Raw genomic sequence first — 55730 nt, forward strand, 5'->3', positions numbered from 1 at the left:
ACGTTGTGCACGCCTCCTGCGGCGCACGCCCGCGGGGGTTGCGGGGGTGCGGCGCAGGAGGCGTGCACAACGTGGACTGTCACGTCCGCTCACCTGCGCATGTGCGGGCGACCGGACGCTGGAGTCCATGTTCTGCTCGCGACCGCCGGATCTCGGCGGACGGGGTGCCCAGCGTGCGTGCAGGTCCGCGCTGGATCCAGCCAAACGGTCCCGGTCATCGACGACTCCGAGGCACGTGCGGGGTGAGCCGCGGGACCGCCCGTTGCGCATGCCGCGCCATCGGTCCGGTTGGCGGAGGACGCCGAGGCTCGATCTCTCCCCAACGGCGCGTCATCCACTGCGGACAGGCAGGCCTTCCGCCACACGTGCTGCCCGCAGACCGTTGCTCCATGGATCCAGCCCGATCGCGCCATCGCCTCCATGTCCTCCGGACGTCTGATCTCCATGCCGAGGGCGTGAGCCGGCGGGAACGGGAGCGGCTCGTGACGTCCGGCCGCCTCGTCCGTCTGGGGAGATCCTGGTACGGCTCCGCCCTGACGCCACCGGATGTCGCGGCGTCGCTCGCGAGCGGGCACCGTCTGACCTGCGTGTCTGCCCTCGGCCATCACGGGCTGTGGGTGCCGCTTCATCATGGGCGGCACGAGGTGGGGCTGCGGGGGGCCCGAAGGGCGAACAGCCGCGCCGAGTGATCGACGGGCGCGAGCATCGTTCTCGGGCGCTGGAGTCGGGATGGGCGCCGGGACTGCGACAGGGCCCGGCCGCATTCGGGCGGGCGAGGCCGTGCGCGATCACGGGTTCGTCCGGGTGTGGCCGGACGACGGGCCGATCATGCCGCCGCGGATCGCGCTGGAGCATGCAGCTCGGTGCCTGAGCGTCGAGGACCTCGCGATCCTGCTCGAGTCGGCCGCGAACACGCGGCTGCTGTCCGTGGGCGAGATCGACGCGCTCGTGGCGACGTTTCCCGTGAAGACGCGTCGAGCCGTCGGCGAGGTGGTGCCGTGGGCGCAGTCAGGCACGGAGACCCGCGTGCGCCGATTCCTTCAGCGCTCGGGGGTGACGGTGCCCCCGCAGGCCGGACTGCTCCCCGACGAGCGCATGGACATGGTGGTGGGCGAGTTGCTCGTGATCGAGTGCGACAGCCACGGTCACCATGAGGATCCGCGCGCCTATAAGAATGATCGCCGGCGCGATCAGCAGCTGCTGCTGCTCGGCTACCGGGTGCTGCGCCTGACCTGGGAGGACGTGATGCTGAACTGGCCCCGCACACAGGAGCTGCTGCGGCGGATCATCGCGCTCGAGCTGCACCGGGCACCGCGAAATCGGCGGGGCCTCGCGGGCAGGTGAGCACAAGGTGGTCTGTGGCGTCCGGTCGTCTGCACATACGCAGGTCAGAGGACGTCAGAGTCCATGTTGTGTACGGCATTGCGGGGCGGCGCGGCAACGTGGACTGCGCGGCCCCGGGGGGCCGTGCCCCGGCGGTCAGACCTCGTCGCCGCTCGTGATGGCCGTGGCCTCCTCCTCGGCGGAGAGGTGCGGCCGGGTCACGCGGTGCAGGGTGCCGCGCCCCGTCAGCAGGATCACGATCCCGACCGCGATGGCGAGCGCCGCCACGAGGTAGGGCACGGGCGCCCCGAGCGCGGCGGCGATCGGGCCCGCGACGGCGGCGGACACGGCGCCACCGAAGAAGCGCACGCCCGAGTACGCCGAGCTCGCGACCGAGCGGGGCAGAGCGGTGGCCTCCATGACCGTCTCGGTGAGCGCGGTGTTCATGATGCCCTGGAGCAGGCCGCCGGCGATGATCACGACCACCATCGCTGCGAGCGACGACTGCAGCGCGGCCATGAGGAGCATGACCGCGATGAGACCGGCCATCGTCGCCACGAGCGTGCGGACGAGTCCGAGCGCGCGCGTGAGGATGGGCGCCCCGACCACGGACGTGAGCGCGAGACCGAGCCCCCAGCCGAAGAACACCCAGCCGATGCCCATCGCGCCGAGCTCGCGTCCGTGCGCGGCGGCCGCCGCGGACAGGGGGAACGGGGAGTAGGCGAGCAGCGTGAAGAACGAGAAGTTGTAGAACACGGCGGTGCACGCGAGGGTGCGCAGGGCGGGGTCGCCGAGGGCGCGGAGCGCCGCGGTCGGCTCGACCGGCGCGGGCTTGGCCGCGCTGCGCGGCAGGAGCGCCATGATCGCGATGAACCCCAGCGCCATGAGCACCGCGGTCCCTGCGAAGGGCGCCCGCCAGGTCCACGAGCCCAGCAGGCCCCCGAGGAGGGGCCCGAAGGCCATGCCGATGCCGAGCGCCGTCTCGTACAGCATGATGGCGCCCGCGCTCGACCCGGCGGAGGCGCCCACGATCGCGGCCAGCGCGGTCGAGATGAACAGTGCGTTGCCCAGGCCCCAGCCGCCGCGCAGGGCGATGATCTCGTCGACGCTCGTCCCGGCCGCCGCGAGCCCCGCGAACACGATGATGAGCGCGAGGCCCACCAGGAGCGTCGTCCGGGTCCCCATGCGCGAGGCGATCCAGCTCGTGAACAGCATCGCGATGGCCGTGATGAAGAGGTAGCTCGTGAACAGGAGCATCGCCTGGGTGGGGCTCGCGTGGAGCTCCTCCGAGATCGCCGGGAGGATCGGGTCCACGAGCCCGATGCCCATGAACGAGACCGTCGCAGCGAACGCGATCGCCCACACCGAGCGCGGCTGGTGGAACGCGGCGGCCATCGAGGGACGTCCGTGGGTGGCGGCAGCGGACGCGTCAGCAGCGGGCGCGTTCGTCGCAGCGGCCGATGCCGCCTGCGTGCTCGGCGACGCACCGGTGGTGGTCGAGCCCGTGCCGGATGGTCCCATGGGGGAGTCGCCGGCGGCGGAGGTGGGGGTGTCTGCGGGGGCGGTGGAGGCGGTGGACATACGGGGGCGGTCTGCCTTTCGTCGGTGCGCGTGGCGAGGTTGGTCTCGGGTGGCGGGATGGATCTCGGGTCGCCGGGCCCGGCTCAGCGGGCCCGTACGCGTCACGGATTCGGCGTCAGCGGTCGTCGGCCCGCGGGCGAGCGGGAACCCCCTCGTCCGAGCCGGCAGCGGTGGGCGCGGCGGCGGGGATGCGCCGGGGCGCGGAGTCGGCCTCCGCGAGCAGGCGGTCGAGGAGATCGACGGCGTCGGCGAGGGTCGCGCGCTCGGCGGCGTCCAGGCCGGCCAGCAGGCCCTCGACCTCGTCGCCCACCTGCGTGCGCCATGCGGTGAGGCGCTCGGAGCCGAGCTCGGTGAGGCTCACGAGCGAGGAGCGGGAGTCCGACGGGTCGGTCCGACGCCGCACCAGGCCGAGCTCCTCGAGGCGCTGGACCACGGTGGTGGTGGTCGGGCGCGTGACGTTCTCGAGGGCGGCGATGGCGCTGATGCTCAGCTCGCCGTGCTGGTCGATCGCGGCGGCGACGCGCCAGGTCACGGAGGACACGCCGACGTCGGCGCGGCGGGCCGCGAGGCGCGCGAAACGGCTGCACGCGAGCGTGAGGTCGAGGGGGAGGTATCCGGGCACCGGCCGAATATAGTTCGTATTCCTAACTGTCTGCAACGTCGGTCTCCGCCTGCGGGCGGCCGAGCCGCTGGTCGCATCCCCGTCGTACTCTCGTGCAATGAATGCCTCCTCCTCTCCGCCGCCCGCATCGCGCGCACCCTCCCCGCGCTCGTCGGACGGCTCCCCCCGCACAGGACGACCCGTGCCCGACCCCAGCGCGACGGCGCCGGATCCCGCCTCGCGCCTCCCCGACGAGCACACGCTCGCCCGTTCCCTCGGGCACGGGCAGATGGCCATGATCGCGATGGGCTCCGCGCTGGGCACGGGCCTGTTCCTCGGCTCCGGCGGCGCGATCGCGCTCGCCGGCCCCGCCGTCATCGTGTGCTTCGCCGCCGGGTCCCTGATCGCCGCCTGCATCGCCCTGTGCATGGGGGAGATGGCCTCGCGCCACCCGGTGCGCGGCGGCTTCGGCACCCTCGCGGCCCACTACCTCTCCCCATTCTGGGGTTACCTGACGCGCTGGCTGTACTGGATCGTCACGGTCGCGGTGACGGGCACCGAGCTCGTGGCCTGCGCCGCCTACCTGCAGTACTGGGCCCCCAAGGACGCCGCCGGGAAGCCGGTCCTCGATCTGTGGGTCGGCATCCTGATCTTCGCCGCGATCATCCTGGTCATCAACGTGACCAGCGTCGGCTCCTTCGGGGCGATCGAGTTCGTGCTCTCGAGCATCAAGGTGATCGCGGTGCTCCTGTTCATCCTCGTGGGCCTGTTCCTCGTGTTCTTCGGCCTGCCGAGCGCGCCTGCGCCGGGCCTGGCGAACCTCACGGCCGACGGCGGTTTCGCCCCCAACGGCTGGGGCGCGGTCTGGGTCGCGATGTGGGTGGTCATGTTCAGCTTCGGCGGCATCGAGCTGCTGTCGGTGACCGCGGCGGAGGCCAAGGACCCGTCGACGTCGATCCGCACGGCGGCGCGCACGACGGTGATCCGCCTGGCCTTCTTCTACATCCTCGCGATCACCGTGGTCGTGGCCCTGGTCCCGTGGAAGGTGGCCTCCGGCACCGGCGACGACCTGCAGATGAGCCCGTTCGTCATGGTCTTCGACCGCCTGGGGGTCCCCGGCGCCGCGAGCATCACCAACCTGCTCGTGCTCATCGCGGCCCTCTCCGCGGCCAATGCGAACCTGTACGCGGGCAGCCGCATGCTGCAGTCGCTCGCGACCGACGGCATGGCTCCCCGGTTCTTCCGGACCCTGTCGGCCCGGCGCGTCCCGTCCCGCGCGATCCTCGTCTCGAGCGCCGGCATCGTGCTGGCGGCCGTCCTCGCCTTCACGGGGGTGGCCGGGGTGTTCGGCTACATGATGAGCCTCGTGATGTTCTCGGTGCTCCTGGTGTGGGCGCTGATCCTCATCACCTACGTCGTCTACCACCGGCGCCGTGACGGCCTCGAGGTCTTCCGGGCGCCCGGTGGCGTCGTCACCGCGGTGGTCGGGCTGGTGGGCGTGATCGCCGTGTTCGCGACGGTCGCGGTCGTGCCCGAGATGCGCCTGGCGGCAATGGTCGGCGTCCCGGCCGTGCTCGTCGCGGTGGTCCTGTACCTGGCCGTGGTGCGGCGGCGCATGGACGTCTCCGCGATCGAGGAGGCCTTCGCGGAGGCCGACGCCATGCGGACCCGCGGCGCCTGAGCGGCGCCGGGGTGCCTGAAGCTCCCGGAGAGTTCCTCGGGGACCCCTGACGTCCGCACGCGCTGCTCCGACGGGTACGCTGGCACCCGCGTTGCGACCGCGTCGGGCCCAGTTCGGTCCCGCAGCGTCGTGCCCCGGATGCGGCCCGCGGGCCGCATCGATGTCCTGTCGGTCGGCGGAAGAGGCGACATGCTCGGAGCAGCGGTTCTCGGCGCGCCGCTGCGCGCGCTCGCCGTCCCGACGCTCCTGTGCGCCTCCGCCCTGGCCCTCGCCGGCTGCGATCCCCAGCCCGTCGACAGCTCCTCGTCCCGCTCCGCCGCAGTCGGCACGGAGGCTCCGACGGCATCGGCGTCCGTGGTCCCGACGCCGACCAGCGACACGTCCTCGACCGGGATGCGGATCCCGACCGTGGAGGTCGCGAGCGGGCTGCCCGAGGGGCTCGGTCCCGATCCCGCGTCCCCCGTCGTCCCCGAGGCCACGCTGGTCACTCTGCTGTCCGAGCGCCTCACCGACTCGATCTCGGGAACGCTGCGGACGGTCGTGTGCGACGGCGACCTCGAGCCCGGCGGTGCGGATCAGGTCACCTGCCGCGCCACCACTGACTCCGCAGGCGGGACCACGGACTGGCTCGCGTATGCGACGCACACCGTGGGCGGGCAGCCCGCGGTGCTGTGGCTGCAGGGGGACGCGCTCGCGCCCGAGTTCATGGCGCTCCTGGCCGCTCCCGGCGTGACGGTCTCCGCGATCTCGATCGGCCCGGGTTACGGCGGCGACCCCCTCGATGCGGCAACGGTCCGCACCGATGCCGAGCGCGTCCTCGGTGAGGAGGGGGCGGCGGCTGTGCTGAGCGGCTGCGAAGGAACGCTCGACTTCGATGTCTTCGAGCCGGTGGCCTGCACGGGGACGGCCGCGGGTGCGCCGATCCGGGCGCTCGTGCTGCCGGGGAAGATTCTCGGCGGCGACCCCGGACTCATCGTCCTGACGCAGCCCGCCTGATCCGGGGCCGCACTGCCGGGTCGTGCCGGAGACCGGTCGACGGAGTGTGCGCAAGAGCACGGCGGACCGAGTTGGGGCGCGGGCACGGATGCGGCTACAGTGGGGGAACCTTCGGCCTCGGTGTGCTGGACACCCGGTGTCGGAGCTTCGCGCGAGTGGCGGAATAGGCAGACGCGCACGGTTCAGGTCCGTGTGCCCGAAAGGGCGTGGGGGTTCAACTCCCCCCTCGCGCACGCGAAGGTGGTCCGGGAAACCGAGGCCGTAGCAGTCAGGAGACCCCCGACCGGAGAGATCCGGGGCGGGGGTCTCCTGCTGTCCGGGACGGCCCGGTCGCCTCAGGGGAACTCGGGCAGTCCGCTGGCGGCAGTGGTCCCGCCGTCGACGGGGAGGATGGCGCCGGTGATGAAGCGGGCATCGTCGCTGGCCAGGAAGGCGACGGCGGCAGCGATGTCCTCGGGCGTCCCGTGACCGGGGAGGGCCTGGCGCTCGGCCATGGCGCGCAGCCACCCGCTGACGGGCTCGCCATCGGCGATCTCGTCGGCGACGGTCAGAGCGGGGGCGACTGCGTTGGCGCGGACCCCGAACTCGCCGAGCTCGACCGCGAGAGAGCGCGTCAGGTTCACCACCGCTCCCTTCGCCGCATTGTGGGCTGCCGTGCCCCGATCGCCCCCGAGTCCGCTGATGGAGGCGGTGTTGACGATGCTCCCTCGGCTTCGCTTGAGGTGGGGGAGGACGGCCTGGGCGCCGAGGAAGACGCTGTCGACGTTGGTGGACATCTGGTGCTGCCAGGCCGCGCTGCTGAGCTCGTCGAAGCGCTGGACGTGCCCGGTGCCGGCGTTGAAGACGAGGACGTCGAGCCCGCCGAAGCGGTCGACGGCCGCGCGGACCGCGGCCTCGAGGTCGTCACGTGCGGTGACGTCCGCGGTGACCGCCAGAGCTCGCGTGGAGCCGAGGTCCTCCACCAGGGCGTCCAGGCGGCCGCGACGGCGCCCGAGCGCGACGATGTTCGCGCCTTCTGCCGACAGGCGACGGGAGATCGCGCCGCCGATCCAGCCGGTGGCGCCGGTGACGAGGACCGTGCGGCCGGTGAAACGGCGGCCGTCGCCGGACGGCCCGGTGACCGGGGCGGCAGGCATGGAGGCTACTCGCATCAGTCGGTGAGGGTGAAGCCGAGGCTGGTGGCCCCGCGGACGGCGTGGGGGGCGGGACCGTCTACCGTCACTTCCCCACCAAGGATGCCCTCGTCTCCGCCCTGTTCGCCGCCGAGCTCGACGCCGAGATCGCCCGCTCCCGTTCGGCGGCGCAGAGCGACGACGCCTGGGCTGCGCTGCTCGGCTATCTCGACGAGACGCTGCGACGGCAGGCCGCCAACCGGGGCCTGCGCGCCCTTCTGTGCCCGTCCGGATCCGCCTTCCCCTCGGTGCAGGAGTGCAGGGCCGTGGTCGACCCCCATCTGGAGATCCTCATCGACCGCGCCCGCAGCCAGGGTGCGCTGCGCGCGGACGCCACCGCCCGCGATATCACCCTTCTCCAGGTCGCGCTCGTCGGCATCATGGACGCGACCCCCGGCGACCCCGATGCCTATCGACGCCATCTGGCCGTCCATCTCGACGGCCTGCGGAAGAGGGGAGCTGGTGAGTAGAGCGTCGTGACCCGCCGGCCGGCAGTGTCCCGCCGGTCCCTCGCCGCACCGCGTAGCCTCGAGCCATGACCACGATGCTCTCGCCCATCCTCGCCTTCTGCGCCGCGGGCGCCCTCGCCGTGGCCGCGACCGTGGCTCTCGGCGCGTTCCTGGCCAAGCGGCACAACCGGGCGATGGCCGAGCAGACGCTGCGCGAGATCCAGGACGACGGGAGCGGGCGAGACGCGGGTCCGGACCAGGCGGCCGGGAGGGATCAGCGGAGCGGTGCCGAGGGGCCGACCCGCGACTGACGGCGCCAGATGCCGCAGGGCATCGCCGGAGTCCGGTGGGGGCTGCCGCCGAGGACTCCTTCCCTGATGCCCGCCTCCGATGCCCGGCGCGGGCGTCAGGCCCGATCCGCTAGCAGGTCCTGGTGCTCGGGGTGGCGCTCGATGTACGAGGCGACGAAGGGGCAGACGGGGTCGATCCGTAGCCCGCGGGCGCGGATGTCGTCGAGCGCGTACCGCACGAGCGCGGATCCCACGCCGCGGCCTCCGTGCTCGGGCAGCACGACGGTGTGGGGGATCGCGACGACGTCCCCGCTGCGGTGGTGGTCTGCCCAGCCGGCGAGCTCGCCGTCGATGCGCGCCTCGTAGCGCGAGGCCTCCGGCGCGTCCGTGATCTCCACGGCGGGCCCCTGCTGCGTCTGCGTCTGCGCGTCCACGCCGATCCTCCTGCGTTCCGATGCTCCCGATCCCGGTCCTCCGAGGATCGGAGCCCAGGCTATGCGCTGTGCCGGCGGTGGCGCCCGTGCTCGCCGCGGGGTGGTCGCTGCCGCGGTGCGTCGCCGTGACCTGCGGTGCCTCGTCCGGTTAGTGTCGTTCGTGCCTGGACCGCGCCGCGCCCAGGGAGGGGGCGCGGCCGCCGTGCCCCACCACATCGCCCAGCCCGCTCGGCTGCGCGCCCCGGCCCCGGCGCCTCTGGACCGTCGTCGCCTGCCCGCGGCGCCCGTGACCGCCCGCCGTCCCATCGCTCGGAGACCAGTGACCCGCACAGTCCGCAGACCTCGACGCCCGGCGCCTCGCCTGCGGCGTCCGGCGCCCCGCCTGCGGCGCTCGGCGCACGGCCCGCGTCCAGCACCCGGCCTGAGCTCTGTGCCCGGCTCGAACCCTGCACCCGGCTCGAGCCCTGCATCCGGCCCGCGGCCCGTGTCCGGCCGGCGTCCGACGTCCGGCTCGCGCCCGGCGCCGCTCGCGCTCGCCCTCGCCGGGCTCCTGGTCCTCGCCCTCGTCCTCGGGGGAGCGGCCGGGGTCCGCTGGCTGCGCCACGACGCTGGCGAGCCGGCGGCCGCCCCGCCCGTCCGGAACGTGACCGCCGACTGGAACGGTCCGCGGGTCGCGGTGATCCAGCAGGTCGTGGGCACGTGGCGCACCGGGCACGAGGCCACGATGGACCAGCCGACCATCGACGCCGTCACGCAGTGGCAGAAGGACCATTCCCTCCCCGCCACGGGGGTGGTCGACGCGGCGACGTGGACCGCGATGGACACGGGCCGCCCCTGGACGATCGACGAGTGGACCGCCCCCTCGCGCGTCCCCGCGGACGCGAGCCGCGACGAGCGGATCGACGCGATGATCGCCTTCGCGACGGAGCAGGAGGGCAGCCCGTACCTGTGGGGCGGCGCGGGCCCGCCGGATCTGGGCTTCGACTGCTCGGGGCTGACGCTGCAGGCCATGCGCGCCGGAGGCCTGGACCCCGGCATCGACGCGGTCAAGCACGCCTCGCCGGGCTGGCTGACCACGCACTACCTGCTCGAGGACCCGCGGTTCACGCATGTGCCGCGCAGCGAGCTCGAGCGCGGGGACTGGGTGTTCTACGCCGATGAGCAGGGGGAGCTGCGGCACATGGCCCTCTACCTCGGCGACGGGACGATGGTCGACAGCTACGGGTCCGGTGTCCACGTGCGCACCTACCGGGAGAAGATCGGCACGAAGCGCTTCGCGATGGACACCCTCGTGCGCCCCTTCCCCTGAGCCGGATCGGCGGATCTCTCCGCGCCTGCGTGTGCTCTTGCCCACGCGCACCGTACGAAGGAAGGGCCCTTCCTCTTCTCGAAAGGTCGTCATGACGAACCCGTACGGCTCCTCGGCTCCCGAGCCGCCCAGCGCTCCCGGCTTCGGCCAGCCCGCCTCCTCCGGTTCCCCCGTTCCGCCGCCCGCTCCGGGCGGCCCCGGTGCACCGTCGGCCGGATCCAGCGCCCCGCAGTACGGCGGCGGCACGGGGATGCCCCCGGCCGAGCCGCCGAAGAAGCGCTGGCCGCTGTTCGTCGGCATCGGCTGCGGCTGCCTCGCGCTGCTGGCGATCGGTGCGCTGGTCCTCGCGCTCGGCCTCGGCGCCCTCGGCGGCCCTGGTGAGGAGGACCCGACGACCACGGATACGACGACCACGGCGGATCAGACCACCACGGACCCGGCGACGACGGATCCGGCCACGACGGATCCCGCGACAACGGATCCGGCCACGACCGACCCCGCCACGACGGATCCGGCCACGACGGATCCGGCCACGACGCCCGCCGCGACGGGCCCGGTCTCGCAGGAGGAGGCCGACGCTTCCAAGCAGCGCGCCTACGACTTCATCATGGCCGTCGACAGCGGTGACTACGAGACCGCGTGCGGCATGATGCTCAACCCGCTCACCCAGGAGCCGATGACCGACCCGACGATGATCTCGGGCTGCGCAGAGGGCATGCGCGGCGAGCAGCAGCAGACCGGTCAGCTCGCCGGCCTCACCGTCGACATGCTGGAGGCTCGCCCCAACGACGACGGCACGGTGACCATCTCGGTCGCCGGCACGGACTTCCCGTACAACATGCGCAAGGCCTCCGACGGCCAGTGGTACTTCGACGTGCCGATCGACTGACCCCCGCATGACCGCTCGGGCGACCGAGCGCCCCCGGAGCGGGTCCCGCCAGGCGGCGGGGCCCGCTCCGTCGTTCCCGGGCAGGGCGATACTGGATCCCATGCCTGCACCCGAGACGAACCTGTGGCGCACCGTCGTCGCCCGCAACCCCGATCACTCCCGCAGCTTCGCCCAGCGCTGGCGCACGATGGCGGCGCAGGGGATCGACATCGACGGCGAGGCCCGTCTGATCGACGCGATGGCCGAGCGCGGCAGCCGGATCCTCGACGCCGGCTGCGGGACGGGTCGCACGGGCGGTCGTCTCGCGGCGGCGGGGCACCGCGTCGTGGGCATCGACCTCGATGAGCACCTGATCTCGGTGGCGCGCGAGGAGCATCCGGGTGCCCGCTGGGAGGTCGGTGACCTCGCGGAGATGGATCTGCGCGACGAGGAGGGCGACCGTCTCCTGTTCGACCTGGTCGTCTGCGCGGGCAACGTGGTCACGTTCCTCGCCGGCTCCGAGCGTGTGCCCTCGCTGCGGGCCATGGCCGAGCACATGGCGCCCGGCGCTCGTGCGGTGATCGGCTTCCAGACCGCCCGCGGCTACAGCCCCGCGGAGTTCGCGGCCGACGCCGAGGCGGCCGGGCTGCGGATCTCGCAGCGCTTCGCGGGCTGGCACCTCGAGGAGTGGGCCGAGGGCGGCGACTACCTGCTGGCGGTGCTCCTCGGCGCCTGAGCCGAGGACGCCGACGAGCACGACCGGGCTCCCCAGGCGCCTTCCGGCGGAGCGCGCGGTTTTGCACCGGCGGACTGCAGGGGGCGATCCGGCGTTAGTGCAGGAGCTTCAGCCCGATCACGCCGCCGATGATCGCCGCGAGGCACACGCCCTTGGCGACGGACGCGGACTCCGTACCGGTCGCCATCGCGACAACGACCGTGAGCGCCGCCCCGATCCCCACCCAGACGGCGTACGAGGTGCCGACCGGCAGCTCCTTCATCGCGTACCCCAGGCCGATCATGGAGGCGATCATCGCGACGACGAAGACGATCGAGGGGCCGAGCCGGGTGAGCACATCGGAGCGGCCCAGCGCCGTGGCCCATACCGCTTCGAGGACACCGGACAGGACGAGGACGAGCCAGGACATGCGGACCTCCCGCGCGCCGTCTTGTCGCTGACCGGGTACGGCGCCCTGGTCCGGGAACCCGCTCGCCGGGCTCGGCGCGAGTGTCCCAGAGCAGGCCCGGGGCGGCAACACGACCGCCCGCGCTAGGGTCGAGGCCATGGACGAGCCCGAGACGACCCCCGCCGCCCCGCAGTCCGACTCCGTCGGCGACCTCGGCGGCCCCGCGGCCCCCGTCGTGCGCGTCGAGCGGGCGACCGAGGGCATCGACCCGGCCGCCGAGCGCTGGACCCGGCCGCCCCGCGAGGGCGACCGCATCGCGGTGCTGCTGCACGGCCTCGGCTCGAACGAGGACGACCTCTTCTCCTTCGCCCGCTTCCTCCCGCGGGACCTCGTGCTCGTGTCCCTGCGAGGGATCTTCTCCTACGGCCCCGGCTGGGCCTGGCTCGACTTCCCGATCGACCCGCGGGACCGGGAGAAGCTGACCGCATCGGCTGCGGCGATCGAGGAGTGGGCCGCCGCCCAGGCGGGCACCGTGGTCGGCGCGATCGGGTTCTCGCAGGGCGCGATCCTCACCTACGAGCTGCTGCGGCGCCGCGTGCTGCCGCTGGAGTGGATCGCCCCGCTGTCCGGGGCGCCCTTCCCCGGTGCGCTGCCGGGCGATGCGGAGCTCGCCGCCGACCCCATCCCTGCGTTCTGGGGCCACGGCGGCGCCGATCCGCTGTTCGGCCCGGAGGTCGGAGAGCTCACGCGCGCGTGGATGCGCGAGCACACGGTCCTCACCGAGGAGCTGTCTCCGGCGCTCGGGCACGGGGTCGACGAGCAGGTGCTCGGCGCCCTCATCGGCTTCGTCGAGGCACAGGAGGCACACGAGGCGCAGCAGGCCTGAGAGGAGCCGCGGGCCGCGGTCCGCCCCGTCTCAGGCCAGGTCGGCCAGCGCCTCGAAACGCGTTAGGCGCTCGCGGTAGTGGTCCGCGCGGCCCGCGACGGGCTCGACGAGGCGCAGCACCGGCGCCGGGGCCGCGTCCGTGCCGGGCACCTGCTCGAGCGCCAGCAGCGCGGAGCCGCGCATGGTGGAGCGGGAGACGTCGACGTGCTCGACGGGGGCATCGAGGGCGTCGGCCAGGATCTGCAGCCACGAGGGCACGAAGCCGGTCATGCCGCCGGACAGGGCGATGCGGCGCGGCGCCCCGCCGATCTCTTGCAGCTGGTCGGCGATGCGCAGGAACGACAGCGCGAGGCCCTCTATCGAGCCGCGCAGCAGCTCCTCGGGCGTGGTCGCCGCGGAGACCCCGGCGTAGATCGCCCGGGCGCCGTCGCGCCACTTGGTGCCGCGCTCACCGGACAGGAACGGGACCACCAGGGGCGTGTCCGCGGAGGGCGCCGCGGTCAGCAGCTCCTCGATGCCGGGGCCCGCGAACAGCTCGTCGGGCACCCCGAACGTCGTGCGGGCGAAGTCGAGCGCGCGGCCGCAGTCGCTCATCGCCGAGCCCACGAGGGTGCGCCGGGCGTCGACCCGGTAGGCCCACAGGCCCGTGGGCAGGCGGGGGACGTCGGTGTCCAGGAGCACGCGGATCGCCCCGGACGTCGCCGTGGAGATGCCCCAGGCGTCCTCGCCGGTCGCGCCGATGCCGATGTTCGCGGCCAGGCCGTCGCCGATCACCGGCACCCAGCGGGCGCCGGCGAGCTGCGGGAAGCGGGCGGCCAGCGGGGTACCGGCGAGCGAGGGGCCCTCGGCCGGATCCGTCGGGGCGCCGAGCTTCTCGGCGTCGATGCCCGCGGCCTCGAGCAGCCGCGGCTCGTACGCCCCGGTGCGGCGCTCGAGCATGCCGCCCCAGGCGGCGGCCGCGGTCCCCAGCACGGGGGTGCCGAGCATGCGGTGGGCCACGAACTCGCCGAGGGCCATGAAACGGGCGGCCCGGCTGAAGACATCGGGCTCGGTCTCCCGCAGCCAGCGCAGGCGCGGCGCGAGGTAGGAGGAGTGCATGCGCGCGCCCGTCGCGTCGTGCAGCTCGGCGAGGGTCTCCTCCCCGAGCTCTGTGCGCAGCGCGGCGGACTGCTGCCGGCAGCGGGTGTCGGCGTACGTGATGCACGGGGTCAGGGGCTCGCCCGCGGCGTCGACCACCACGAGGGACGAGGCGAACGTGTCCACGCCGATCGCCGCGACCGGCTCGGCGAAGCCGCCGAGCACCGCCCCGATCGCGACCGTCAGCTCGTCGACGATCTGATCGGCGTCGATGGTGGAGGTGCCGTCGGGCGCGCTCGTGAACACGTGCTCGACCTTGTGGTGGCGGCGGCCCACCTCACGGCCGGAGGCGTCGTAGATCGCGGCCCGGGAGCCTCCCGAGCCGACGTCGAGACCCAGGACGTAGGGGCCTGCGGCCTCCTCGGCGGGGATGGAGAAGCGGGGTGACACGCGGCGGCCTCCTTGCGCGGGCGGTGGGGGATCCGGTCCGATCCGTCCCCTGAGCCTACTGAGGCGCGCCGGATCCCCGCTCCGGTCGCCGCGTGTTGTCCCGGCGGCGCACCGCGGCACGGCGTCCGCCCCGGGGCGCCGCGCGGCGCCGCGGGCGTCACGGCATGGGCGTGCCCCCATTGACCACGAGGGTCTCGCCGACGACGTAGCTGGACTCGGGGCTCGTGAGGAACACGTACGCGGGCGCGAGCTCGGTCGGCTGGCCCGCGCGGCCCAGAGGCGTGGACTTCCCGAACTCCGGCAGCTTCTCCTTGGGCTGGCCGTCGGACACCTGCAGGGGCGTCCAGATCGGTCCGGGCGCCACCGCGTTCACACGGATCCCCCGCGGGGCCAGCTGCTGGCCCAGGCCCTTGGAGAAGTTGTTGATCGCGGCCTTCGTCGCGGCGTAGTCCAGCAGGTTGGGCGACGGGTCGTAGGCCTGCACCGACGTGGTGTTGATGATCGACGCACCCGGCTCCAGGTGGGCGAGAGCGGCCTTGACGATGCGGAACATCGCGATGATGTTGACGTCGAACGTCGTGGTCAGCTGCTCGTCGGAGAGGTCTTCGATGTCGTCGACGGAGATCTGCTTGCCCGCGTTGTTGACGACGATGTCGAGGCCGCCGAGGGCCTCGGCCGCCTGACCGGGCAGCTGCTCGCACACGGAGCGCTCGGACAGGTCGCCCGGCAGCAGCACGACGGTGCGGCCCTCGGCCTCGCCGATGCGCTGGACGCGCTCGGCGTCGCGCTGCTCGTCGGGCAGGTAGTTCAGCGCGACATCGGCGCCCTCGCGGAGGAACGCGATCGCGACGGCCGCGCCGATCCCGGAGTCGGCCCCGGTGATCAGGGCACGGCGACACTCCAGGCGGCCGGTGCCGCGGTAGGAGCGCTCGCCGATGTCCGCCGTCGGCTCCAGCTCGACGTCGAGGCCGGGCTCGGGCTGATCCTGCGACGCGGGCGGGGTGATGCTCGGGTAGCGGGTGACGGGGTCCTGCACCGTGAGCTGGTCGGTCGCGGTGGTGCGGGCGTCCTGCTGGTCGGCCATGGCGTCTCCTCTGCGACGGGTCGGGACGCGCCGCCGACGCGGCGCGCGGTCCCTCCCATCATGGGTGCGGACGCGGAGCAGCGGCAATGATCGACGACCAGGCGGTCCGGGCGCGGCCGAGCAGTGCGGGCACGGCTGAGCAGTGCGGGAATCGCCGACCACCGCCCGCACACGTGCGGGCCCTCAGCCCGCGGTCTCCCGCGGGTGCGCAGCCAACGGCGCCCCCTGAGGGCTGACTCCGAGACCCTCCCGCAGCCCCTCAGTCCGCGACGCCCCCGAACCGCGCGAGCGGCAGGGACGGCGGCGTCGCGGCAGGGCGCTCCTCGAGCCGTGCCAGCGCCTCCGCGATGCCCCGATCCAGCTGCGGGTCCTCGCCCGTGACCCACGCGCTGGGCGGGAACGGCACCTCGATGTCCGGTTCCACGCCGTAGTTCTCGATCGACCAGTCCACGCCCTCGTACCAGCTGGCGTACTTGGGCTGGGTGATCGGCGTGCCGTCGACCAGGTCGAAGCGGCCGTCGATGCCGATCACCCCGCCCCACGTGCGGGTGCCGATCACGGGGCCGATGCCCATCGCCTTCGCGACGGCGCAGACGATGTCCCCGTCGGATCCCGCCTCCTGATTGGTCACGAGCACGACCGGCCCCCGCGGGGCGAAGGCGGGGTAGGTGTACGGATCGTCGTGGCGCGGGTACGTCCACGAGAGCACGCGGCGCGCCAGGCGATCCGTGACGAGCTGAGAGGTGTGGCCGCCGCTGTTGTAGCGGACGTCGACGACGATCCCCTCTGCCGCGCTCGCCCGCCGCAGGTCGCGGTGCATCTGCGCCCACCCGCTCGAGACCATGTCGGGGATGTGGAGGTAGCCGAGACGGCCTCCCGAGCGCGCGGCGACGCGCTCGCGCCGCGAGGCCACCCAGTCCTGGTAGCGCAGCTGCGTGTCATCGGCCAGGGGTACGACGACCACGCGGCGTCGGGAGCCGTCGCGCTCGAGCACGATCTCCGTGGGCCGGTCCGCCGTCCCCACCAGCAGCGGATGGGGCCCGGCCGCGGGATCCACCGCGCGGCCGTCGATCTGCACGATCGCATCGCCGGCCCGCGCCGCGACGCCCGGCGCCCGCAGCGGGGAGCGGGCTCCGGGATCGGTGGACTCGCCGCGCAGGACGCGGGTCAGCACCCAGCGGTCCCCCTGCCGTTCGAGGTCCGCGCCGAGCATGCCCGGGGTCGCCGGATGCTCCGGGGTCCACGGCTCGGGCAGCACGTAGGCGTGGCTCGTGCCGAGCTCGGCGATGACCTCCCACATCATGTCGACGAAGTCGTCCTCGGAGACCGTGCGGTCCACGGTCTCGTCGTACCAGGAGGTCATGGCGTGCCAGTCCTGGCCGTCCATGTCCTCGCGCCAGTACTGCTGGGCCATGATCCGGTAGCCGTCCCAGAGCATCCCACGGCGCTCCGCGATCGGGTCGACCTCGAGACGCAGACGGTCCAGGTCGACGACGACCCGGGCCGCATCGTCGTCCTCCACGCGGCGGTCGGCGGGGATCTGCGCGACGGTGCGGCCCCGGCGGATCACCAGCTGGGCGCCGTCGCCGGAGACGCGCACGTCGTCGACCCCCTCGGCGAGCGTGACGAGCCGTCGATCGGCCAGATGCCACAGCTCGAGCACCGGCCCGGGCTCCTCGCCCTCGACCCCTGCCCGGGTGGCCCCCAGGGCCGTGGCCTGCGGGTGCCGGAGCCACACGAATCCGACGGCGACGGGGGTCAGGCGGTTGAAGCGGCCCGACGGGACGGGGAAGGGCACCATGCGGTCCTCGATGCCGTCGAGCTCGAGATCGGTGCGCGGGGGAGCGGACGCATCCTGCGCCCCCGCGGCGGTCGACGCCGTCGCGGGATCGGCCGTCGCCTGCCCGGTCCCAGGGCGCTCGGTCCCGGGACGGTCGGTCTCGGTCGCCCGGCCCGGATCGCCGACGCGCGTCGCACCGGCCTCCCGCGCCCGGGCCTCCTCCTCACCGCCCGCGGAGGCCCAGCCGTCGGGTTCGGGCCCGAAGGGATCGCGCGTCTCCGGTCGCAGCGGGATGAGATGCGGGCGCTGGGCGTTGACGAACGCGAGGTCGAAGACCATGTCGTCGTAGGCGGTCTCGAACGTGCGGGCGGAGACGAGCGCGAGGTGGCGGCCGTCGGCGCTGAACACGGGCTGATCGTCGTGCACCGTGCCGTCGGTGATCGCGCTGGCCTCCGGTTCCTCGGCGTCGACGAGAGCGACCATGATGCGCGCGAGGAAATCGTCGACGGGCTGCGACCAGGCGAGCACGCGGGAGTCCGGCGACCAGGCCAGGTGGCGCACCTCCCCGCCCCGGGAACGCGCGAGCTCTCGGACGCTCCCGAGAGCGGGCGGCGTCTCAGCGTCACCGCCTGAGGTCACCGCCGCGCCGCTGCCGGGCCCGGCCTCGTCCGCGGCCTCATCGGCCCTCTGCGGCGTGCGTGCAGGGTCGGCGACACCCGTGAGCGTCGCCAGGCGCACCGTGCCGTCGTGGCAGGACAGCGCGATGCGCGAGCCGTCGGGGGAGGGGATCGCGTGGAGGATCCGCCCGACGTTCCCGAGGTCGAGACGGATCTCGTCCCCGCCCGCATCCAGCCGGCGGAGCCCCAGGACGTCGGATCCCACCGTGCCGTCCGTGCGATCGTGCCCGGCGTCCGCGTCGGTGACGAAGAGGGCGTACGGGCTGCGCCCGAGGGGCGCCGCCTCGCGAACACGCACCCCCGCGCCCCCCGACAGCAGGCGCGAGGGCCCGCCGCGGTGCGTCAGGACGTGCGCGCTGCCGCGCCACTCGACCACGCTGGCACGCGCATCGTGCGTGGGCCGCAGGGCGATGAGGTTCTCGCGCGGATCCGCGGGAGCCGGTCGGCGCGCCGCGGCGACTCCGGCGGTCGCGACCGGGATCTCGACGGGATCGGCGTCGAGGGAGTCCATCGCGAACAGGCGCCCGCGGGAGGTGAAGACGATGCGCTCGCCGTCGCTCGCGGGCTCCCGCAGATACCCGGTCGCGCTGGTCAGGTGCGTGTGCACGCGCAGGTCCGAGCCGTCCAGGGCCACCGACCACAGGTTCGCGGTGGCACGGTCGGTGCGCGCGGCGCCCTCGCCCGGCGTGTCCGAGGCGAAGACGAAGCGGTCATCGAGGAAGAACCCCCGCCACTTGGGTGCGAGCAGGTCGTCGCGCAGCGGCTCCCAGGTGCGTGCGGCATGGCGCTCCGCCGGAGCATCGAGCGGGACGTCCTCGCAAGAGATCCACAGCCGCGGTGCGGTCCCGCCCTGGTAGTGCTTCCAGTTCGAGATGTCGCGCCGCCACATCGTCGTGACGACGGTCGTGCCCGACGGGTGGAACGCGACCTCGCTCGCCCTCCCCAGCGGCAGCAGTCGGGCCCCGCCGGCCAGATCCAGCGCCCACAGCTGGGCGTCGCGCCCGCTGAGACGGGCCCCGTGGCCCGTGGTCACCAGCACCCGTCCGTCATCGAGCCACCCGGCGACGCGCGTGTGCCGGTTGCCCCAGAACGTGAGGCGGCGCGGCGCTGCCGACCCGTCGAGGGGGACGACATGCACTTCCCGCTGCCCCGTCAGCAGGCTCGTGAAGGCGACGAGGGCGCCGTCCGGGGAGATCCGCGGGTAGGCGACCGGGGCGGCGTCATCGGTCAGGCGCCACGCGCGCCCGCCTGCGTACGGGGCCGCCCAGACATCGTCCGCAGCGCAGAAGACCACGTGGTCCCCGCGCACATCGGGGTAGCGGATGTAGCTGGCAGCGGCGGGTGATGACATGCGTCTCACCCTAGGCCCGGGGTCCGACGAACGAGCGGAGCCGGGCCGGGGAGGGGGCGCGCGGCGGAACCTTTCGGCCCGGTGTCAGCCGGCCGTCGGCAGCATCTGCGCGCGGGCGTCCGAGCTCGGGACCACCTCGCGGGCGAAGGGGAAGCACGTGACCGGGATCAGCTTGATGTTCGCCCAGGCCAGCGGGAGGCCGATGATCGTCGCGGCCTGCGCGAACGCCGTGATCATGTGACCCAGCGCGAGCCACCAGCCCGCGATGACGAACCAGATCACGTTGCCGATCGCGCTCATCGCCCCGGCGCGGCCCGGGACCACGCGCACCTCGCGGCCGAACGGCCAGGCGACAAAGCCCGCGATCCGGAACGACGCGAGGCCGAAGGGGATCGTGACGATGAAGATGCAGGCCAGGACGCCCGCGACGATGTAGCCGAGGAACAGCGACCAGCCGGCGGTGAGGAACCAGATGATGTTCAGGATCAGAGACAGGAGAGTGCGCATCCCTCGAGCGTAGGCCCGGCGCCTGCGCCCGTGCAGGGACTCGGCGTCAGCGCGACTCCTGACCCGCCTCGTAGGCGGCGATCTCCGCGAGCTTGGCGCCGTACGCGCTCGCCGGATCGTGGCGGGCGTCGAGCCAGACGTCGACCAGGGCGCAGGCGGCGACCGGGGCGATCACGTTCTGCCCCATGCACAGGATCTGGGCGTCGTAGTTCTCGACCGCGCCGCGCACGGTCACGAGGTCGTGGGCGGTCGCGGCGCGCACCCCCGGGACCTTGCTCGCGGCGATCGCGGTGCCGATGCCGGTTCCGCAGATCACGATCGCTCGATCGCCGGTGCCGTCGGCGATGGCGTGCGCCGCTCGGAAGGAGACATCGGGGTAGGTGATGTCGGCTGTCGAGAGGTCGGTGACGGACTCGACCCGCGAGTCGGCTCGGAGGTGCTCCAGGACGACGTCCTTGAGGGCGGCGCCGTTGGCCGGCGCGCCGATGACGATGCGCAAGGGGGCCTCCCCGGTGCGGACGACGCGCGCGTCCAGCATCGTCCTCGACCCTACGTGGGGCAGGGCGCCGGGCGCACCCGGTTGCGGCAGAGCGGCCCGGCGCTGCCGTCGGTCGCGAGCTCCGCACCACATCGGACTGCGGGCCCGGCAGCGTCAGCCCTCGATCATGCCGCCGAGCGCGCCCGCGATGTAGGGCACGAGCCAGATCGCCCAGACGATGACGGACAGGCGGTGGAACGTCGCGAGCTCGGCCGGACGGTTCCGCAGCAGGACGATCACCGCCCACGCGGCGTGGAACAGCATGAGGAGCAGGGCGATCGCTCCCGTCACCATCATCAGCGAGGTGAGGGGACCGGACTGGGTGGAGAGGCCGGACTCCTGGATGCGACCCATCAGGACGGTGCCGGTCGTGTCGCAGGCGAGACCGGCCAGGAACATCACCGCATGCCAGGGGCGCAGCGTGCGCTGGCGGTGCTCGGCCCACACGCCCACGGTGTAGAGGACGAGAGCGGCGGTGATGAAGAGGATCGCGAAGAGGGTCATGGGTGTCAGCGTAGGTTTCTGACGGAGTGTCGTCACGATGATGACGGAGCGTCAGAACGTGATGTGCGACGTGGCGTGGAGGATCAACGGCGATGCAGCGATGCGGCGGACCGGCAGCGGGGGAGGGATGGGAGGGGTGGGCCTTCGGTCCGGTGCACTCGTGCGCGAGATCGGCCGTAGGACCGGCCCTGACACGGGGGCAGCCGTCCAGAATCTGCAGCGCAGCGGCAGCTGCTCCGCACTATCCGGGGCAGATGCCGTCCCGGTGCAGAATCTGGACAGCTCGGCAGGAGAAAGCGCCGCCGCCCGAGACGGGCGACGGCGCTTGTCGTGCGGGGATCGACGCGGCGAACGGTGTGGGGCAGGCGGGGAGCGGTCGGTCTCTGCCGCCGGCTGGTTCCTCGCCGCCGGCTCCGGCCTCCGAGTTCGTCGATCAGCGGTGCTGTCTGACTGCTCTCCTCCCCGTCGACCTCCGCCGCCGGCTGGTTCCTCGCCGCCGGCTCCGGCCTCCGAGTTCGTCGATCAGTCCTCGGGCCCCGCTTGCACGGGCGCGGCCTCCACGTTGATCTGCCACAGCACCCCGAAGCGATCCTTCGCCTGCCCGTAGTGCGCACCCCACGGCGCCTGCTCGAAGGGCATCGCGACCTCGCCGCCGGCGCTCGCGATCCTCTCGATCAGCTCCCGACCGGCCTCGACGGTCGCAGGCTGCAGGATGAAGGAGTGGACGCCGCAGTCCAGCGGTGCGGGCGACGCCTGGCCGATCGCGTCGCCCCCGGCGATGTTCACGAGGCCGCCGTGCAGGTGCGCATGCGCGACCGCGCCCTCGGGCGGCGTGAACGGGAATCCGGAGGTGTCCATCGCGTCGTACGACATGAGGTCGAGGTCGCCGCCGAAGAGCTCGTGCCAGTGCTCGAGCACCTCCGCCGCATTGCCGGGGAAGTTGATGTAGGGGGCGAACGAGGGGTACTGGGCCATGGTGTCCTCCACGGGTCCGGGCGGCCGACGGCCGCGCTCGCGCCCATCATCGCAAGGAGCATCGCCGGGCGACCGGACCGCGAGGCGGCGTCCGGATTCTGAAGTCTCGTGACGTCTCCTTCGCGCAATCCGAAGCAGATGTCGTCCCACGGCAGATTCTGGACGGTCCGGCTCTCAGGTGCGCGTCCGGGGTGCCCGATGGTCGCCGCGCCGGACCATCGCCAGCAGCACCTGCGAGGTCCGATCCCAGTCGAGCACGACCTGCTCCCAGGTGAGCCGGACCGGGATGTATCCGAGCTCCCGCAGCCGCAGGTCCCGCTGTCGATCTCGGTGGAACTGCTCGGTGCCGGCGTGGAACGCGACGCTGTCGCACTCGATCACCAGGCGCTCGCCGACGACCATGTCCACGTGCCCCACCCCGGGGATGAGGACCTGGGGACGGACCGCGATCCCCCGGCGCTCCAGGAAGCGGCGGACGATCGTCTCCGTGCCGGATTCGGCTGTCGCAGAGAGAGGGAAGATCGCCGCCCGGTGCCGCGCGGAGAGGCCCGCGGCGACCTCATGGACCTCGGCCGCAGTGATGAGCCGCAGGTGGAGGGCTGATTCCAGGACGATCGCGGCCCCCGTGGCATCGAGACAGCGAAGCGCGTGGGTCAGCGCGTCCATCAGGGGCAGGATCGGGGCGTCCACGGGCCACGCCGTCGGCGGCGGATCGTGGAGCAGAATGCCCTGCCCGACAGCGCGTCCGCGGTCGGCGCGACGTCCGGTGCGGAGTGCGGCCTCGTGCGAGTGCGGCGACACCGGAGCCCAGATCCCGTGCAGGCGGAGCGCGCTGATGCAGGTCAGGCGATGGCCGCGGCGCAGGGCGGAGAGAGCTTCCTCGGGCGCGCCCGCCGTGGCGTACCAGCCGTGGGCGATGCGCCGCATCCGGCCGTCACGAAGGAGCAGCCCGAGCTGGCGCTTCCCGATGCCGCTGGCCGTCAGCTGCCGACGCGATCGGATGTGCAGCTCGGGCGACCGCATCGGCACGGGCGCGGCGGGTTTGGACATGGAGGCATCGTGCGGGACATCCCTGCAGCACCGGTGCTGCAGCGGCTGGCCTGTGGACAGGTCGGCTCTGGGGAGGAAGCGAGGAAAGTGCTTGTGCGGGGACAGGGACGAGTGCAAGGACGAGGGAGTGCGGTGCTGAGCGGAGCCCGGGGCAACGGAGCAGGGGGCCCCGTCCAGAAAATGCAGTGACACAGCATGTGCTCCGCACTATCCGGGGCAGATGCCGCCTCACTGCATTCTGTGGACAGGCGGGCCGTGGGGCGCGGAGGGGTCGGTGGCCCGGGCGGCGCACGACGGGACAGGCGGGCGGACCGGCGCAGGGGGACCGGTAGATCAGCCGGCGCACGACGAGAGCGGGGCGCCCCTGCTGTGCACAGGAGCACCCCGCTCGGGTCGGTGCGATGCCGCGGCGGGGCTGCGGGGCGGCTGAACCGCCCGCCTCCGCCCCGCCGCCGGGGTCACTCGTCCTCGGTGGACTCCGCGGGACGCTGGCCCAGCTCGGCGTCCAGGCGCAGCAGCCCGGAGCCGTCGTCGCCGATCAGCTCGAGGCGGCCCAGGATCTCCGAGGCGGTGGCCTCCTCCTCGATCTGCTCGTCGACGAACCAGTTCAGCAGCGGGCGAGCGTTGTAGTCGCCCTCCTTGTCGGCGCTGCGGTACAGCTCGCGGATGGCCTCGGAGACCTTCTGCTCGTGCGCGAGGGCCGCGGCGAAGACCTCCTTCATCGACAGGCCCGAGGGCACCTCCGGCGCGGCGATCGCGCCGATGCGGGCCTGGCCGTCGCGGTCCACGACGTGGTCGATGAACTTGTTGGCGTGGACGATCTCCTCGTCGGCCTGGTGGCGCAGCCAGGCGGCGATGCCCGGGAGATCCTGCTGATCGGCCTCGATGGCCAGCTGGCGGTAGACGATCGACGCCTCGAACTCGAGGGTGATCTGCTCGTTGAACTTCTTCTCCAGGTCGGTGCTCAGCTTCATGCTCCAACCATAACCTCGGGTGCGTGGTCCTGGCCATGGTGCGCGACGGGGAGCGACCGGTCGGTTCGGGTGATAGATCCGCAATGCCGGGATGCTCGGATGCCGGGCTGCCCGCAGTCGTCGTGCCGGAGGCCGGCCTCGCCGGACCGTCCGGGCGCGGTGCCGGTCTGCTGCCGTCAGCGGTCAGCAGCCCGTCGGCTCGCATGCCCGGGCGAGAGCCACCAGCTCCCGCAGGACGCTGAGGTCCACGTCTTTCAGCCCGTTGACGTACACGCAGCCCGCGCCGGTGCGGTGCTTCCCCAAGCCAGCCAGCAGCTCGGCGGCGCCCGGTGCGCTCTGCAGCCCGTACAGGGAGATCGCGGCCGTGCGTGGGGAGAAGCCGACGATGAACCAGTCGGCCGAGCTGCGGCCTGTCGCCGAGGTGTGCGGGAAGGAGCCGTAGCCGATCATCGACGGCCCCCACATGACGGACGGCTCACCGGTGACCTCCTCGAACAGTGTCAAGAGCGCCGCGCCCTCGCTCCGGCGCCGCGACGACGGGAGCGCGGCGCAGTAGGCGACGGGATCGGCGTCGGTGGGGCGGGTCTTCGGGGTGGAGGCCATGCGGCGAGGCTACGGCGCGGTGGGAGGAACCTCCACGGCGCGGCCCCACGCGCGGCGGGCGGACGGGGCCCCTCCACCGTGCGGGAGCATCCGGGGTGGTGCCGGATCCGTTCGTCGGAGGCCCGTCCTAGCATGACGGCATGGCATCGCAGCCCCCGCCCCGCACCGGGGCGCGAGCGTGCCCGCCCGTTGGAGCCGAGGCACGCTCTCCGGCTGGGGCCGAGGCACGCCCGCCTGCGGGAGCCGAGGCGTGCCCGCCGGCTGGAGCCGAGGCGCGCCCGATCGCCGGGATCGGCCCCGGACCCCGGCCGGTGCGGCGACGCCGGGCGCCGCGGACCGCCCTGGCCCTTCTGCTGGTCGTCGGTGCGCTCGGGCTGACCGGCTGCGAGGTCGCCGAGCCGGACCAGTGGCGCTTCGACGGCGACCCGCTGCTGCAGGCCGACGAGGACCTGGCCTCCATCACCGACGCATGGCGCGAGCACCTGCAGGCGACCGACCGCCTGCGCATCGTGCCCGAGAGCGCCGCCTGCTACTTCACGATCGAGGCGCCGCGGACGGTGACCGACCAGGTCGCGTGCGGCCCCGCTCTCGCCGCGGACGGCCGCACGGTGTTCGAGCGCGCGCGTATCGGCTCGTTCTACGAGCGTGACGGGAAGGTGGCCCTCGGCCTCATCGAGGCGCCCCAGAAGGCCTTCACCCCGATCCCGCGGGACGAGGCGGGGACCCCGGTCGCGGCCGACGGCACCCTGATCGTCACCGATGAGGACGTCACGCCTCCCGCGCTCCCGGGGCTCGCGACGGGGCGGGTCGAGCGCCTGCCCTCCTCGCCCACGGACCTCGAGCTGATGGGCACGATCATGGACGACACGCTCGCGCAGGACGAGGGCCGTCGGCAGCTCCCCGTGAGCGAGTCCACGGTGGTCGCGAGCTTCGCGGTCGCCGATCCCGCGCACGACAGCGCGATCCGGTGGGCCGCGCCCGCGGGAACGCACCTGGTGGTCGTGAGCGTCATGCCGTACCTGGGGGTCGCGGCCCTCGCGCAGAAGGATCTGACCGTCACGATCCGGCCCGGGGCATCGGCCGAACCGGTGGTCGTCGACCTCGCGGCCCCTCCTCCCGACGACGGCACGGGTGCGGCGTCATCCAGCGACGCCGCGCCGTCGACCGGGCCTTCCGACGGGGGAGCGTCGTCCGACGGGGGAGGGGCTTCCGACGCCAGGGGCGCCGGGGCCGATCCGGGCGACCTCCTGCTGACGATGTCGGAGGTCGACCCCGCGACGGGCGAGGTCATCGCGGTCAGCGGCCCGGCGCTCGCCCGCTACGTCATGGCGGTCCCGGATGGCGAGCACGCGCGCCTGGAGCTGACCGACGGCGTGCACCATGCGGGCGCGAGCTCTGAGCCGGGGGATGCGACGTCGGACTTCCCGCGGGTCCACCAGGTCATGAGCTACGGCGCGCACGATCTGTTCCCGGACTCCACCGCGGCGGACTCCAGTGCGCCGAACCCCGGCGCGACGGGCGCCAGCGGATCGCTCACCGTCTCCGCGAGCGGAACGGTGCACGAGCCCGAGACGGAGGGCGGGCCGCGGGCGCTGTCGCTGCCCTTCGAGGTCTTCTCGAGCGAGACCTCCGTCTACCCCGGGCCCGTGTCCTGGATCGACGGCGGCACCCCCACGGCGGTGTACACGAGCATCGATGCCGAGCTGACGGACGTCGAGCTCACGGTCGACCAGCAGCCCGTGCCGACCGCGATCGACACGCATCAGGCGCCGTCTCAGGACTCGTCGACGGCCCGGGCGGGTCTGCTGGCGGCCGAGCTGCCGTCGGCGACGGACGGGATCATCGAGCTGACGGGGACCGTCCGGGTGACCCTGTCGGCACCGCATCAGATCGACCCGGCGGTGGCGACCACGGTCCCGCCCACGACCGTCCTCGAGCTGCCCGTCACCGAGACGTTCCTGGTCGATGAGTCGACGACGGAGGGACCGCGGGCCTGGTGAGCGCCCCGGAGACGTGATGTGCGTCGCGTCCGGGCGGATGCCCCGGACCCGCCATCGACGTGAATCGCCTCTGACGTGCGCATCGGCCGCTCCACCGCCCGGATCGCGGGGCGGCCGTCCGGTCCGCGGGACGAACGTGCCTTCGCTCCCGGGCGTCGGGTCCGTACCCTGGCCCCGCACCCCGCTGCGCCCGCCTCACCGGTGGGCGCTCGCGTCCCGTCCGACGAGAGGCACCCCATGCTCGACGCCGCCCTGCAGTCCACCTATGACGAGGTCATGCGCCGCAACCCCGGCGAGCCCGAGTTCCGGCAGGCCGTCCACGAGGTCTTCGAGTCGCTGGAGGTGCTCCAGGAGCGTCAGCCCGAGTACAACGACGCCGGCATCATCACCCGCCTGTGCGAGCCCGAGCGCCAGATCATCTTCCGTGTCCCGTGGGTCGACGACCAGGGGACGGTCCAGGTCAATCGCGGCTTCCGCGTCGAGTACAACTCGGCGCTGGGCCCCTACAAGGGCGGCCTGCGCTTCCACCCGAGCGTGAACCTCGGGATCGTGAAGTTCCTCGGCTTCGAGCAGATCTTCAAGAACTCGCTGACCGGCCTTCCCATCGGCGGCGGCAAGGGCGGCTCCGACTTCGACCCGCACGGCCGTTCCGACGGCGAGGTCATGCGCTTCTGCCAGTCGTTCATGACGGAGCTGCACCGCCACATCGGCGAGTACACCGACGTCCCCGCGGGCGACATCGGCGTGGGCGCCCGCGAGATCGGCTTCCTGTTCGGGCAGTTCAAGCGCCTGACCAACCGCTACGAGGCGGGCGTGCTGACGGGCAAGGGCCTGGACTGGGGCGGCTCGCTCGTGCGCAAGGAGGCCACCGGCTACGGCTCGGCGATCTTCGCCGACGAGATGCTCAAGGCCCGCGACTCCGGCTTCGAGGGCCGCCGCGTGGGCGTCTCGGGCTCCGGCAACGTCGCCATCTACTCGATCGAGAAGGCGCAGCAGCTCGGCGGCATCCCCGTCACGGCCTCGGACTCCTCCGGCTACGTCGTGGACGAGGACGGCATCGACCTGGACCTGCTCAAGCAGATCAAGGAGGTCGAGCGCGGCCGCATCTCCGTCTACGCCGAGCGCCGCGGCGGCAATGCCCGCTTCGTCGCCGGCGGCAGCGTCTGGGACGTGCCCGTCGCGATCGCCCTGCCCTCGGCCACCCAGAACGAGCTCGACGAGAAGGCCGCGAAGACCCTCGTCGCTAACGGTGTCGAGGCCGTCTCCGAGGGCGCGAACATGCCCTGCACCCCCGAGGCCGTCGCCCTCTTCCGCGAGGCCGGCGTCGCCTTCGGCCCCGGCAAGGCGGCCAACGCGGGCGGCGTGGCCACCTCGGCCCTCGAGATGCAGCAGAACGCCTCGCGCGACACCTGGACCTTCGAGTACACCGAGGAGCGCCTCACGCAGATCATGCGCGGCATCCACGCCACCTGCCTCGAGACCGCCGAGGAGTTCGACCGCCCCGGCGACTACGTCGTGGGCGCCAACGTCGCGGGCTTCCGCAAGGTCGCCGACGCGATGATGGCCTTCGGCGTCATCTGACGGATCCGATCCGACGCACTCCGCCGGGGGATATCCCGGTGGTCGCGGCGCTCGGGCGACGGGAGGATCGGGGCATGACCCCTCCTCCTGCCGCCGGGGCCCCGCGCCACGTTTCGGCTCCCCTCGTGCTCGCCGCCGTCGCGGGCATCGTCCATGGCGCGTTCAGCCTGTACTGGGCCGCCGACGGCGACTGGCTGCTGGCGACGGTCGGGCAGCGGATGATCGAGGAGTTCGCCGACGCCCGCTGGTTGCTCGTGCCGGTCGGTCTTGTGAAGGTCACCGCGGCTCTCGCTCCAGCGATGCTTGCCGCGACGGGGTGGCCGCTGCGACGCCTGTCCCGCCTCGTGTGCTGGGCCGGTGCCACTGTGCTGCTGGCGTGGGGCGGCGCCGGGATGGTGATCGCCCAGCTGGTGCTCGCGGGGGCGATCGACGGCGGCGACGGGTTCGACCGGATGGGGATGATCGGCCACGCCTGGCTGTGGGACCCTCTGTTCGTGCTGTGGGGCGCTGCGCTCGTGGTCGGGCTGGTGCGGACGCGGGGAAGCGTCAGAGGCTGACCGCCACGACCCGGACCCCCAGGTGCGCCGCGAGCGTCCCCTCCAGCACGGGCAGGACCTCCCGGTGCAGCGGGTCGCCGTCGGCGGCGCGGCGCGTGACGTGCAGGAGCATCGCCGTGCGCTCATAGGCCACCCAGGCGTCGCGGCGGCGCAGCAGCGCGTCGGCGTCGAGGTCGAGCGCGGGATCCAGCTCCCGTGCGGCGCGCACGTACTCCGTGCTGAACGCGTCGAGGTCAGCGCGGGGCATGGGCACGTACCAGGGGCCGCCGTGGACGGGCCCGCCGATGATCGCCAGGTCCCGGGCCCGATCATCCGTCCGCGCCCACTCGAAATCGATGTAATGACAGGTCAAGTCGTCATCACTGCCTGTCCACACGACGTTCGTCGCGACCAGGTCCCCGTGGCTCAGGGCGAAGTCCCGTACGCCGGTGCAGGCGCTCTCCGCCTCTGCGCACACGGCGCGCGCCGCCTCCATGAGCGCGGCATGCCGCGCGCATACGTCGGGCGCGTTCTCGCGCCACCACGCGAACGCCCCGTCGATCTCGCCGAGCATCGACAGCGGCTGCGTGGTCAGCCCGGCTGCGGGATCGGGCCCCGCGGCGATCTGCCCGCGGCCCGGCCACGGCCGGGCGTGCATCGCCGCGAGCGTCCGTGCGTGCACCAGCAGGTGCTCGCGCGTCCACGCCGACGGGTCGAGCACCCGGCCCGGCAGATGCGTGGTGATGACGGCGGGCCGGCCGATGGGGCTGGTCGCCGGATCGGTGTGGAGGGCCAGCGGGGCGGGGCCGATGCCGGGGGGCAGCTGCGCGAGGGCCGGCAGCTCCTGTCCGAGCTGTTCGGGCAGGTCCTCGACAGCCCGCCAGGGGACCCGCACGGCGATCGCTGTGGCGGAGACCTCCTCCGCGGGCGCCAGGCGCCACACCACGAAGGACTCGCCGCGGCCGGAGACCTCGACGGTCGCCGGGCCGCCTGGACCCGAGGCCGGCACGAGCGTCCCCGCGCGCCAGGCGGCGAGGACGCGCTCGCCGATCTCGGGGGAGGCGGGGTCGGCGGGAGTTGCTGCGGATGACGTGGTCATGCGGCCTCCCAGGGCTCGACCGTGCCGGGGACCGCGCGCAGCAGCGGGTGCGCCGCCGGTGCCGCACCGGGCGGCGGCAGGTGCGGCTCGTGCTCGGGCGCCCGGGCGCGGACCTTGGCGCGCAGGTGCTCGAGCTCGTGCGCGAGCTGGCCGCTGGTCACCGGGATCGGCGCGACATCGGACACCGCGGCCGGTCGGCGGATGCGCGACGGGTCGAAGCGGTAGCCGCGCTCCGTCGCCTCGGCGCGCAGGGCGCCGAGGTAGGCGCCGGTCGCGTCCATCGGCGCGGCGTGCGCGCGGAAGCGCCGCAGCTGCGGGTGATGCCTGTAGCCGCGGGTCTCGTCAGCCAGGACCTTCTGCGCGAGGAGGCCCTCGCGCCAGCATGCGACGAGCGCCGCGCGATCGAGCATCGAGGGGTGCAGGCTCCACAGTCGCATGCCCTTATCCTCCCAGAGCCCGAGGCTCCTCCGCTCACCCCGCGAGCACCTCGTCGACGCCCACCACATCCAGCCCGTGCGCTTCGGCCACGCCCGCGTGGGTGAGCCTCCCGTCGTGCGCGGACAGCCCCTTCGCGAGCGCCGCATCACCGCGCAGCGCGTCCTCCCACCCCTCGCGGGCGAGCTTCAGGACGTAGGGCAGCGTCGCGTTCGTCAGCGCCGCGGTCGCGGTCACCGGCACCGATCCGGGCATGTTCGCCACGCAGTAGTACGTCGCGTCGTGCACGGAGAACGTCGGGTCCGCGTGCGTGGTGGGCCGCGAGCCCTCGAAGCAGCCGCCCTGGTCGATCGCCACGTCCACCAGCACCGAGCCGGGCCGCATGGTCGCGACCATCTCGTCGGTCACGAGCTTGGGCGCCCGCGTGCCGGGGATCAGGACGGATCCGATCACCACATCGGCCTGCGCCACCTGCTCGGCGAGGTCCAGCGCGGTGGAGTACCGGGTGAGGATGTCGCCGTTGTGGACGGTGGCGATCTGGCCCAGCCGGGCCAGGTTCACGTCCATCACGGTCACGTCCGCGTGCAGGCCGCGGGCCATGATCGCCGCCTGCTCGCCCACCATCCCGCCGCCGACCACCAGGACCCGCGCCTCGCGCGTGCCCGGGACACCGCCCATGAGCACGCCCGAGCCGCCGATCGGCTTCATGAGGTGGTAGGCGGCCACCTGCGTCGCCAGGCGCCCGGCGATCGCGCTCATCGGCGCCAGCAGCGGCAGCGAGCGGTCGGGCAGCTGCACCGTCTCGTACGCGATCGCCGTGGTGCCCGAGGCCAGCAGGGCGTCGGTGAGGGCGCGGTCGGCTGCGAGGTGCAGGTAGGTGAACAGCACCTGGTCGCGGCGCAGGAGGGCGTGCTCGGGCCCCACCGGCTCCTTCACCTTGACGATCATCTCCGCCGTGCCCCAGACGTCCTCGGCGCTCGGGGCGATGCGCGCGCCGGCGGCCTCGTAGTCGGCATCGGCGATGCCGGCGCCGACGCCGGCCTCCGTCTCGACGACCACCTCGTGGCCGGCGGCGACCAGCTCGTGGACACCTGCGGCCGTGAGGCCGACGCGGAACTCGTTGTCCTTGATCTCGCGGGGGATCCCGATCAGCATGGCGCTCCTCCAGACGGGTGCGGGGGCTCGAGGAGACCGGGTCGGCCTCCGGCGGATCTGCGGCGCATCGGCACTGACGCTTCCGGCCAGTGTAGGGGGAGCGTATCGATCGCCCACGACCTGGGCGGACTCTTCCCCTGAAACGACGCGGCGTGCGCATAATGGCGGCACGACCCCTGCCCCTGTTGATCCTGCCCCCGACGATGAGGGAGGAGCGGCGCATGACCGCACACCGGCCGGACCTCACCGATTCGCCTCCCGTCCCCGTGTACGTCCTCTCGGACTCCACGGGCATCAGCGCGGAGACGATGGCCAGCGCCCTGCTGCTGCAGTTCCCGGCGGTGACCTTCGAACGCCATGTGCTGCCGTTCATCACCACCGTGGACGAGGCCCGCGCCGTCGTCGAGCGCATCGACGCGGACTCCCGGGGCCCGGCCCAGCCGCTCGTGTTCATGACGGTCGTCGACGAGACCGTCCGCGCCGAGCTGCGGCGCTGCGCGGTCCCGACCATCGACTTCGTGGGCGACCACATGCCCGTGATCGAGAAGGCCCTGGGCCGCCACGGCGACCACCGCATCGCCGCCCTCCACGGCACCGGCGACCAGAGGCGCTACAACCGGCGGATGGCCGCGGTCGAGTTCGCGATCGAGCACGACGACGGGCAGAGCCTGCGCGCCCTGGAGAAGGCGGACCTCGTGCTCATCGCCCCCTCGCGCTGCGGCAAGACCCCGACCAGCATGTTCCTGGCCCTCCAGCACGGCCTGTTCGTGGCCAACTACCCCCTGATCGACGAGGACCTCGAGGTCGACGACCTGCCGCGCCCCCTGACGGAGCTGCGCGATCGCTGCTTCGGTCTCGTCTCCTCCCCCCAGCGCCTGCACGAGGTCCGCTCCGAGCGCCGCCCCGGCTCCCGGTACGCCTCCGAGCAGCAGGTCGTCTGGGAGCTGACGCGGGCGCAGCGCATGTACCGCCGTCACACGATCCCCTTCGTCGACACCTCCACCCGATCCGTCGAGGAGATCGCCACGATCATTCTCCAGAAGTTCCCGCGCGCGGGATCGAGCACAGACAAGGACGTCTCATGAGCACCAACATCAAGCACTTCTCCGAGCTCGGCATGGGCGATGTCGAGGTCGTCGGCGGCAAGAACGCCTCCCTCGGGGAGATGGTCTCGAACCTGACCGACCTGGGTGTGAGCGTCCCCGACGGCTTCGCGACGACCGCGGAGGCCTACCGCCGCTTCCTCGGCGAGACGGGGCTGGCCGACCGCATCAATGCCCGCCTCGCCGACCTCGACACCGATGACACGATCGAGCTGGCCGCCGCGGGCCGGGAGATCCGCGACCTCGTGATCGCCCAGCCCTTCCCCGCCGACCTCGAGGAGGAGATCCGCGCGGCCTACGAGGAGCTCGCTGAGGGCAGCGGCGCGGAGGCGTCGTTCGCGGTGCGCTCCTCGGCCACGGCCGAGGACCTCCCGGACGCCTCCTTCGCGGGCCAGCAGGAGACGTTCTTGAACGTGCGCGGCATCGACGCGGTGCTGCAGGCCATCCGCGAGGTCTTCGCGTCCCTCTACAACGACCGCGCGATCGCCTACCGGGTGCACCACTCGTTCGAGCACGCGGCGGTCGCGCTGTCGGCCGGCGTGCAGAAGATGGTGCGCTCGGACATCGGCGCCAGCGGCGTCATGTTCACGATGGACACCGAGTCCGGCTTCGACGGCGCCGTGTTCATCACCAGCGCCTACGGCCTGGGCGAGGGCGTGGTGCAGGGCGCCGTGAACCCCGACGAGTTCTACGTCCGCAAGGACTCGCTGAAGGCCGGACGGCCCGCGATCCTGCGCCGCACGGTGGGCGAGAAGGCCACCAAGATGACGTACACCGAGGACGCGACGGTCGGGCGGACCACGGCGTTCGTGCCCGTCGACGAGGCCGAGCAGCGGGTCCTGTCGCTGCGCGACGAGCAGGTCGAGGAGCTCGCCCGCCACGCCCTCGTCATCGAGGAGCACTACGGGCGCCCGATGGATATCGAGTGGGGCCTCGACGGCGCCGACGGGAAGGTCTACGTGCTGCAGGCCCGCCCGGAGACGGTGCAGTCGCGCGCGACGGGCAGCGTGGAGAAGTTCCGCATGGCCGAGCTCGGTGAGGTGCTCATCGAGGGCCGCGCGATCGGCCAGCGCATCGGCGCCGGGACGGTCCGGGTGCTGCGCTCGATCGACGAGATGCACGACTTCGTCCCCGGGGACGTGCTGGTGGCGGACATGACCGACCCCGACTGGGAGCCGATCATGAAGCGCGCCGCCGCGATCGTCACCAACCGCGGCGGCCGCACCTGCCACGCGGCGATCATCGCCCGCGAGCTCGGCGTCCCCGCCGTCGTCGGCACGGGCACGGCCACCAAGGATCTGGCCGACGGGCGCGAGGTGACGGTCTCCGCCGCCGAGGGCGACACCGGCTACGTGTACGACGGGCTGCTGGACTTCACCCGGACCTCCACGGACGTCGACGAGATGCCCGAGCTGCCCGTGAAGATCATGATGAACGTCGGCGCGCCCGAGCAGGCCTTCGGCCTCTCCCGCATCCCCAACGAGGGCGTGGGGCTCGCGCGCCTGGAGTTCATCATCAACCGCCAGATCGGCATCCACCCGCGCGCGCTCCTCGAGCTCGAGAGCCTCGAGGACGCCGCCCTGCGCGAGCGCATCGAGCACATGACCGCCGCCTACCCCTCGCCGCGCGAATACTTCGTCTCCCGCGTGACCGAGGGCGTCGCGACGATCGCCGCGGCCTTCCACCCCAAGCCCGTGATCGTCCGCATGAGCGACTTCAAGTCCAACGAGTACGCGAACCTCGTGGCCGGCCCGCTGTTCGAGCCGGAGGAGGAGAACCCGATGATCGGGTACCGCGGCGCCGCGCGGTACGTCTCGCCGGACTTCGCGGAGTGCTTCGCGATGGAGTGCGAGGCCATGAAGAGGGTGCGCGACGACATGGGGCTGACGAACGTGAAGCTCATGATCCCGTTCGTCCGCACGCCCGAGCAGGGCGCCGAGGTGATCGAGCTGATGGCCTCCCACGGCCTGGTGCGCGGCGAGAACGGCCTGGAGATCGTGATGATGTGCGAGCTGCCGTCGAACGCCGCGATCCCGGAGGCCTTCCTCGAGCACTTCGACGGCTTCTCGATCGGCAGCAACGACATGACGCAGCTGACGCTGGGCCTGGACCGCGACAGCTCCCTCGTGGCCGAGGACTTCGACGAGCGCAACCCGGCGGTGCTGTTCATGCTCGAGCGGGCCATCGAGGCCTGCCGTGCCCAGGGCAAGTACGTGGGCATCTGCGGGCAGGGCCCGTCGGACCACCCGGATCTCGCCGCCTGGCTGCTGGACAAGCAGATCGCGTCGATGTCGCTGAACCCCGACACGGTGGTGGAGACCTGGCTGGCGCTCGCGAAGCAGAGCAGCGCGTCCTGACCGCGGAGGACCTCACCGCTCGAGTCTGACCGCGGGGGCCGGGAGCCGATGCTCCCGGCCCCCGTCGTGCTCATAGGATCCAGGGCATGGGTTCTGTGCTGCTCGCCGCCGTGATCGGACTCGCCGTGGGCGTGGTGGTCGGTGCTCTCGGCGCGGGCGGCGGGATCCTCGCGGTCCCCGTGCTCGTGCTCCTGCTGGGCCAGGATCCGCACGCGGCGACGGCGTCGTCGCTGGTCATCGTGCTGCTGACGGCGCTCGCGAGCCTCGTCCACCGGGCCCGGACGCGGGAGGTCGCCTGGCGTCAGGGCCTCGTTTTCGCCCTGTGCACGACGATCGGCGGGGTCGCGGGCTCGCGCGCCTCGGTGCTGGTCGACGGCGATGTTCTGCTGGCCGCCTTCTCGCTGCTGCTGGGGTCGGTCTGCGTGGCGATGGCGCGGCAGGGGCTGGCGGCGCGACGGGCCGAGGACGCCGCTGCGGAGCCCGTTGCGGAGCCGACCGATGAGCCCGTGGCCGATCCGGAGGAGTTCGACCTCGCGGCCGACGCCACCGACCCCTCCCGCACCCGGGGACGTGCTCCGTCGACGACCGTGCTGGTCCTCGCTGCGACCGTGACGGGCCTACTCACGGGCTTCTTCGGGGTGGGCGGCGGCTTCGTCGTCGTCCCCATCCTGGTGCTGGCGCTGGGCATGGGGCCGCGGCGGGCTGCGGGCACGTCGCTGCTGGTCATGATCGTGGCGAGCCTCGTCGGCCTGGTCTCCCGCGTCGACATCCTCGGGACGCTCGACTGGGCGGTGACGCTCGCGTTCGCGGCCGGGTCGATGGCGGGCGGACTGCTGGGAGGCCCGCTCTCGGCGCGGGCCCGGGCGTCGACGCTCACGCTCGCCTTCGCGTCCCTGCTGGGCGCGGTCGCGGCGGTGACGGCGGGCAGCATCGTCCTCTAGTTGAGAACGATCCTCAGCAACTGCTACGGTCCCCGCATGAGCTACATGGGAACCGTTCGCAATAATGGTGGCCTGTCGGCCGCCCTCCTCCTCTCCGGAGCCCTCGCCCTCACCGCGTGCGGCGGCCCGGCCGCGACCGACGGCGTGAGCGACGGGGGAGGCGCCGAGACCGTCTCCGCGGCCCCGGAGCGCACCGAGGTCGGCGCCCTGACCCCGCGCATCGTGCTGGCCCACGACACGGGCGTGGTCGTCCTCGACTCCGCCGACGGCTCGGAGCTCGCCGACGTGCCCGTGAAGGGCTATGCGCGCCTGGGCCATGCCGGCGACGGCCGCCACGTGATGGTCGCGGCCTCCGGCGGCTTCACCGCCCTGGACACCGGCCTCATCGAGAAGGCTCACGGCGACCACTCCCACTTCTTCACGCAGGAGCCCGTCCTCACGAAGGCCACCGTGAAGGGCGAGGAGCCCGGGCACGTCGTCCCCCACGGCGAGAGGACCGCCCTGTTCGACGACGGCACGGGGCAGATGACCGTCTTCGATCCGGCCGCGCTCGCCGAGGGCACCCTCGGGGAGACCGCGAGGACGAAGACCTCCGCCCCGCACCACGGTGTCGCGGTGCCGCTGTCCGACGGCTCGCTCCTGCACACCGAGGGCACCGAGGACGAACGGCACAGCGTTGTCGTCCAGGACGCCTCCGGGACGGAGATCGCCCGCACCGACGAGTGCCCCGGCGTGCACGGCGAGGCCGCCGCCCAGCCGACCGCAAACGGCGACGTCGTCGCCATCGGCTGCACCGACGGACCCGTCGTCTACCGCGACGGCGCCTTCCACAAGTACGCCCCGATCCCCGGCCACGAGCGCTCCGGCAACCTCCAGGGCGTCGAGTCCTCGTCCGTCGTCCTCATGGACGGCGAGCCCGTGACCGACGGCGGCGACGCCCGCGGCTCGACCACCATCGGCCTGCTCGACACCGCGACGGACGGGCCGGTCAAGACCGTCGACCTGGGCTCGGCCTACTGGTTCCGCTCGCTGGACCGCGGACCCGACGGCGAGGCCCTCGTGCTCACCGAGGACGGCGAGCTCAACATCATCGACCCGGCCACCGGGCAGATGAAGCACGAGGTCAAGGCCACCGAGCCGTGGACCGAGCCCGAGGACTGGCAGGAGCCGGCGCCCATGCTCGCCGTCGCCGACGGCACCGCCTTCGTGGCCGACCCGCAGCACAAGAAGCTCGCGATGATCGACATCGCCAGCGGGGAGACCTACCGCACGCTCGACCTGCCCGTGATCCCCCACGAGATCCAGGTGACGACGGGCTCGCCGTCGGGCGAGATGCACGTCGGCGAGGCCGGTGCGTCCGACGCGGGCGGCGAGCACGAGGGCCACGAGCACGAGGGCCACGATCACGAGGGTCATGACCACGAGGGCGAGGGCCACGCCCACTGATCGGCCCGACGAGCCGCGGAGGGTCGGAGCGCACCGGGGGCGCGGCCCGGCCCTTCGCTCCGTCCGGGGGTCAGGAGCCGATAACCTCCGCCGCGTCCGCGAGCGCGATCTGCGGAGGGAACAGCCCCATCACGTGCAGCGCGGCCCGGCCGTTCTCGGCGGTGGAGGCCGCGCACGCGTCGCGCACCACGGTCGCGCGCATCCCGGCATCGGCGGCCGCGAGCGCCGTCGTGATCACGCAGCAGTCGGTCGAGACGCCCGCGAGCAGCAGGTGGGCGTCGGGCCCGACGGCGGCGGCGAGCTGGGCGCCCCACTTGCCGAAGGTCGGCTCGTCGATGGTCGGGTGCGCCGAGAGGCCGCGCGCCTCGTCGACCAGTGCGTACAGCGGATCGGAGGCGGAGACGTCCGCGAAGGGCCACGCCCGGAAGTAGTCGCCCCACGCGGTCGCGCGGTCCGCGGTGGGCAGCCACCGCGTCACGAGCGTGCGCTCAGGGCCCACATGCGCGGCGAGCTCCCGGATGCGCTCCATCGCGGCCGGGAAGAACGGCGAGGCCCAGTCGCTGCCCGGGTCGGCGAAGATCCGCTGGGGATCGATGACGACGAGCCGGACGGGCCGGCCCTCGTCGAAGCGGTCGCGGTCCTCAGTCACGGCTCCTCAGTCCCTCCTCCTGCGCGCGGATCCGCCTGCGCCGCGCGATCGCGGTGACGGCGAAGCCGAGCACGAGCGCGAGCAGCACGCCCAGGTTCGAGTAGGCCCACGGGCCGTCCCAGTAGGCGCCCGCGGGATCGGCCACGTGCGTGCCCAGGCCCAGGGGCTCGAGCAGGTAGCCCTGCCAGTTGTTCCACGGCGCCTCGGCCGCGTACGTGTTGACCACCAGGCCCCAGCCGAGGACGGAGGCGATGAGCATCGTCGCCACGGAGATCCAGTCGACGGATCCGTAGCGGCCGCGGGCGTCGAACAGCGCGGCCTCGTCGTAGTCCGTGCGGCGGGTCAGGACGTCGGCGATGAGGATCCCGGCCCACGCCGCCACCGGCACGCCCAGCGTGATGAGGAAGCTCTGGAACGGGCCGATGAAGCTGGTCGCGAAGAACACCACCCAGATGGTGCCCGCGGTCAGGATCGCCCCGTCGATGAAGGCCGCGAGCGGCCGGGGGATGCGGATGCCCAGGCTCAGCAGCGTCAGGCCCGAGGAGTAGATGCCGTTGACGGCGCCCGAGACGAGGGTCAGCACGGCCACGATCCAGAACGGCACGAGCGCCCAGATCGGCAGCAGCGTCACCAGGGTGCCGACGGGGTCCGTGGAGATCCGGTCCATCACCTTCGCGTCGGAGCCGGCGAGCAGCAGCCCGAAGACCACCAGGATCACCGGGGCCGCGGAGCCGCCGATCGTGTTCCAGGCGACGATCGCGCCGTCGGACGCGGTGCGCTTCTGGTAGCGCGACCAGTCGGCGGAGATGTTGATCCAGCCCAGCCCGAAGCCCGTCATCACCATCACGAGCGCGCCGATCATCTGCTGCGGCGTGCCCGAGGGGAGCGCGGCGACGGCCTCCCAGTCGATGTGGGGAATGGTCAGGAGCATGAACAGCACGGTCATCGCGCCCGTCGCCCACGTCAGGACCGACTGGATGCGCATGATCGTGTGATAGCCCAGGACGGAGGCGACCACGATGATCGCGGCGATGATGAGCGTCGCGATGACCAGCACCGCCGTGCCGGACGACAGCCCGAGCGCCTGCAGCACGGTGGCCGTCGCGAGCACCGCGGAGATCGCCAGCATCGTCTCCCAGCCGATCGAGGTGAGCCACGAGACGACACCGGGCAGCTTCTGCCCCGTCACGCCGAACGCGGCGCGCGAGAGCACCATCGTCGGCGCGCTCCCGCGCTTGCCGGCGATCGCGACCAGTCCGCACAGCGCGAAGCTGATGACGATGCCGATCACGGCGACGATGCTCGCCTGCCAGAACGAGATGCCCGCCTGCAGCAGGTAGGCGCCGTAGCTCATGCCGAACACGGACACGTTCGCGGCGAACCACGGCCAGAACAGGTCGCGCGGCCGGGCGGTGCGCTCGGACTCGGCGATGATCTCGATGCCGGTGGTCTCGACGAGGGTGCCGGGGCGGTCTTCGCGGTCGCCGCGCGAGGAGCCGGGGCTGCGAGAGGAGGACGACGAGGGCGGGGGGACGGACGACATGGTCGCCTCCGTGGGGGTTCAGCGGGGAGGGGTGGCCTTACCGTACCTGGCCGTCGGCGACGACACCGGGCGGCTCACGCCGCTACCGTGGCCCCATGGACGCGAACGCCCTGACCGCCGCGGCCGCCGCTCGTACCGAGGAGCTCCCGGGCGCGCAGCTGACCCATCCCTTCGGCCCGGACTGGGACGTGTACAAGGTGCGCGGCAAGGTGTTCATGCTGATCACGGAGATCACCGGGGAGCCGATGGCGACGGTGAAGTCCGACCCTGCCGACTCGCGCGCGCTGCGCGAGGCCTACGACGACATCTCGCCCGGCTACCACATGAACAAGAAGCACTGGATCACGATGACCGGAGGCGGGCGGCTCGACGGGCAGATGGTCGCGGACCTCGTCACCGAGTCGTATCTGCTGGTGGTCGAGAAGCTCCCGCGTGCTCAGCGCCCGGTGGACCCGGCGACGTTCGGGCAGGACGGGTCGAGCGAGCAGGACGCGGCGAACGGGTAAGACGCGGAGGACTCCCGGGGAGGGACGGAGCGTGAGGCGCCGGGCGACCGCCGCAGGCCCTGAGATCGCTGTCGTGTGCGCCCCCCGTCGTGCGTGCGGGGTCCCGCGGGAGGTGTCGCGAGCGATCGGAGGCTGATATCCCGGACGGGTGACCGTCCCGCCCGCTCCAGCCCCGTCGCCATCGTCCGATCCCTCGTCGGCCCGGCCGGACGCCTCGCCGCCCCGACCCGCACCCGCCGGGTCAGCGCACCCCCATCCCCTCACCGTCCTCCGCGGGGCCCACCCGCGCCGCCTGCTGCGCCTGGGCCCCGGACTCGCCGACCACATCCCCTCCTTCCGGATCGCAATGGGCGTGGCCGGGCCGCTCGCCGTGCTGCTGGCGATGGGCCATCCGGCCTGGACGCTCTACGGCTCCTTCGGCGCGTTCACCGGCATCTACTCCCGCTATGAGCCGACGCGGCTGCGCTTCCGACGGCAGAGTCTGATCGGGCTGATCCTCACGATCTGCGTGAGCGTTGGCGCTCTCGTCGCGCAGACGGCCGCGACCTGGCCGACCGGACCGGCGGAGGCCCTGCGCCTGGTCGTCCCCGCCCTGCTCGCGGCCGGGTGCGCGACGGTCGTGACGGCTCGCGGGCTGCGGCCGGGCGGGGCGCTGTTCCCGCTGTTCGGGGTAGGGGCGGTGTCGACGGCGCCCCCGAGCGCGAGCGTCGCCACGGCCGCCCTGGTCGCGGGCCTGAGCGCCGCCTGGTGCGTGCTGCTGGGGCTGGCGGGCCACTACCTGGGCGAGCGCCACCCCGACGCGGATGTGCCCGACGCCCCGCGGGTGCGCCCAGCTCAGCTGGCTGGGGAGTTCGCGCGATACGCGGTCGCGGCGCTCGTCGCCGGGCTGCTGGGGTCGATGACCGGGCTCATGTCCCCGTACTGGGCGCAGGTCGCGGCGGTCGTGCCGCTGTCGGCGGTGCGCCGCGATGCGCAGATCGAGCGCGGTCTGCACCGCGTGATCGGGACGGCGGCCGGGGTGGTCGTCACCGCGTTCCTGCTCTCGTTCCCCGCGCAGCCGTGGCAGCTGGCCGTGTGGGTGGTGCTGCTGCAGTTCCTCACCGAGATGTTCGTGCTGCGCAACTATGTGCTGTCGCTGCTGTTCGTCACGCCGATGGCGCTGCTGATGGTGCAGCTGGGGCATCCGCTGCCGGCGGTGCCGCTGCTGCAGGCCCGGGTGATCGAGACGGTCATCGGCGTCGCGGTCGCGCTCGCCGTCGTGCTGGCGGGCGGCGCGTGGTCGCGGTGGCGGCGGCGTCGGACGGCCGGGCCCGATACGGTGGCCTGAGAGGGCGCGGAAGCGGGAGAGTTCCGGTGACGACGCGGGCGAGCTGAGACCCGGCGACCCTGATGCCGCGCGGGAGGGGAGGCGCCATGAGGAACCGGACGATCGCGACCGTGATCGTGCTGCCGATCGTCCTGTCCGTCCTGCTCACGTGGGGGATCGTGCGCTCGGACGCGACGATGATCGCGAGCGGGGCGGCCGGGCTCGCGGCGACGATCGGCCTCGGCTGGTTCTCCCTGCGCCGCGGACGGCACGTGCCGCTCGAGCGGGCGCGGGCGCTCGCCGCCGATGATGGCGCGGCGATCGTGCTGTGGAAGCCCGGCTGCGGGTACTGCGAGGTCCTGCTGCACCGCCTGCGCCGCCGCGACGATATCGCCTGGGTGAACGTGTGGGCCGACGATGAGGCGAATGCCCTGGTGCGGTCCGTGAACGGCGGGGACGAGCTCACCCCTACCGTGCTCGTCGGGGAGATGGTGCTGCGCAATCCGTCGGCCGCGGAGCTGGCCGCGGTGCTCGACGGGCGCTCTGGCGTGCTCCGACCCGCGGGCTGAGAGAGCGCTCGGGGAGACCCCAGCGCGCCTCCAGCGGGAGCCTCCTCAGCGGATCTCCAGGGGGAGTCGTCATGGAGCCCCCTCGGCGAGCCTCCTCGGTGGCCCGGGCGGGGCGCGTCGCGACGGCCCGGACGGGGTGAGCCTCTGTGGCCCGGACGGGAGGGAGCGCGACGGCCCGAGCGAGGTGAGCCGCGACGGCCCGGACGGGGTGAGCCACAGCGGCCCGCATGGGGCGCGTCGCGTTTCCTCCACAATCACAGTTGTCCACAGTGCAGAGTGGCGATGACCTGCGGGCTTCGTTCGTCAGACCCCCTCCGTAGCGTGGTCTCATCAGTCGAGGACGGGCCATCGGGGCCGGTTCTCGCAGGGCGGTCCTCGCAGGCCGTCCTGATGGGACCGATCGCGGGAGGAGGTGACGGGAATGGGGCTGTCGACGGGACGATCGTTCGAGGAGTGGCTGGAGGAGCGGGACGGGGCGCGGAATGGGCCGCGCGGCCGTCGCCGGAGCGCGCGGGCGGATGGGAGCGGGCGGGCGGACGGGAACGGCGCTGATCTGATGGGCACGAGCACTTCGGCCTCGGCGGCCACGAGCGGCACTGCCGCGCCGGATGGCGCTGTCGTCGGCGCCGCGGAGTCCGCCCGCCAGGCCGCCGCGCTGCTGGATCGGGCGCGCGAGCTCATCCGCCTGGCCGACGCGCTCCTCGCCCCGCTGCCGCGCCTGACCGCGACCGATGCCGGAGTGCGCGGCGGCAGAACAGACGACGACGGAGGTCACGCCGACGGCGCGCTGCATGACGAGGACGCCCTCGTGACCTGCGTCGAGGTGGCCGAGCGGATCGCCGCGGTGGCGAGCTCCGCCCAACGCCGGGCCTCCGTCGCCTACCGCGCCTCACGGATCGCGGCCCAGCGTGCGGCCGGTGTCGCCGCGCGCGACCTCGGCCGCGGGGTGGCCGAGGAGATCGCCCTGGCCCGGCGCATCACGCCCACCGCGGCGTCGAACCAGATCGCCCTGGGCCGTGTGATCGTCGAGTCCCTGCCGTGCACCGAGTCCCTGCTCGCCGCCGGGGAGATCAGCGCATGGGCGGCCGATGAGGTCGCCAAGGCCGTCATCACCCTGTCCGACGCCGATCGCGCCCGCGTGGATGCGGACCTCGCCCCGCGCCTGCCCGAGGTCACCGCCCGTCGGGCCGGTGCCCTCGCCCGGGCTCGCGCCGCCGAGCTCGACCAGGAGGCCGCCCTGGCGCGGATGCGCCGCGAGGTCGACCAGCGGGCTGTGACCATCCGCCCGGTGAGCGATGTGCTCGTGCGCGTCTCGGCGCTGCTGCCGACGGCGCAGGGCGTGGCCGTGTATGCCGCGCTGGACCGGACGGCCCGTGGCGCCCGCGCGCAGGGTGATGAGCGCAGCCGTGGCCAGCACATGGCCGACACCCTCTTCTCCCGCGTCACCGGTCTCGAGAGGGTCGAGCACGCGGACGTGGAGGTGCAGCTGCTCATGACCGACCGGGCGCTGCTCGGCGGCGGTGCGGACACTGCATGGCTCGACGGTCACCCGCTGCCGGCGCAGATCGCGCGCCACCTGGTGCTCGGGGGAGAGCCAGGCTGTGCGGGTGCGGGTGCGGGTGCGGGTGCGGGTGCGGGTGCGGATGGGGATACGGATGGGGGTGCGGGTGCCGCGACGGCGGGGAAGGACCGGGATCCGGTCGGCGGAGCGGGAATCCCTGCCTCGTCCAGCTGCGGAACGACCACCCCGCCCGACGTGCGGCGCTTCATCCGCCGTCTCTACACCGACCCCGACACCGGTGCGCTCCGCGACGCCGATACCCGCCGCCGCCTCTTCACCGGTGCTGTCCGGTCGCACGTGCTCCTGCGGGACCGCCACTGCCGCGGCCCCTGGTGCGACGGCGCCATCGCCCACGTCCACCACGTGCAGGGCTGGGCGGAGGGCGGCGACACCACCGCTGACAACGGCGTGGGCACCTGCGCGCGTCTCAACCTCGCCGTCGAGATGCCCGGATGGAGCACGGCGAGCGAAGCGGACGGGACGCTGCGGATCACCACGCCCACGGGGCGGGAGCACCGGTCTCCACCGCCGCCGCTGCGTCAGCCGGACGCGGAGCCGCCGTGATGAACGCGGCGGTGGATCACTCCCCGCCGTCTCCGGACGGGGAGCCGTCCATGGAGTCCGATTCCTCGTCGTCGTGCTCCACGACCGGGATGAGCGCGATGAGCACGCCCAGCAGAGTCTCCGGTGAGACCGCGGACAGGCCGTGCTCGGTGCGCTCGACGCCCGCAGCGTCCGGCCCGGTCTCCTCCGCGGGGGCCGTGTCGATGCGCCCGTTGTCGAGGACCTGCATGCGGCCTTCCGAAGCGACGATCGTGGCCTGCGACCCCTCGCCGATCCCGAGCGACGTGACGATCGCCAGCGATCGCGCTCCGGGGAACAGATCCAGCCGGTCCGCCTCGCCAGTCGGCAGCGTGATGGTCTCGATCTCGCCGTCCTCGCTGGCGTCCTCGAACGGGTCGACGAACCGGGCCAGTCGGCTCGGCACGTCATCGAGAGCAGGGACCGAGAAATGGTGGAACCCGTCGATCGACACGTACTCCTCGAGGACCCCGCCGGCCGGGAACATGTACTCCGCCAGCACCGTCGTGCCGCCGGCGAGAGTGCGCTGGACGATCACCAGCGCTTCCGGGATCCGCCGCAGGGTCAGCACACCGGCGAGACTGCGGCCCAGCTGCAGCGGACGCAGCTCCCCCGCGCCCGTGATGATGTCGCCCTCGGGCTCCTCCGTCTCCTCGTCCTCGCCGCGGGGACGAGCCAGGCGCCGTGCGGCGAGCGAGCGGACGGCAGCGGCGCATGAGCTGGTGCGGTCGACGCCGCTCCGGCTCAGGAAGGGGTCGCCGAGCACGGCATTCGCGGAGGGGCCGTCGATCCCCGCGAGCTCCTCGTCGGTCAGGATCATGAGCACGTCGGCGTCCTCGGCCGCTGTGCTGAGCACCTCCATCGCACCCAGCATGTCGCGCTCGGTGATGGGGAAGGCCAGCTCGGACGGGTCGATGTCCGACTCGGAGGGGCCGCTGTCGGACATGGTCGCGGAGGTCATGCGTCTCAGTCTCCGGGTGATCGGGGCGGAGGGAAGGAGGTGGGAGGCGACAGGCTGGCGAACTCTCGTCGTCGGCCCCCATCTGGGATGACGGCTCGGCTGGCCGGGCGGGGCGATGACCGGTGGCCTGTGTGGAGCGACGGCTCGGCTGGCCGGGCGGGGCGATGACCGGTGGCCTGTGTGGAGCGACGGCTCGGCCGGCCCGGTGGGGAGACCGCTCGGCTGCCCAGGCGGGGCGATGACCGGTGGGCCGCCAGGTGAGGCTGTCAGCCGAAGATCTTGTCGAGAGCGCCCTTGGCGCCGTTCGCCAGGTTGCGGGCCCCCTCGCCAGCGGCCTCGAAGCCGTCGGTGACGGCGCTCTTGGCGGTGCTGACCCCGTCGGTGAGAGCGTCCTTCGCCGTGTTGTAACCGGTGGACACGATGTCCTTCGTGCCGTCGAGGGCGGTGCTGGCGAAGTCCTTCGCCCCGTCCCACACCTTGCCCGCGGTCTCCTGGATCTGGGGCCAGTCGTCGACCACCATCTTGCCGACGTCCGCGACGGCGGCACCGGCGACGATCACGGCGCCGGCCGCGGCGATGGGCGCGCCGGCGACGGCCCCGATACCGGTGGCGGACATGGCCGCGCCGGCCAGCATCATCGTGCCGCCGAGCGCGGTCGCACCGCCCGTCGCCGTATGGAACATGTCGCCCTTCTGGTACGACGTGATCGCCTGGTGGAGGCCGAAGCCGATATCCAGCCCGGGAATGGCACGGCCCACCCACGGGGCCGCCTTCGCCAGGAACGGGGCCACCTTCGCCAGACGCTTGGAGTTCTGCAGCGCTTCATCGAGTCCCTCGAAGAAGTTCTTCGGACCGAAGCCCTGAGGGATCCCGAGCTTCCCGGCCAGCCCCTTGGCGAACTCGGCGAACTCCTTGCCGGGCTTGAAGATGGTGTCGGCGATCCCCTTCCGGAACGCCTCCTCCGCCTTCACGACGTCGTGCAGATTCTCGGCCAGGTTCATGCCCGTGAAGAAGTTGCCGTACTGCTTGGCGATGTCCCAGACCTTCTTGCCCTTGTTGAACAGGCCCTGGAGCTTGGCGTACAGGACCCCTTGCTGACGCTGCTGGTTCCACCAGTCCGCGACCATCTGCTTGAGCATCTCCGCGATGACCGACGCCTTGGACGGACCGCTTCCCCCCCCCTCGCCGCCCGGGCCGCTGCCTTCGCTGCCGGGTTCGGAGGTCGTGTCCTGCTCCTCGGCCTGCGCATCGAGGTCGCCGCCCCAGCGCTCGAGCACGCTCGCGTTGTCGGCGAACTTCGAGGACGCCTCGCTGGACCAGCGGGCGCGGAACGCATCGGCGTCCGGACCCTTCCACATGCCCTCGTCCATCACGATCGGCTCGAGCCGGCTGCGGAGGTCCTCGATCGTGCGCGCGCGGTCGCGCAGCAGGTCTGCGTGCGCCCGCAGCTTCTCGGTGTCTGCACCCATGAAGGTGTTCATGTCCGCCCCTGATGTGTGGTCCCGCCCGTGGTGTGCCATGGCCGGGCGGGGCGATAGGGCGCGTGGAGGGACGCCGGATCGCACGTCGTCGCGGCCGATGCCATCGACGCTAGGAGGCGGTGGGGACGCTGAGGATGGGGAGAACTCCCCATGCGGTGGTCGCGCGTGCGTGGAGATCCGGGAGGACACGGGATGTTCATCGCCATACAGGGTGGAGTTCACCGATCGGGCGGCCGGGTGCCATGCGGCGCCGGGCCCGTCGGCGGTGGACTGGCTAGCCTGGCGCCATGGCCCATTCGACGGCGTTGCGGACGATGACGGAGGAGGCCCTCGCGCACAGGGAGACCGAGAGCGCGCGCTGGATCGGCATCGCGCGACGGGTGCTCGAGCCGGAGGAGCGTGTTCTGGCCTGCGTGGGCGGCTCGACCCGGTCGGAGAGCGAGCCGGTGCTCGTCGTGACGGACCGGAGAGTGCTCGTGGCCGAGGAGCGGCTGTTCGGGCGGTGGCGGGCTCGAGCCGAGCTGACGGCCGCCGACGTGCTCGGGGCCGATGTCGTGCCGACACGGCTCGCGCAGAGCGTTCGCGTCCATGGCAGGAACGGGCAGGTCGTGGAGCTGCGCACCGGGGAGAAGGTTTTCGCGCAGCGGCTCGTGGACCTGGTGAACCGCCTGGTCGCCGACGGGCGGGCACGCCGATGTGCGGCTGCTGACACCCGTCTCCGCGCGCTCATGACACCCGTCATGGGCTCGCCGACGCCCGCATTCCTAGCCTGGAGGCATCGTCGACGGGATGACGTCGACGACCAGACGACAGGACGATCCGCCGCCGGTGGCAGGGCCGCCGCGGCGGAGGGGGAGCGAGGGGAACGACATGGACGACCGGACGAACACGTACGAGCCAGATACCGCGTACGAGCCAGATACCGCGTACGAGCCAGACGCCGCGTACAGGCCCGACACCGCATACGGTCCCGACGCCGCTGACGGCCGCGGCACCGGGTACGACACGAACGCGCAGCGCGGGGCGGGCCCGGGGTACGCCGCCCCGGACCCTCGCGCCGAGCTGCGGCAGCGGGCGATCACGCGCCTCGAGGAGCGGCGCGGCTTCTGGGCGCACCTGCTCTCCTACCTCGCCGTGAACGCGCTGCTGGTGTTCCTGTGGTGGTCGGGGGACCGAGGCTTCTTCTGGCCGATCTTCCCGATCCTCTTCTGGGGCATCGGGATCGCCTCCCACGGCATCAGCTGCTTCGGACCGGGGGCGACGGAGGAGCGCATCGAGCGGGAGATGCGGCGGCTCGAGGGCCGCTGAGCGGGTCCGGCCCGTCCCGTCAGGCCGAGCGCGTCCCGGTGAGCCTTCCGCGGGCGGTGACGCGCCCGGCGAGCATCGGAACGAGCTTGGTCAGGTCGCTCCCGGGCGGCGGCGTGATCGGGGTGTCGATCGCGACGATGTGGACCACGTACCGGTGCGCCCCGTGGCCGGGCAGCGGTCGCGGCGCGATGTAGCCGCGGCGTCCGCGGTAGTCCTTCAGCCAGGTCAGGGCCGGGTTGTCCCGGGAGAACCAGCCTTCGGGCAGGGCGCCCTCGGCGCCCGTCGCCTCGAGCACGGCCGCCGCGAGGATCCCGGTGTGCCGTGCGGAGGGATGGTCGAGGTCCTCGAGGACGATCAGCAGGCGACGCGTCCCGGTGGGCACGCCGTCCCAGGCCAGGGCGGGGGAGATGCTCTCGCCGATCCCGGGCCCGCAGTGGCGCGCGGGGATCTCCTGCCCGTCGGCGAAGGCGGGGGAGGTCACGAGGATCGTCGTCGGGGCGTCGAGCTCCGGGCGGTGCGCGATCGAGCGCGCATCCCCGGCGCGGCGGGACCGCAGGGCCGAGCCCAGCGGGGTGAGCGCCGACGTGACGGCGCGTCCGGCACCGTCCTGCGCGCGTGCCGCGGCCTGCCGCAGCTCCTCGGCCGTGGAGCGGCGCAGGGACGAATGCTTCACAGCAGGCCGATCCGGGTGAACGCCTCGACGAGCCCGTGCCGGGAGGGGCCCGGCACGATGATGTCGGCGGGCGCGAGGACCGGGGCGGGGGAGCCCTCGATGCCGATGGCCGTGCCGACGGCCTCGAGCATCCCCACATCGTTCATGCCATCGCCCGCCCCGACCGTGTCGGCGATGTCGATGCCCAGGTGGCGGGCCACGAGCGCGACGCCGTCGGCCTTGTCGATCCGTGCGTTCTGCAGCTCGCCCGAGCGCGCGGCGTCGCCGGTGATCGAGTTGGGCAGGGCCCGCAGGCCCGGGCCGACGAGCTCGGCCAGCTCGCGGATGCCCGCCGGCGAGTCCCAGATGGAGATCTTCGCGAAGGAGCAGCCGGCGAGGTCGTCGGGGACCGTGAGGGCGTCGATGATCATGCGCGTGCCGGCGGCGGCCGGGGAGTCCGGATCGGCCGATCCCAGCAGCGAGGTCAGGCGCGTGCGCAGCAGGTCCATCGCCCGCTCCGGCACGTTCATCGCCTCGGGCGACTCGAGGCAGTAGGCGGCGCCGTGCTCCTCGAGCACCGCGACGGCGCGGCGGGCGGTCTCAGGGTCGATCCGCTCGTCGCACAGCGTCTGCCCGTCGATGTCGACGCGCGCGCCCGCGGAGGTGACGAGGCCGTCGAAGGTCCCGGCGAGCTCGGGCGGGAGGATCGCCAGCGGACGCCCCGTGCACAGCAGCACGTGATGCCCGTTGGCGCGCACCGCCTGGACGGCCTCGGCGTGGGCGGCGGGGACGGCGCCGTGGTCGGCGTAGGTGCCGTCGAAGTCGAGGAAGACAGCACAGCGTCGAGGGGGCTCGGGGCGGGTCTGGTCGGGACGGGAAAACGCGTCGGTCATGCCCTCATCGTCTCAGGTCGTCGGCGCGCTCGACCACGCGGCGGGCCGTGACGAGGGTCTGCGTGGTGTAGCTGTCGCCGAACAGGACCACATGCGCCAGCAGCCCGAACAGCACGTGGGCGGGCAGGTCGAGCCGCCACGACGACGGCATCGGGTGGGCCTGCTCGTAGGCGTCGAGGATGGTCTCGAGGTGCGGGGCGCCGAAGAGGGCGAGCATCGCGAGGTCCTCGAGGCGGTGGCCGCCGTGCGCGGAGGGGTCGATGAGCACGGCCCCGCCCGCGGTCCACAGGACGTTCCCGCTCCACAGGTCCCCGTGGACGCGGGAGGGCCGCTCGACGCCCTGCCCGGCGATGCCGTCGAAGGCGCCGGAGGCGATCGCGGCGATGGCGTCCTCGAGCGTTGCCGTGCCGTCGGGGCCGAGGGTGGGGGCCGCCCTCTCCGCGAGCGGGCGCAGGCGGTCCTCGGCGAGGAACGTCCCACAGCGCTCATGGCTGCGGGCGGGCACGTCGAACGGCTCCTCGAGCGGGCCGAACCAGGACGTGTCCGACGGGGACCAGCCGAAGGCGGGCGCTCCCGCGTCGTGGAGACGGGCGAGGCCGGCGCCGAAGGCCGTCGCGTGCTCGGGCGCGGGCCGGTCCGGGACCAGGCGCTCGAGCGTCAGGGACTCGTCGGCGACGTCGAGGACCCGGACGACGGGCACGGCACCCGGCTCGGCGAGCCAGCGCAGGCCCGCGGCCTCGGCGGCGAAGAAGCCGGGAGCGGCCCCGGGACGGGACTTCACGTGCACGGCGGTCGCGGGATCGTCGGGAGTCATGCCTCCACGGTATGCCCGGTGCTGTGTTCGGCAGGGCGGGCGGCGCGCACCCGCACGGGATGCTCACACCGCGGGTGTCGCGAAGCCCCCGTTGGACAGCAGCAGCTGGCCGCGGATCCACGCGCCGCGCTCGGAGAGCAGGAATCGCACCAGATCCGTGACGGTCTCGGGTCCGCCGAGCTCGCCGCAGGGCGTCTGCGCCGCACCGGCCGCGCGGATCTCGTCGTCCATCCAGCCGGTGTCGATGGGGCCGGGGTTGATGACGTTGGTGCGGATCCCGCGGTCGGCCAGCTCATGCGTGCCCGCGAGGATCAGGCGGTCCAGGGCGCCCTTGGTGGCGCCGTAGGGGAGGTTGTGCACGGTGTGGTCGCTGGTCAGGGCGATGATCGCGCCGCCGGGAGTGTCGGTGCCGGGCTCGACCTGCTCGGCGAAGGCCTTCTCCAGCAGCCAGCTCGCGCGGACGTTCACCGCGTAGTGGCGGTCGAAGCTCTCGACGGTCGTGTCCAGGATCGAGGAGTCCACGCTCTCGCAGTGGCTCAGGACCAGTGCGCCGAGGGGGCCGAGCGCCGCGCGGGCCCGCTCGACGATCCGCGGCGGCACCTCGGGGTCGGCGAGGTCGCCGGGCAGCAACTCGACGCGACGGCCCGTCTCCCGCAGCTCGGCGGCCAGCTCCTGGACGTCGGGGCGCTCGCCGTGGACGCGCTCGTCGTAGTCGGGGGAGTACGACAGCGCCAGGTCGAAGCCGTCGGCGGCCAGGCCCCGGGCGATCGCGGCGCCGATCCCGCGACGGCGGCCGACGCCGGTGACGAGGGCGGCGCGGGGGAGGGCCGGCCCGGTCCGCGCGGCGTCGGATGCTGCGGTGCCGTGGGTCTCGGTGGCAGGACGGGAGTGCGCGAGGTGCATGTCCTCGACGCTAGGACGTGCACGAGCGGCGGGGCAACGGAGTTCCAGCTGCCCCGCCGACTCCGCAGCTGCCCCGCCGACTCCGCAGCTGGCCCGCCGACTGCTCAGGCCGCCGCGAGCTGCCCCTCGCGCACGCCGTCGCCCGCCGCGTCGGGCCGGAACGGCTCGCGGGCCGAGGCGTCGTAGGCGGCGCGGTCGAGGATCTTCTCGCGCTGGGCCACGATCACGGCCACGAGCGCCTGCCCCGTGACGTTCAGGGCCGTGCGGCCCATGTCGAGGATCGGGTCGATCGCCAGCAGCAGGCCGACGCCCTCGAGCGGGAGGCCCAGGGTGGACAGCGTGAGGGTGAGCATCACGGTGGCGCCGGTCATGCCGGCGGTCGCGGCCGAGCCCAGCACGGACACGAGCACGATCAGCAGGTACTGCATGATGCTGAGGTCGATGCCGAAGAAGTTGGCGACGAAGATCGCGGCGAGAGCCGGGTAGATCGCTGCGCAGCCGTCCATCTTGGTGGTCGCGCCCAGCGGGATCGCGAACGACGCGTAGTGGCGCGGCACGCCCATGCGCTCGGTGACCGTCTGGGTCATCGGCATGGTGCCCATCGAGGAGCGCGAGACGAAGCCGAGCGAGGTGGCGGGCCAGACGCCGCGGGCGAAGGACCGGATGCTGAGCCCGTTGAGCTTCAGCAGCACCGGGTAGACCACGAAGGCGACGAGGATCAGGCCGATGTAGATATCGGCCACGAACCAGCCGAGGCTGCCGATCGCGTCCCAGCCGTAGGAGGCGACGGCGTAGCCGAGCAGGCCGACGGTGCCCAGCGGGGCGAGGCGGATGACCCACCACAGGAGCTTCTGGACCACGGCGAGCAGGGAGTCGACGACGTCGAGGAACGGCTCGGCCTTCGCGCCGACGGAGAGCACGGCGATGCCGGTGGCGATCGCGATGACGAGGATCTGCAGCGTGTTGAAGCCGAGCGACACGGTGCCGTCGTCGTGGGGGCTCGCGCTGATGCCGAGGAAGTTCGAGGGGACCAGGCCGACGAGGAAGTCGAGCCACGTGCCCTGGGAGTCGGGGGCGGCGGCGCTGGAGGCGTCGACGCTGGCGCGGGAGCCGGGGCTCGTGAGGGCGCCGAGGGCGATGCCGATGCTCACGGCGATGGCCGAGGTGATGGCGAACCACAGGAGGGTCTGGCCCGCGAGGCGCGCGGCGTTGGTGACGTTGCGGAGGTTCGCGATGGAGGACACGATCGCGAGGAACACGAGCGGCGGGACAAGCGCCTTGAGCAGCGTGACGAAGGCGCTGCCGATGGTGTCGAGCGTCGTGACCAGCCAGTTCGCCCCCTCGGGGCCGGAGCCCGGACCCATCGCGGAGGCCACGAGGCCCAGGACGATGCCGAGGACGAGGCCGGCGAGGACCTGGACGCCGAAGGGGATGCGGACGAACGGATTGCGCGACGGTGCGGGGGCCGGTGCGGTGCTGGGTGCGGGGGAAGGGGTCTGCGTGCTCACCCTGCGATGCTAGAAGTCTCAACTTATGGCCGCAATAGCCTGGCCTTGCGGAGAGGCTGGGCTCACACGAAGGCCCCCGGCGCCGCCGCGAGGGCGGGCCGGGGGCCGGAGCGGGGCCGGCTGGAACAGCCCCGGGGTCGGGCGGCCCCTCGGTCGGGCGGCGCCGCGGCGGCCGGCCCGGAGTGGACATCCGCGGGCGCGATGCGGGTCGCTGGCGACGTCCCGCGCCGCGCCCGGCGGACGGATCGGGGGGTCAGGCGGGGAGCTTGCCGAAGACGTACAGGTAGCCGCCGTCCGCGTTGCGGGAGACGCCCACCCAGGTGCCCGAGACGGACGTGCCGCGGATGGTCCCGCGCACGCGCGCCCGGATGCGGTGGCCGCCGTCGACGAGCTTGACCTGGTCGACCGTGACCTTGAAGCGCGGGCCCTCCTCGCTGAAGGAGAAGTGGATCGCGTTGTACAGCAGCTCCTCCGCCATCGCCGGGGTCATCTGCTCGATCGTGTCGATCGGGGCGAGGTCCGCGACGATCGGGGTCTTCGCGGGGAGGCGGCGCGTGGTGGTCTCGCGGCCGTCGACGGTGACGATCAGGGCGCGGACCTTCGGGTTCGCCGTGCGGACGAGGTCCAGGTGCGCGGCGATCCGGGTGCCGCGATCGCCGACGAGGGTGGCGGGGGTGGCGGCATAGTCCAGGCGCACCGACCGGGCGACCTTGACGGTGAAGCTCTCGCCCGGGTGATCGACGTCCTCGAACGTCACGATGCCCTCGCACTCGTTGAGACGCTTCTGGCTGAGCTTGGAGATCGCGCCGTACTCGCGCAGCTCCGTGTAGGAGTCGATGTAGCCCTGCAGCTCGTTCTGCCGCGGGGCGTCGAAGATCGTGCCCTTCCACGAGGTGGGGAGCGTGAGGCCCGTCGTCGCCTTCGCGCGCTTGGTGCTCTTCTTGCGCTTGGTGGGGGCGGCGAGGGCGGAAGCGGTGGAGGCGGCGATGCCGGTGCCACCGGCGAGGAGGGCGATCGAGCCGATGAGGGCGGTGCGGCGGGAGACGGGAGCGGTGGTGGTCATGGCGGCTCTCCTAGGAGCTCGGAGGAACGAGGGATGGTGCGACGGGAGGACTGGAAGGTCTGGCGGGTTCGGCGTCGACCTCAGACCCCAGAGGCGTTTGCCGAACCCATGACCATTTTTACCATCGCTTTACCCTTGGGAGCCCCGACTTCCGGTCCTGGCGGGCAGCGGATTCCCCGGAGTTCTCCCGGATGGGATGAAGCGGGTCGTCGGGGTGCAGGTCCCAGGTGTCTGTGCCGCCCCCGCGGGCGATCGGTTCCCGGCCGGAGGTGGTCGATCGGCGGGTTCCTGCCCCGCATGCGCAGCGCGACCGGTCAGAAGCGCGCGACCGCCGTGCTCACGGCCTCGTCGATCAGCCGCGCCGCCGTCCGCGCCGTCCGGGCGTCGATGTCGAACGACGGGTTCAGCTCCACTACGTCTGCGAGCACCAGCTTCCCGGTGCCCGCCGCGGCCCGCACCGCTGCGGTCACCAGCGCCGGGGCGACGCCCAGGCCCGCCGGGGCGGAGACGCCCGGAGCGACCGAGGCCGGCAGGAGATCCAGGTCGATCGTCAGGTACAGGATGTCGAGGTCGCCAGCGAAGTCCTCCACGAAGCCGGCGATGCCCGCCGCCCCCGCCTGGGCGCACTCGAGATCCGTCATCCAGCGCACCCCCAGCTCGCGGGCGGTCGCGAACAGCGCCCCCGTGTTCGAGGGCTCGGAGATCCCGACGACGGCGTAGGCCAGGGAGCGACCCGCCGCGGCCTCCGCCTCGGCCATCTGCAAGAACGGCGTGCCCGAGGTCGGACGCTCCTCCCGACGCAGATCGAAATGGGCATCCAGGTTCAGCACGCCCCAGCGCGGGACGCGGCCCTGGTCGTCGGCGGCCATGCGGGAGGCGCCGAGCAGCCCGCCGTACGAGGCCCAGGCCGTCTCGTGCCCGCCGCCCAGCACCACGGCCAGGCGGCAGCCCGGGGCATCGAGCGCCGCGGAGATCGCCGCCGAGGCCGCGGCTTGCCCGCCCTCGAGGTCCTCGCCGGCGGTCGCGGTGTCCCCGTGGTCGACGAGCCCGACCTCGCCCGCGGCGAGGCGGCCGTGCAGGGCGAGCGGGGAGAGGGCCCGGCGCAGGGCCGTCGGCCCCTCCGCGGCGCCCGTGCGCCCCCGGTTGCGGCGCACGCCCTCATCGGAGGAGAAGCCGAGGACCGCCACGTGGTCGGCGGGACCATCGGCCTGCCGGATCGCCTGGTGCCACCGCGCGTGCTCGGGCCCGTCGCCGTCATGGCGTCCGGACCACGCCGGGGCGTCGGAGGAGATGTTGGAGGGGGCGTCGGTCGATGCGGCGCGGGCGGTGGGCTGCGTGGTCACGAGGGCTCCTGCTGACGGGGCGGACGGCGCGGATGCGACCGGGGAGCACGCTCCCGCCCCGCTGCTGCGGACCGGGCGGCCGCCCGACTGGCATCCTGGCCTCATCATGGCACCGACCACCCCCAAGGCACCCGCGGCCGACGCCGCCCTGCGCGTGCTCTCCCATCTCGCGGCCCAGCGCGGCCCCGTCGCCGCCTCCCGTATCGCCGCGGACCTCGAGCTGCCGCGCTCGACCACCTACGACCTGCTCTCTGCGCTGGTGGACCGCGGCTTCGCCCTCCACCTGCCCGAGGAGCGGCGGTACACCGTCGGCCCCGCCGCCTACGAGATCTCCGCTGGCTACCTGCGGCATGCGCCGCTCGCCCGGATCGGCCGACGCGCCGTCGAGCGCATGGTCGACGCCACCGGGGAATCCGGGCACCTGGCCGTCCTCCACGGCCGTCACGTGCTCTACCTCGTCGAGGAGCGCGCCCGCATGCGCCCCTCCCTCGTGACCGACATCGGCGTGCGGATCCCCGCGCACCTCACCGCCACCGGGCGCGCGATGCTCGCCGCCCTCCCGCCCGCGCAGCTGAGGGCGCTCTACCCGCGCGGCACCCAGCTCGAGCGCCGCCACGACGATGCCGGCCCCGAGGACCCCGCCGCGCTGCGGCGCCTGCTGGCCGACGTCGCCCGCGACGGCATCGCCCGCGAGGACGGCGAGGTCACCCCCGGGTTCGTGTCCGTCGCCGCGGCCGTCCGCGACAGCGCCGGCTGGCCGACGGCCGCCCTCGCCCTCACCTGGCGCGAGGGGACCCTGGACGCCCCCGGGGAGACGGCGTGCATCGCCGTTGTCCGCCGCGAGGCCCAGGCTGTCGCGACCGCGCTCGGCGGCCGGGCGAGCTGAGGGGGCTGGGAGCTCCTGACCTGCGGCTCGGCCGCTCAGCGCTCGCCGATGGGCAGCGCCTCCGCGAGCTCCTGCATCCAGGGGCCGATGTCCCAGCCCTGCTCGGCCACCCAGGCATCGTCGAAGTACGTCTGCGTGTAGCGCTCGCCCGAGTCGCACAGCAGCGTGACGATGCTGGCCGTCTCGCCGCGCTCGCGCATCTCGGCGATCAGCCGCGCGCAGGCCACGATGTTCGTGCCCGTCGAGGCGCCCACCCGTCGGCCCA

The 55730-nt window shown here is 73.1% G+C and carries 52 protein-coding genes, 1 tRNA gene and 1 riboswitch (1 of these 54 running past the window's edge); of the genes, 23 read left to right on the plus strand and 30 right to left on the minus strand.

Translation table 11 applies throughout. The features are described from left to right. Positions 1-729: 729 nt before the first annotated feature. A complete protein-coding gene (locus tag FM110_RS03820) occupies positions 730-1344 on the plus strand; it encodes an endonuclease domain-containing protein (RefSeq protein ID WP_087102830.1) in 615 nt (204 codons plus the stop codon). Between the two features lie 135 nt (positions 1345-1479). Here the strand turns inward: FM110_RS03820 and FM110_RS03825 are convergent, their stop codons facing one another. Beyond that, entirely contained in the window at positions 1480-2718 is a 1239-nt protein-coding gene (locus FM110_RS03825) for an MFS transporter (RefSeq protein ID WP_234991894.1), read from the minus strand. Positions 2719-3019: 301 nt separating this feature from the next. Continuing rightward, positions 3020-3526, minus strand: a complete 507-nt coding sequence (locus FM110_RS14455) for a MarR family winged helix-turn-helix transcriptional regulator (protein ID WP_234991886.1) — start codon at positions 3524-3526, stop codon at positions 3020-3022. Between the two features lie 181 nt (positions 3527-3707). On the opposite strand from FM110_RS14455, the gene FM110_RS03835 reads away from it, so the two are divergent. From FM110_RS03835 to FM110_RS03845, 3 genes are all read left to right on the plus strand, one after another. Then, a complete protein-coding gene (locus FM110_RS03835) occupies positions 3708-5186 on the plus strand; it encodes an amino acid permease (protein WP_234991887.1) in 1479 nt (492 codons plus the stop codon). 189 nt (positions 5187-5375) lie between these two features. Continuing rightward, positions 5376-6182 carry a hypothetical protein gene (locus tag FM110_RS03840; RefSeq protein ID WP_087102832.1) on the plus strand — a complete coding sequence of 269 codons (807 nt, stop codon included), beginning with the start codon at positions 5376-5378 and terminating at the stop codon, positions 6180-6182. A gap of 149 nt (positions 6183-6331) precedes the next feature. Then, positions 6332-6415: transfer RNA gene (locus FM110_RS03845), tRNA-Leu, on the plus strand. 102 nt (positions 6416-6517) lie between these two features. Here the strand turns inward: FM110_RS03845 and FM110_RS03850 are convergent. After that, entirely contained in the window at positions 6518-7318 is an 801-nt protein-coding gene (locus FM110_RS03850) for an SDR family NAD(P)-dependent oxidoreductase (RefSeq protein ID WP_087102834.1), read from the minus strand. A 59-nt stretch (positions 7319-7377) separates the two neighbouring features. Between FM110_RS03850 and FM110_RS03855 the strand changes: the two genes are divergently transcribed. Both FM110_RS03855 and FM110_RS03860 read left to right on the plus strand, forming a co-directional pair. After that, complete coding sequence (locus tag FM110_RS03855) at positions 7378-7824, plus strand: TetR/AcrR family transcriptional regulator (RefSeq protein ID WP_087102835.1); 447 nt, start codon at positions 7378-7380, stop codon at positions 7822-7824. A gap of 65 nt (positions 7825-7889) precedes the next feature. Then, on the plus strand, positions 7890-8114 hold the full coding sequence (locus FM110_RS03860; RefSeq protein ID WP_087102836.1) for a hypothetical protein: 225 nt from the start codon (positions 7890-7892) through the stop codon (positions 8112-8114). 95 nt (positions 8115-8209) lie between these two features. Here the strand turns inward: FM110_RS03860 and FM110_RS14460 are convergent, their stop codons facing one another. Continuing rightward, on the minus strand, positions 8210-8527 hold the full coding sequence (locus FM110_RS14460) for a GNAT family N-acetyltransferase (RefSeq protein WP_234991888.1): 318 nt from the start codon (positions 8525-8527) through the stop codon (positions 8210-8212). Between the two features lie 484 nt (positions 8528-9011). On the opposite strand from FM110_RS14460, the gene FM110_RS03870 reads away from it, so the two are divergent. The 3 genes from FM110_RS03870 to FM110_RS03880 all read left to right on the plus strand — a co-directional run bounded on the left by FM110_RS03870 (position 9012) and on the right by FM110_RS03880 (position 11440). Continuing rightward, positions 9012-9836 carry a C40 family peptidase gene (locus tag FM110_RS03870; protein ID WP_087102840.1) on the plus strand — a complete coding sequence of 275 codons (825 nt, stop codon included), beginning with the start codon at positions 9012-9014 and terminating at the stop codon, positions 9834-9836. 91 nt (positions 9837-9927) lie between these two features. After that, positions 9928-10725, plus strand: a complete 798-nt coding sequence (locus tag FM110_RS14245; RefSeq protein WP_087102842.1) for a hypothetical protein — start codon at positions 9928-9930, stop codon at positions 10723-10725. 100 nt (positions 10726-10825) lie between these two features. Continuing rightward, on the plus strand, positions 10826-11440 hold the full coding sequence (locus FM110_RS03880) for a class I SAM-dependent methyltransferase (RefSeq protein WP_087102844.1): 615 nt from the start codon (positions 10826-10828) through the stop codon (positions 11438-11440). Between the two features lie 94 nt (positions 11441-11534). On the opposite strand, the gene FM110_RS03885 is transcribed toward FM110_RS03880, so the two are convergent. Next, positions 11535-11849, minus strand: a complete 315-nt coding sequence (locus FM110_RS03885; RefSeq protein WP_087102846.1) for a DMT family transporter — start codon at positions 11847-11849, stop codon at positions 11535-11537. A gap of 10 nt (positions 11850-11859) precedes the next feature. After that, positions 11860-11925, minus strand: a riboswitch (guanidine-III (ykkC-III) riboswitch). A 60-nt stretch (positions 11926-11985) separates the two neighbouring features. Between FM110_RS03885 and FM110_RS03890 the strand changes: the two genes are divergently transcribed. Then, positions 11986-12714, plus strand: coding sequence for an alpha/beta hydrolase (locus FM110_RS03890; RefSeq protein WP_087102848.1), 729 nt, complete (start codon positions 11986-11988; stop codon positions 12712-12714). A 30-nt stretch (positions 12715-12744) separates the two neighbouring features. Here the strand turns inward: FM110_RS03890 and FM110_RS03895 are convergent, their stop codons facing one another. From FM110_RS03895 to FM110_RS03940, 10 genes are all read right to left on the minus strand, one after another. Beyond that, positions 12745-14241: a gluconokinase gene (locus tag FM110_RS03895; protein WP_234991889.1), complete on the minus strand. Its 1497-nt coding sequence runs from the start codon at positions 14239-14241 to the stop codon at positions 12745-12747. Positions 14242-14398: 157 nt separating this feature from the next. Beyond that, positions 14399-15325: an SDR family oxidoreductase gene (locus FM110_RS03900; RefSeq protein ID WP_087102851.1), complete on the minus strand. Its 927-nt coding sequence runs from the start codon at positions 15323-15325 to the stop codon at positions 14399-14401. A 259-nt stretch (positions 15326-15584) separates the two neighbouring features. Further along, the gene (locus FM110_RS03905) at positions 15585-19133 is read right to left on the minus strand and encodes a S41 family peptidase (RefSeq protein ID WP_087102853.1); all 3549 of its coding nucleotides are present in this window, start codon (positions 19131-19133) and stop codon (positions 15585-15587) included. 84 nt (positions 19134-19217) lie between these two features. Next, positions 19218-19640, minus strand: coding sequence for a YccF domain-containing protein (locus tag FM110_RS03910; protein WP_087102855.1), 423 nt, complete (start codon positions 19638-19640; stop codon positions 19218-19220). Between the two features lie 46 nt (positions 19641-19686). Then, positions 19687-20178, minus strand: coding sequence for an RpiB/LacA/LacB family sugar-phosphate isomerase (locus FM110_RS03915; RefSeq protein WP_234991890.1), 492 nt, complete (start codon positions 20176-20178; stop codon positions 19687-19689). Between the two features lie 114 nt (positions 20179-20292). Continuing rightward, positions 20293-20682, minus strand: a complete 390-nt coding sequence (locus FM110_RS03920; protein WP_087102857.1) for an HsmA family protein — start codon at positions 20680-20682, stop codon at positions 20293-20295. 522 nt (positions 20683-21204) lie between these two features. Then, positions 21205-21657, minus strand: coding sequence for a VOC family protein (locus tag FM110_RS03925; RefSeq protein WP_087102934.1), 453 nt, complete (start codon positions 21655-21657; stop codon positions 21205-21207). Between the two features lie 174 nt (positions 21658-21831). Then, a complete protein-coding gene (locus FM110_RS03930) occupies positions 21832-22707 on the minus strand; it encodes a hypothetical protein (RefSeq protein ID WP_087102858.1) in 876 nt (291 codons plus the stop codon). Between the two features lie 458 nt (positions 22708-23165). Further along, complete coding sequence (locus tag FM110_RS03935) at positions 23166-23681, minus strand: ferritin (RefSeq protein ID WP_087102860.1); 516 nt, start codon at positions 23679-23681, stop codon at positions 23166-23168. Between the two features lie 183 nt (positions 23682-23864). Then, positions 23865-24284, minus strand: a complete 420-nt coding sequence (locus FM110_RS03940) for a DUF1801 domain-containing protein (RefSeq protein WP_087102863.1) — start codon at positions 24282-24284, stop codon at positions 23865-23867. Positions 24285-24595: 311 nt separating this feature from the next. Between FM110_RS03940 and FM110_RS03945 the strand changes: the two genes are divergently transcribed. From FM110_RS03945 to FM110_RS03955, 3 genes are all read left to right on the plus strand, one after another. Next, positions 24596-26284: a hypothetical protein gene (locus FM110_RS03945; protein WP_087102864.1), complete on the plus strand. Its 1689-nt coding sequence runs from the start codon at positions 24596-24598 to the stop codon at positions 26282-26284. Positions 26285-26521: 237 nt separating this feature from the next. After that, on the plus strand, positions 26522-27865 hold the full coding sequence (gdhA, locus tag FM110_RS03950; RefSeq protein ID WP_087102866.1) for an NADP-specific glutamate dehydrogenase: 1344 nt from the start codon (positions 26522-26524) through the stop codon (positions 27863-27865). Positions 27866-27939: 74 nt separating this feature from the next. Beyond that, complete coding sequence (locus FM110_RS03955; RefSeq protein WP_087102868.1) at positions 27940-28422, plus strand: DUF3995 domain-containing protein; 483 nt, start codon at positions 27940-27942, stop codon at positions 28420-28422. On the opposite strand, the gene FM110_RS03960 is transcribed toward FM110_RS03955, so the two are convergent. Genes FM110_RS03960 through ald form a run of 3 tightly spaced genes read right to left on the minus strand, consistent with a single transcriptional unit; the run spans position 28412 to position 31090 of the window. Further along, complete coding sequence (locus FM110_RS03960; protein ID WP_087102870.1) at positions 28412-29500, minus strand: phosphotransferase family protein; 1089 nt, start codon at positions 29498-29500, stop codon at positions 28412-28414. The genes FM110_RS03955 and FM110_RS03960 overlap by 11 nt on opposite strands. Then, positions 29497-29937, minus strand: a complete 441-nt coding sequence (locus FM110_RS03965) for a pyrimidine dimer DNA glycosylase/endonuclease V (protein ID WP_087102872.1) — start codon at positions 29935-29937, stop codon at positions 29497-29499. The genes FM110_RS03960 and FM110_RS03965 overlap by 4 nt, the downstream gene beginning before the upstream one ends. Before the next feature lie 34 nt (positions 29938-29971). After that, entirely contained in the window at positions 29972-31090 is a 1119-nt protein-coding gene (ald, locus tag FM110_RS03970) for an alanine dehydrogenase (protein ID WP_087102874.1), read from the minus strand. A gap of 221 nt (positions 31091-31311) precedes the next feature. Here ald and FM110_RS03975 point away from each other — a divergent pair, with 221 nt between their 5' ends. From FM110_RS03975 to FM110_RS03990, 4 genes are all read left to right on the plus strand, one after another. Further along, positions 31312-32175, plus strand: coding sequence for a pyruvate, water dikinase regulatory protein (locus FM110_RS03975; protein ID WP_087102876.1), 864 nt, complete (start codon positions 31312-31314; stop codon positions 32173-32175). Then, complete coding sequence (ppsA, locus tag FM110_RS03980; protein ID WP_087102878.1) at positions 32172-34550, plus strand: phosphoenolpyruvate synthase; 2379 nt, start codon at positions 32172-32174, stop codon at positions 34548-34550. The genes FM110_RS03975 and ppsA overlap by 4 nt, the downstream gene beginning before the upstream one ends. Before the next feature lie 86 nt (positions 34551-34636). Further along, entirely contained in the window at positions 34637-35491 is an 855-nt protein-coding gene (locus FM110_RS03985) for a sulfite exporter TauE/SafE family protein (RefSeq protein WP_087102880.1), read from the plus strand. A gap of 36 nt (positions 35492-35527) precedes the next feature. Further along, positions 35528-36937 carry a hypothetical protein gene (locus FM110_RS03990; protein WP_234991891.1) on the plus strand — a complete coding sequence of 470 codons (1410 nt, stop codon included), beginning with the start codon at positions 35528-35530 and terminating at the stop codon, positions 36935-36937. 70 nt (positions 36938-37007) lie between these two features. Here the strand turns inward: FM110_RS03990 and FM110_RS03995 are convergent, their stop codons facing one another. Both FM110_RS03995 and FM110_RS04000 read right to left on the minus strand, forming a co-directional pair. Further along, positions 37008-37586 carry a cysteine hydrolase family protein gene (locus FM110_RS03995; RefSeq protein ID WP_087102882.1) on the minus strand — a complete coding sequence of 193 codons (579 nt, stop codon included), beginning with the start codon at positions 37584-37586 and terminating at the stop codon, positions 37008-37010. After that, positions 37579-39129, minus strand: a complete 1551-nt coding sequence (locus FM110_RS04000; RefSeq protein ID WP_087102884.1) for a purine-cytosine permease family protein — start codon at positions 39127-39129, stop codon at positions 37579-37581. Before FM110_RS04000 ends, FM110_RS03995 begins: the two co-directional genes overlap by 8 nt. Before the next feature lie 95 nt (positions 39130-39224). Here FM110_RS04000 and FM110_RS04005 point away from each other — a divergent pair, with 95 nt between their 5' ends. The 4 genes from FM110_RS04005 (at position 39225) to FM110_RS04020 (ending at position 43635) form a co-directional block, all read left to right on the plus strand. After that, positions 39225-39635, plus strand: coding sequence for an MmcQ/YjbR family DNA-binding protein (locus tag FM110_RS04005; RefSeq protein ID WP_087102886.1), 411 nt, complete (start codon positions 39225-39227; stop codon positions 39633-39635). Between the two features lie 148 nt (positions 39636-39783). Next, positions 39784-40962: an FUSC family protein gene (locus tag FM110_RS04010; RefSeq protein WP_234991892.1), complete on the plus strand. Its 1179-nt coding sequence runs from the start codon at positions 39784-39786 to the stop codon at positions 40960-40962. An 86-nt stretch (positions 40963-41048) separates the two neighbouring features. Next, on the plus strand, positions 41049-41510 hold the full coding sequence (locus tag FM110_RS04015; protein WP_087102890.1) for a thioredoxin domain-containing protein: 462 nt from the start codon (positions 41049-41051) through the stop codon (positions 41508-41510). A 556-nt stretch (positions 41511-42066) separates the two neighbouring features. After that, positions 42067-43635 carry a DUF222 domain-containing protein gene (locus FM110_RS04020; protein WP_159457967.1) on the plus strand — a complete coding sequence of 523 codons (1569 nt, stop codon included), beginning with the start codon at positions 42067-42069 and terminating at the stop codon, positions 43633-43635. Positions 43636-43651: 16 nt separating this feature from the next. Here FM110_RS04020 and FM110_RS14085 read toward each other — a convergent pair whose 3' ends face one another. Beyond that, positions 43652-44614 (minus strand): hypothetical protein, encoded by a 963-nt coding sequence (locus FM110_RS14085; RefSeq protein WP_087102894.1) that lies wholly within the window; start codon positions 44612-44614, stop codon positions 43652-43654. Positions 44615-44880: 266 nt separating this feature from the next. Continuing rightward, on the minus strand, positions 44881-46095 hold the full coding sequence (locus FM110_RS14090; protein ID WP_087102896.1) for a hypothetical protein: 1215 nt from the start codon (positions 46093-46095) through the stop codon (positions 44881-44883). An 870-nt stretch (positions 46096-46965) separates the two neighbouring features. On the opposite strand from FM110_RS14090, the gene FM110_RS04040 reads away from it, so the two are divergent. Then, a complete protein-coding gene (locus FM110_RS04040) occupies positions 46966-47403 on the plus strand; it encodes a 2TM domain-containing protein (RefSeq protein WP_087102900.1) in 438 nt (145 codons plus the stop codon). A gap of 19 nt (positions 47404-47422) precedes the next feature. Here FM110_RS04040 and FM110_RS04045 read toward each other — a convergent pair whose 3' ends face one another. From FM110_RS04045 to hutG, 7 genes are all read right to left on the minus strand, one after another. Next, entirely contained in the window at positions 47423-48076 is a 654-nt protein-coding gene (locus tag FM110_RS04045; RefSeq protein WP_087102902.1) for a YbhB/YbcL family Raf kinase inhibitor-like protein, read from the minus strand. After that, entirely contained in the window at positions 48073-48948 is an 876-nt protein-coding gene (locus tag FM110_RS04050; protein ID WP_087102904.1) for an HAD-IIB family hydrolase, read from the minus strand. The genes FM110_RS04045 and FM110_RS04050 overlap by 4 nt, the downstream gene beginning before the upstream one ends. 4 nt (positions 48949-48952) lie before the next feature. Continuing rightward, positions 48953-49762, minus strand: coding sequence for a fructosamine kinase family protein (locus FM110_RS04055; protein ID WP_087102906.1), 810 nt, complete (start codon positions 49760-49762; stop codon positions 48953-48955). A gap of 63 nt (positions 49763-49825) precedes the next feature. Then, the gene (locus FM110_RS04060) at positions 49826-50665 is read right to left on the minus strand and encodes an SDR family oxidoreductase (protein ID WP_087102907.1); all 840 of its coding nucleotides are present in this window, start codon (positions 50663-50665) and stop codon (positions 49826-49828) included. A 104-nt stretch (positions 50666-50769) separates the two neighbouring features. Then, complete coding sequence (locus FM110_RS04065; RefSeq protein WP_087102909.1) at positions 50770-52173, minus strand: dicarboxylate/amino acid:cation symporter; 1404 nt, start codon at positions 52171-52173, stop codon at positions 50770-50772. 253 nt (positions 52174-52426) lie between these two features. Continuing rightward, complete coding sequence (locus FM110_RS04070) at positions 52427-53236, minus strand: hypothetical protein (RefSeq protein ID WP_087102911.1); 810 nt, start codon at positions 53234-53236, stop codon at positions 52427-52429. A 314-nt stretch (positions 53237-53550) separates the two neighbouring features. Then, on the minus strand, positions 53551-54579 hold the full coding sequence (hutG, locus tag FM110_RS04075) for a formimidoylglutamase (RefSeq protein WP_407641023.1): 1029 nt from the start codon (positions 54577-54579) through the stop codon (positions 53551-53553). 106 nt (positions 54580-54685) lie between these two features. On the opposite strand from hutG, the gene FM110_RS04080 reads away from it, so the two are divergent. Continuing rightward, positions 54686-55465 (plus strand): IclR family transcriptional regulator, encoded by a 780-nt coding sequence (locus tag FM110_RS04080; protein WP_087102913.1) that lies wholly within the window; start codon positions 54686-54688, stop codon positions 55463-55465. Positions 55466-55500: 35 nt separating this feature from the next. Here the strand turns inward: FM110_RS04080 and FM110_RS04085 are convergent, their stop codons facing one another. Further along, on the minus strand, positions 55501-55730 hold the 3' end of the coding sequence (locus FM110_RS04085) for a PLP-dependent cysteine synthase family protein (protein WP_407641024.1). Its footprint extends 892 nt past the window's final position; the window shows 230 of its 1122 coding nt (coding positions 893-1122); its start codon lies beyond the right edge, outside the window; it ends in the stop codon at positions 55501-55503.

Source organism: Brachybacterium nesterenkovii, assembly GCF_900163655.1.
Classification (GTDB): Bacteria; Actinomycetota; Actinomycetes; order Actinomycetales; family Dermabacteraceae; genus Brachybacterium; species Brachybacterium nesterenkovii.

What these genes read in the sequence shown, in the direction of transcription:
- FM110_RS03820 (WP_087102830.1), top strand. Translation starts at nt 730, where the DNA reads ATGGGCGCCGGGACTGCGACAGGGCCCGGCCGCATTCGGGCGGGCGAG.
- FM110_RS03825 (WP_234991894.1), bottom strand. Translation starts at nt 2,718, where the DNA reads ATGGCCGCCGCGTTCCACCAGCCGCGCTCGGTGTGGGCGATCGCGTTC.
- FM110_RS03840 (WP_087102832.1), top strand. Translation starts at nt 5,376, where the DNA reads ATGCTCGGAGCAGCGGTTCTCGGCGCGCCGCTGCGCGCGCTCGCCGTC.
- FM110_RS03850 (WP_087102834.1), bottom strand. Translation starts at nt 7,318, where the DNA reads ATGCCTGCCGCCCCGGTCACCGGGCCGTCCGGCGACGGCCGCCGTTTC.
- FM110_RS03860 (WP_087102836.1), top strand. Translation starts at nt 7,890, where the DNA reads ATGACCACGATGCTCTCGCCCATCCTCGCCTTCTGCGCCGCGGGCGCC.
- FM110_RS14245 (WP_087102842.1), top strand. Translation starts at nt 9,928, where the DNA reads ATGACGAACCCGTACGGCTCCTCGGCTCCCGAGCCGCCCAGCGCTCCC.
- FM110_RS03880 (WP_087102844.1), top strand. Translation starts at nt 10,826, where the DNA reads ATGCCTGCACCCGAGACGAACCTGTGGCGCACCGTCGTCGCCCGCAAC.
- FM110_RS03885 (WP_087102846.1), bottom strand. Translation starts at nt 11,849, where the DNA reads ATGTCCTGGCTCGTCCTCGTCCTGTCCGGTGTCCTCGAAGCGGTATGG.
- FM110_RS03890 (WP_087102848.1), top strand. Translation starts at nt 11,986, where the DNA reads ATGGACGAGCCCGAGACGACCCCCGCCGCCCCGCAGTCCGACTCCGTC.
- FM110_RS03900 (WP_087102851.1), bottom strand. Translation starts at nt 15,325, where the DNA reads ATGGCCGACCAGCAGGACGCCCGCACCACCGCGACCGACCAGCTCACG.
- FM110_RS03905 (WP_087102853.1), bottom strand. Translation starts at nt 19,133, where the DNA reads ATGTCATCACCCGCCGCTGCCAGCTACATCCGCTACCCCGATGTGCGC.
- FM110_RS03910 (WP_087102855.1), bottom strand. Translation starts at nt 19,640, where the DNA reads ATGCGCACTCTCCTGTCTCTGATCCTGAACATCATCTGGTTCCTCACC.
- FM110_RS03915 (WP_234991890.1), bottom strand. Translation starts at nt 20,178, where the DNA reads ATGCTGGACGCGCGCGTCGTCCGCACCGGGGAGGCCCCCTTGCGCATC.
- FM110_RS03920 (WP_087102857.1), bottom strand. Translation starts at nt 20,682, where the DNA reads ATGACCCTCTTCGCGATCCTCTTCATCACCGCCGCTCTCGTCCTCTAC.
- FM110_RS03925 (WP_087102934.1), bottom strand. Translation starts at nt 21,657, where the DNA reads ATGGCCCAGTACCCCTCGTTCGCCCCCTACATCAACTTCCCCGGCAAT.
- FM110_RS03930 (WP_087102858.1), bottom strand. Translation starts at nt 22,707, where the DNA reads ATGTCCAAACCCGCCGCGCCCGTGCCGATGCGGTCGCCCGAGCTGCAC.
- FM110_RS03935 (WP_087102860.1), bottom strand. Translation starts at nt 23,681, where the DNA reads ATGAAGCTGAGCACCGACCTGGAGAAGAAGTTCAACGAGCAGATCACC.
- FM110_RS03940 (WP_087102863.1), bottom strand. Translation starts at nt 24,284, where the DNA reads ATGGCCTCCACCCCGAAGACCCGCCCCACCGACGCCGATCCCGTCGCC.
- gdhA (WP_087102866.1), top strand. Translation starts at nt 26,522, where the DNA reads ATGCTCGACGCCGCCCTGCAGTCCACCTATGACGAGGTCATGCGCCGC.
- FM110_RS03955 (WP_087102868.1), top strand. Translation starts at nt 27,940, where the DNA reads ATGACCCCTCCTCCTGCCGCCGGGGCCCCGCGCCACGTTTCGGCTCCC.
- FM110_RS03960 (WP_087102870.1), bottom strand. Translation starts at nt 29,500, where the DNA reads ATGACCACGTCATCCGCAGCAACTCCCGCCGACCCCGCCTCCCCCGAG.
- FM110_RS03965 (WP_087102872.1), bottom strand. Translation starts at nt 29,937, where the DNA reads ATGCGACTGTGGAGCCTGCACCCCTCGATGCTCGATCGCGCGGCGCTC.
- ald (WP_087102874.1), bottom strand. Translation starts at nt 31,090, where the DNA reads ATGCTGATCGGGATCCCCCGCGAGATCAAGGACAACGAGTTCCGCGTC.
- FM110_RS03975 (WP_087102876.1), top strand. Translation starts at nt 31,312, where the DNA reads ATGACCGCACACCGGCCGGACCTCACCGATTCGCCTCCCGTCCCCGTG.
- ppsA (WP_087102878.1), top strand. Translation starts at nt 32,172, where the DNA reads ATGAGCACCAACATCAAGCACTTCTCCGAGCTCGGCATGGGCGATGTC.
- FM110_RS03985 (WP_087102880.1), top strand. Translation starts at nt 34,637, where the DNA reads ATGGGTTCTGTGCTGCTCGCCGCCGTGATCGGACTCGCCGTGGGCGTG.
- FM110_RS03990 (WP_234991891.1), top strand. Translation starts at nt 35,528, where the DNA reads ATGAGCTACATGGGAACCGTTCGCAATAATGGTGGCCTGTCGGCCGCC.
- FM110_RS04000 (WP_087102884.1), bottom strand. Translation starts at nt 39,129, where the DNA reads ATGTCGTCCGTCCCCCCGCCCTCGTCGTCCTCCTCTCGCAGCCCCGGC.
- FM110_RS04005 (WP_087102886.1), top strand. Translation starts at nt 39,225, where the DNA reads ATGGACGCGAACGCCCTGACCGCCGCGGCCGCCGCTCGTACCGAGGAG.
- FM110_RS04015 (WP_087102890.1), top strand. Translation starts at nt 41,049, where the DNA reads ATGAGGAACCGGACGATCGCGACCGTGATCGTGCTGCCGATCGTCCTG.
- FM110_RS04020 (WP_159457967.1), top strand. Translation starts at nt 42,067, where the DNA reads ATGGGCACGAGCACTTCGGCCTCGGCGGCCACGAGCGGCACTGCCGCG.
- FM110_RS14085 (WP_087102894.1), bottom strand. Translation starts at nt 44,614, where the DNA reads ATGACCTCCGCGACCATGTCCGACAGCGGCCCCTCCGAGTCGGACATC.
- FM110_RS14090 (WP_087102896.1), bottom strand. Translation starts at nt 46,095, where the DNA reads ATGAACACCTTCATGGGTGCAGACACCGAGAAGCTGCGGGCGCACGCA.
- FM110_RS04040 (WP_087102900.1), top strand. Translation starts at nt 46,966, where the DNA reads ATGGACGACCGGACGAACACGTACGAGCCAGATACCGCGTACGAGCCA.
- FM110_RS04050 (WP_087102904.1), bottom strand. Translation starts at nt 48,948, where the DNA reads ATGACCGACGCGTTTTCCCGTCCCGACCAGACCCGCCCCGAGCCCCCT.
- FM110_RS04055 (WP_087102906.1), bottom strand. Translation starts at nt 49,762, where the DNA reads ATGACTCCCGACGATCCCGCGACCGCCGTGCACGTGAAGTCCCGTCCC.
- FM110_RS04060 (WP_087102907.1), bottom strand. Translation starts at nt 50,665, where the DNA reads ATGCACCTCGCGCACTCCCGTCCTGCCACCGAGACCCACGGCACCGCA.
- FM110_RS04070 (WP_087102911.1), bottom strand. Translation starts at nt 53,236, where the DNA reads ATGACCACCACCGCTCCCGTCTCCCGCCGCACCGCCCTCATCGGCTCG.
- FM110_RS04080 (WP_087102913.1), top strand. Translation starts at nt 54,686, where the DNA reads ATGGCACCGACCACCCCCAAGGCACCCGCGGCCGACGCCGCCCTGCGC.